Raw genomic sequence first — 57,671 nt, 5'->3', positions numbered from 1 at the left:
TTCAGCCAACATAAACAAAATTTTGCCCCAAAAGTTCTTGTGAATCTAGCTAACAGGTTTTACAGATGGTTGGCTGAATAAATCTAATCCTAAATCCGTTGAGTATAGGCTACATATCAGGATAGGGAAGCCTGCCCCCACGAAAAACTTTTTCAGCCAGCCCTAATTAGTGCCTCAAAACCAGAGACGATTTCCAACATTTCTTCGGTGATAGCAGTTTGCCGTTCCTGTTGGAATTGAGCGTGAAGTTGTCCTAATTGCTCTTCTATATTTTTCTCAGATGCTTGCATCGATGCCAGTCGGCTGGCATTTTCACTAGCCAAAGATTCAGCCAAAGCACGATACAGACAAATAAACAAATATTGCTCGATCAAGGCAGAAAATAACTGACTCCAATCCATGGTAAAAGTAGGCAAAGTGGCTCCTAACCACCTTTTTTGCTGTAAGTCTTTTAGCCATTTTTTATCCACAGGTAATAATTGTCAGGTATGAGGTTGATAGGATATATTGGAGCGAGGCTTATGGTAAAACAAGGCAATTTTATCTATTTGCATTTGAGATTGCCACATTTCGATGTGTAGTAACGTAAGTTGCTAGTTACAAAAATGCGTGTTCAAGGGAGTAAGACCAAATAAAATAAGATACTTTGAGAAGAAAGCCTTGAAAAGTCACTGCATGAATGGACTTGGGAAAACGTCGGGTAATTTGTCTTTTAGTCTTCTTAACCCAAGCTAGACAGGCACTATCGGCACGGGTAGAATTCTGCTTCCGCTGCGCCATTAAATGAATTTGAGAGATTTCGAGCAGAATATCCTCGCTATTGTAGTCCATATAGCCTTTATCGACGTAAAGCTCCCTATCGGGGGTAAATTGACTGGTAAAGTCGTGAGATCCTCACGTCATTAGCCGATCCAGGCAGCAAAATCCACTCGACGGGAACCCCATCGGAGGTAGCGATTAAATGGAGCTTGATCCCATAAAAATATCGTTTTTTCGAGGCGATGTAACCCCGGTATTCCCGTCCCCTCAGAAGGCGACAACGAGAAATCCGAATATTATCGCAGACAGGAATGGGGAAAGAATCCAGCAGATATTCGGTTTGATTAGTGACCTCGCGCCATATCTGACCGATTTGGTGTTGCAATTCGTAAATAAATGCGGATAAAGCGTGTAAGCGTCGATTGAAACGGTATTTCTCTAGCATTCGCGGGATTAGTCCTGTCTCCTTCAAATATCGGGACGCTTGAAGATGATTTCCGCCAAAAAAGCGAGCGGCAACTAATGCGGTGGTGATTACTTCGGCATCGGTCATGATTCTACGGCAATCTTCTCGATGTCCGATTTTTTCGAGTAAATCATCGACTATACAATAGAAAGCAACGATTATATTTTCGATTTTTCCCTCCCGATCAGTGTTCTTGGAGGGAATTTTACTCTCTTTTGGAACTTGAACGATATAACTAGCAACTTACGTTAAATATCCTCAAGGGTTACAGGTTCACCCATAGACTGACATCGAAAACAAAACACCCCGGAAGAGCGAGAGAGCAAAAACGGGATAAATATTAAGAATTATGTAAAAAACTTGACAAATACGCAAAAATACAGTACATGAAACCGAGTACTAAGCTAACCGGTGGATAGGATGGACAATTAGTATTCATATCTTGATTCGGCAGGGCCGGCACTCAAATTAATATCCGCAACCATAGATAAAAGACTATATAAATTTAGATAATCATTTGCTTGAGTAATTGGTATTTTACAAATCGCTGAAAGCAAGTCACCATAGGAATTAAGCAAATGCAGTTCCCAATCAAATTCTGTGGGAGATAGAAATTATGGTTGCTTTAATCACCCCAAAACCCGCTAAAACCAGCCGTTTAACCACACAAATCCAAGAAATCGCCGAAAATACTTTTACCTTGCGCTGTTTGGATTGGGATCGCGATCGCTTTGATATCGAATTTGGTTTAGAAAACGGTACCACTTATAACTCTTTTGTTATTCAAGGGGAAAAAACCGCTCTCATTGATACATCTCACCGCAAATTCGATCGCCTTTATCTGGACGAATTAACTAAACTAATCAACATCAATCATCTTGATTATTTAATTATCAGTCACACCGAACCCGACCATAGTGGTTTAGTCAAAGAAGTTTTGGAATTAGTCCCAGAAGTTACCGTGGTTGGGGCAAAAGTTGCCATGCAATTCCTCGAAAACATGGTACACAGACCCTTTAAACAGTTAATAGTTAAAAGTGGTGATACTTTAGATTTAGGTAATGGCCATGTCTTAGAATTTGTTTCAGCCCCTAATCTTCATTGGCCTGATACTATCTTCACTTTTGATGCTAAAACTGCCACCCTTTTTACCTGTGATGCTTTCGGAATGCACTTTTGTGATGATCAAACCTACGATCGAGAAAAAGACCTGCTAGAAGCCGATTTTCAAACCTATTATGACTGTCTGATGCGACCGAATGCTCGTTCAGTTTTAGGGGCGATTAAAAGAATCGATAAATTTGAGATTAATCTCATTGCCACCGGTCATGGTCCCCTATTAAAACACCATATTTCTGATTGGGTGGGACGCTATCAAATTTGGAGTCAAGAACAAACTTCTGCCGATACTTTAGTCACTATATTCTTTACCCAAGATTACGGACAAAGCGAACATTTAGCTACTATGATTAGTCAGGGTTTGACCAAAAATGATGTGGTGACAGAATTAGTCGATATGAATAATGCTGATCCCCACGAAGTCAGAGAATTAATCAATCAATCTAAGGGAGTTGTCATCGGAATGCCTCCCCAATCTTACCCGATTAACCAGACGATTTTAAGCACGATTCTTGCTTCAATTAATGGCAAACAAGCGGTAGGATTATTTGAGTCAGGAGGTGGGGAAGATGAACCAATTTTTCCCTTAAGAAATAAATTACAGGAAATCGGGGCGATCGAAGCTTTTCCTCCTCTTTTAGTTAAAGACAATTCCCATCAATCCCTCGATTTAATTGCCGATGAAGCAGGAACCGACCTCGGCCAATGGTTAAGCCGAGAAAAAACGATTAAACAAATTAAATCGATTAACAACGACTTAGAAAAAGCTCTGGGACGTATTAGCACTGGTTTGTACCTAATTACTTCTCAAAAAGCCGATTTATCTAGTGCCATGGTTGCCTCTTGGGTGACACAAGCAAGTTTAAATCCTTTGGGTGTGGCGATTGCAGTGGCCAAAGATCGGGCAATGGTGTCCTTTTTACAGCCTAGCGATACCTTTGTTTTAAATGTTTTGGCTGAGGATAATTACCAGAAACTAATGAAACATTTTCTCAAGCGTTTCTCTCCCGGATCCAATCGTTTTGAAGGCATTAAAACCTATACTGCTAAGAATGGATCACCAATTTTAGCCGATGCCTTAGCTTACATAGAATGTCAAGTCACCAGTCGTTTAGATTGCGGCGATCATTGGGTAGTTTATTGTACCGTTAATAGCGGACGAGTTGCCCGTTTAGATGTCTTAACTGCTGTCCATCATCGCAAAGTTGGCAATCATTATTAACAGTTATCAGTTATCAGTTATCAGTTATCAGGATGCAGGAGATTATTTTTATTTATTCTTCCCATCACCCTACTTCCCCACTTTCCTAACACCAAATTCTATCAATCTTAGGAGCAATAAAATGTACGAACCAATTAAAAAACCTTCCCCAATGATGGTGCGAGTAGTGCAAGTCTTAGAAATGATTCAAGATTTAATTGTCATTTCTCTATGTATCGGTTTATTTAGCTTCATGGTGTTAGAAGTCAGAGAAATGTTTATGTCGCTGCTGCCACCGATTCAATTTCGGATTGTTACCGCCGATATTTTATTCCTCTTAATTCTAGTAGAATTGTTCCGATTGTTAATTATTTATTTGCAAGAAAAACGAGTTTCTATCGGTGTTGCCGTGGAAGTTTCTATCGTTTCGGTTTTGCGAGAATTAATTGTCAGAGGAGTCCTAGAAACTAATTGGACACAAGTATTAGCCGCCTGTGCTTTTCTAATAGTTCTCGGCACATTAATGGTGTTGAGAGTTTGGCTTCCTCCCACCTTTGAAGGTATCGATCCCGAACAAAAAGTTTCGGAACGTTATCGTCAACATTTAGTTAAAGAATTAACTGAAATAAACAGCAAAACTTAATCAGTTATCAGTGATCAGTTGTCAGTTATCAGTTATCAGTACAACTAACACCCAAATTAACAACTATGACCAATACTACCTTAATTCCCAATCCTGCTATTAATAATCGCTATCGCGATGTTCAAACCGCAGAAATTGCCGATCAAACTTTTGTTTTTCGCTCCCGTACTTGGGACAGATTAAAATTTGAAATAGAATATGGTCGTCAACGGGGAACCACCGCCAATTCCTATCTTATCTGTGGCGATAAAACTGCCTTAATCGATCCTCCCGGAGAATCTTTCACCGAAATTTATTTAGAAGAAATTCGTCAATATGTCCCCTTACATCGTCTCGATTATCTGATTCTCAGTCACGTTAATCCTAACCGTATCGTCACTTTAAAGGCATTATTAGCCGAAACCCATCAAATCACCATCCTCTGTTCTAAATCTGCCGTCAACACCCTGAAAAATGCCTTGCCTGATGCCCAAATTTTGGGTATACGAACCGATGAAATCCTTGATTTAGGGCAAGGTCATCAACTCAGTTTTATTAATGTCCCTACCCCCCGCTGGCCTGATGGTATCTGCACTTTTGACCAAAAAAACCAAATTTTATACAGCGATAAATTCTTTAGTGTGCATCTGTGCAGTGACGATATTTGGGATAAAAATTGGAAAGAATTAGACGCAGATCGTCGTTATTATTTTGATTGTCTCCATGCTGTGCAATCAAAACCAGTAGAAACAGCCCTCGACAAAATCAAAGAATTTCCCGCCCAATATTATGCACCCGCCCACGGTCCGATAATTCGCTATAGTCTTAGTCGTCTTACCTACGATTATCGCTATTGGTGTCAAGAACAAAAAACTCGACCTCTACAAGTGGCTCTATTATATGCTTCTGCCTACGGAAATACTGCCACCCTGGCCCGATCGATCGAACGGGGATTATTAGAAAATGATCTGGCCGTAGAATCAATCAATTGTGAGTTTGCCACCCCCGCCGAAATTAGTCAAGCGCTCGAAAATTGTGACGGATTTATTATCGGTTCTCCCACCTTAGCCGGTCATGCGCCTACCCAGATTCAAACCGCTTTAGGAATCGTTCTTTCCACGGCAGCAAAAACTAAATTAGCTGGGGTTTTTGGTTCCTACGGTTGGAGTGGGGAAGCTGTAGATTTAATTGAAACTAAACTCAAAGATGCCAATTATCGCCTCGGTTTTGAATCCTTGCGCGTGCGTTTTAGCCCCACAGAAAGCAGTTTACAAGCCGGTTATTTAGCCGGAGAAACCTTTGCCCGCACCTTGAAAAAAACCAAAAAATTGCGGGTTCCCCAACAGGGAATGACCGAAACACAAATCGATCGCACTGCCCAGGCCGTTGGCCGGATCGTCGGTTCCCTCTCTGTTCTCACCACTCGCCAGGGCGAGGATCATGCTGGTTTCTTGACCTCTTGGGTATCCCAAGCCAGTTTTAACCCTCCAGGGCTAATTATCGCCGTTGCTGACGAACAAGCCGCCGATCGCCTCATCAACTCAGGAACTACCTTTACCTTGAATATTCTCAAGGAAGGGCGCAATTTACGCCGCCATTTTTCCAATTGCATCAAATCTGGCGGCGATGTCTTTACGGAATTAGAAACCCAAGTCGGGGAAAATGGCTGTCTGATTTTAAGCGAAAGTCTCGGCTATCTAGAGTGTACGGTGAAAGAGCGACAACTCTGCGGCGATCGCTGGTTAGTCTATGCTACCGTCGAGCGGGGTCAAGTTTTGGATAGTAACGGTGTCACCGCCATCGGTCATCGCAAATCCGGTGGTCAGTATTAAAACTGGACTAGCGGGGGAAAGTCAGGAACTTTCCCTCTATAGTCAGCCTAGATTTCTGGGAAACAAATGTTATGTTAGTATCTAAAGTTATCCGACCGGGCTATTTTGCCTTCCTTTCCGTATGAAAAAATTGCCGCTAATCCTATCGGTGGGGAGTGTCGCTCTATTGTTGGTGGGATGTCCAGCTTCTGACCAAGCTAATCAATCTCCACCGATTACCCAAGAAACCCCCACCCCCTCCCCTAGTCCCCCGGCTGCCCAACCTCCTGCCTTTAGCGATGCTGTGCAACCAGCCACCGAACCAGCCCCCCCAAGGGTAACTGGATTAATTCCCGCCACCGATCCCGACCAAAAACGGGCAGAAATTAACCACGGTCGCAGCGATCCCTTCGCTATTTTTCCTCTGCAGCCCAATATTACGATTACAGAGGAAGAAAAACCCCCAGCCGGGACTTCAGCGACCACTGGCGCACCGGCAGCAGGAGGCAATCGTCCCGCAGCCGCACCCACACGAATGGGCAATCGTCCCACTCCCAGACCACCGATAGTTAAAGCACCGCCACCGCCACCGCAACCAACGGAAGCGGCAGCCGTGCAAGTATTGGGCATCGTCCAGTTACCTACCAGTCCTATGGCGATCGTGAAAGCACCTGGAGAAGCCACGGAACGTCGAGTTACCCCCGGTTCCACCCTCTCTAATGGTTTAGTTTTAGTTAAAGCGATCGATACTAATGCTGATAACCCCTCTATTGTCTTAGAACAATACGGTCAAACTGTTACCCGTCGTTTAGGGGATGGTGTACCTGAACCCGCCGCACCGCAAGCCTCGATCAGCTATAATATTTCCGAGTCAGGAGAATAAAACCCGTGCGATCGATTGCTATTCAACAAAAACAAACCATTATTTATCCGCGAATGTCCTTGGCTATCTATCGGGAGTTAGCCAGCCATTTAGAACAGGTTCAGGGTGTGGAAACCCATCTCACTCCCCAGCAGTTTCAACAATTCGATTATCATCAAAGTCAGATCGGTAGTTTAGAAATTAACTATACGGAGGCTTTTCAGGAAAGCGATCGCGCTCTGGTCACGGCAATTCTCGATTATTATGCCCAACGTCACGGCTCCTATCAGCTTTCCTAAGCTTTCTCTCCTCACCTTTTCCCCGATTACCGAATTTCTTCTTAAAAACTAAAAATATCTTATAGGATTTATCTTAATGCTGGGGATGATCCCAAATCTCCTCACACTTCATCTAAACTTAAGTAGGTAGGCATTAAAAACTTTCAGATGCCCCCCTTATCAAGGGGGGATTAAGGGGGGATCGAGGGGGGATTTATCTTCAATTTAATTAAAACCACTTACTTAACTGCTCACTGCTCACTGATAACTGAAATGATCCTGCCCAATTCCCTAGAAGAAACGATCCTGCAAGCGAAAGCCGCCACCCAACTGGCTCTAGAATCGGGAGCTAGACGCATACAAGTGGAATTAGTTATCCCAGAAATTGCCCTGCAAGCGCAAGCTTTAGCCCTTGATTTTACATCTATTTTTGACAGTTATGGTTCTGGTTTAAGGGTAATTTTTCCCGATACCGGGGCCGCCATGTTAGCTCGACGGGATTGGGGAGAAACAGTTTTTCAACTGGGAGATTTAGGTAGTCGTTTTATTCCCATCGAAAACAAAATTAAGCCCGAAGATAAAGCTTTTTTAGTTGTTTGTCCCTCCTCGGTGGAGATTAATTCCGTAGAAAAACTCTGTTACCTGGCCGAAGATCGTCCCGTAGTTCTTCTAATTCCTCAATTAGAAGATGTATCGGTGGTGGGTATCGGTTACGCAGCCCGACAATTGCGAGAAAGATTTTTAAGTACCCTAGAAAGTTGTTATTATTTTCGTCCCTTGGAATCAGCGATCGTGTATCGTTCCTATCCTTCCATGTGGCAAGTTTGGCTCGAAAAAGAAGACGGTTACGAGTTAATTTCCGAACAGTCCACTAAACCCATGGGCGAAGCTTTAGAAAATCTAATTCTGAAAGCTTCTAGTAATAATCCTAATGATAGTTCTAATCCTGCTAATAAAGCCAAAAAGTCCGGTTTATTTGCCACTATGGGACGCTTCTTAAAAGCATTACAACAGTGACATACTCCCCCCGTCAAGTTAGGCTGTGACGGGGGATTCTTTCCCCATTGCTGTTAGAAATTCCTTACTTTGACGGATTGACATCGATTGCAACTTTTGTTCTTCTATTTTAACCGATCATTTGGCAATGCTATAATAAAATTAGTCGGTAGTTTCCCTAGAGGTAAACTTTTATGATCGTCAATAAGCGAGAACTCAAACAAGCCTTAAATCGGGTGTACTTGAAAATTAAGCCTGATACTGAAACAATTCAGGTTTTTCAAGCTAATTTGACGCGCTTGTTGGAGCAATGTGACAGCAAAAAGTCGGAAGAGTTTAATAAAAATTTGCTGATAGATTTTTTAAAAAATACCTATTATACTGATCGCTATTTTATCAATACAAAAGAGCGCATTGATCTGGTGATTCATAATAACCAGGATGTTAAAAGTCCAGTGGGGGTGATTTTTGAGACGAAGAAACCTACTCGGACAATAAATGCAGAAATGCCAAGACTGGATAATCTCAATACTAAGGCTTTTCAGCAGTTAGTTTTATATTTTCTCCGCGAAAGGGTGACGGATAAAAATCTTGAGATTAAACACTTGATCGTAACAAATATTTATGAGTGGTTTATTTTCGATGCGAAGATTTTTGAGGAGTTGTTTTTTGCTAATAAGGCTCTAGTTAACCAGTTTTGCGATTTTGAAGCTGGGAGACTGAGTAGTACGAAAACGGATTTTTTCTATCAACAAATTGCCGAACCAGCAATCACTAAAGTTATTGAGCAAATTAAGTTTACTCATTTTGATCTGCGAGATCTGGAAAATTTAGATTTGCTTGATATTTACAAGATTCTTTCGCCAGAACATTTACTTAAGTTACCTTTTGTTAATGACAGTAATACTTTAAATAAGCCTTTTTATAATGAGCTTTTGTATATTATCGGTTTGACGGAAATTAAGGATAAAGGGAAGAAGTTAATCGGACAAATGAAAGAAGGCGATCGCTGTGATGGTTCCCTGATTGAAAATGCGATTAGTCGGTTGGATAGTTTAGATAAAATTGCACAATTAAAAAACCCTGAAGAGTTTGGAACTACGGATGAGGAACGGCTGTATAATGTGGCGTTGCGGTTATCAATTAATTGGATTAATCGGGTTTTATTTCTCAAACTATTGGAAGCGCAATTAATTAAATATCATCAAGGCGATCGAGATTTTGCCTTTCTCAATTTGGCGAAAGTTCCCAGTTATGATGATCTCGATAGTTTGTTTTTTGATGTGTTAGCCAGGGAGACAAATAAGCGCGAGGCTAAGGTTAAAACGACTTTTGCTCATGTACCTTATTTAAATAGTTCGTTATTTGAACCAACGGAGACGGAACAGCAAACGATTTTTATTGGCAATTTGCGGGAGCGAACTTTACCCATTTTTGCAGGTACGGTGCTAAAAGATAATCAGGGTAATAAGCGAGTAGGCGAGTTAAATGCGTTGGCTTATTTGTTTGAGTTTTTGGATGCTTATAAATTCGATCGAGATGAGTTAGAAAATCCTCAAGAAGATAGCGAAAAGTTAATTAATGCTTCGGTGTTGGGGTTAATTTTTGAAAAGATTAATGGTTATAAGGATGGTTCTTTTTATACGCCGAGTTTTATTACCATGTATATGTGTCGGGAAACGATACGAAGAGCGATCGTGCAGAAGTTTAATGAAGTAAAAGGCTGGAATTGTCAAACTTTAGATGATTTATATGAACGAATTGAGGATAAAAGAGAGGCAAATGTTATTATTAATAGCCTGAAGATTTGCGATCCGGCGGTGGGTTCAGGACATTTTTTAGTTTCAGCTTTGAATGAGATAATCGCGATTAAGAGTGAGTTACGGGTTTTATTAGATACTTCGGGTAAGTCGCTAAAAGATTATCGGGTAGAGGTGCGAAACGATAAGTTACTGGTTTATGATGATGAGGGGAATTTATTTGCTTATCATCCGAATAATAAAGAAAAGCAACGGGTACAGCAAGCCTTATTTCATGAGAAACAGACGATTATTGAAGGGTGTTTATTTGGGGTGGATATTAACCCTAATTCCGTGACGATTTGTCGCTTGCGGTTATGGATTGAGCTTTTAAAAAATGCTTATTATCGCGAGGATGGCAATTTAGAAACTTTGCCAAATATTGATATTAATATCAAGTGTGGTAATTCTTTGATTAGTCGCTTTGCTTTGGATGTGGATGTTAAACAGGTTTTACAGAAGCAGAAGTTTAGTATTGAGGAATATCGCAATGCGGTACAGACTTATCGCAATGCGGAAAATAAGGAACAAAAGCGGCAGATGGAAACGCTGATTGCTAAGATTAAGGCTGGTTTTAGTGCTAATTTATTAATTGGTGATCCTAAGAAGGTGAAGTTACGTCAATTACAAGGGGAACTTTATAATCTGGAAAATCAGGGTTTATTGTTTGAGGAGACTAAGACGGAGCAAAAAGCGCGGGAGAAAAAAGTAACTAAGTTAAATAATGAGATTGATAAGCTAACTGCTGAAATCGCAGATATTGAAAGCGGTAGGCTGTATAATAATGCTTTAGAATGGCGGTTTGAGTTTCCCGAAGTGTTGAATGATGATGGTGATTTTGTTGGGTTTGATATAGTAATTGGTAATCCTCCTTATGGGGCTATCTTATGCGATATCGAAAAAGAGTTTATGAAACTTGAATATTCAGATTGTCACACTAGATGGACAGATACTTTTAATTACTTTATCGGAAAAACTTTGCTAATCGCAAAAGAAAATTCATGTAACTGTTTAATTATACCAAATAATTTTTTGTTTCAGAATGAGTATGAAAAATCGCGAAGAAACCTTCTTGCTTTATCTTCAATTGATTTAGTAATAAACTTAGGCGATAATGTTTTTGATGATGCAGAGGTTCCTACTACAATTCTTTTATTTAAGAAAGAAGTCAATCCTAATTATTTTATTGAATATGCAGATTTAAGATCATTTAAAAAATCTAATATTCTATTTCAACAAACTGAATTTTCTAAATACTCAAAAATTGATGTATTAGACACTCCATCTTCAGTTTTTGGAGTTAATAGATTGTTAGCCTCTATTAACGATAGAAATTCTAGCAGTATAAAATTAATTGATGAAATTGCTCTTGAGGTTGCAAACGGTATTCAACCTACTGGTGATAAAATATTCAGAATTCATTCTTCTGAAGCAAATGAGCTTGGAATAGAACCATCTATATTAAAAAATGTATTAGTAGGAAGCAATTTCAATAAATACGTCACATATGAAAGTGATTTTAAAGTCATATATACTACAAAATCAGTCAATATCAATGACTATCCAAATTGCTTGTCATATTTGGAAAAATACAAGGATAAATTGGAAAGTAAACGGGAAACAAAAAAAGGAATTTTACCTTGGTGGTGTTTGCATTGGGCGCGATACAAAGAACTTTTTGAAGAAGATAAAATTATTATTAGACAGACTGCGGATCGTGTAATTGCGACTATTGATACTGATTCATACTACGCTATGAATAATGTAATCATATTGAAGATTAAAGAAGAATATAAAATAGATTTTGATTACAAATTTCTTGTTGGCATTTTAAATTCAAAGTTAATTGATTATATTTATAAACAGTTAACTCAAGAAGAAAATAGAACTTTTGCCGAAGTTAAACCAATTAATATTAGAAAGCTACCTATTATAGCTACAGATTTACATCAAAAAAATATAATTATTGACATTGTTGACAAAATTCTCGCCGCTAAAAAAGACGATCCTAACGCTAACACAAGCGAATTAGAAAAGCAGATTGATCACTTAGTTTACAAACTCTATCAACTCACCTATAATGAAGTAAAAATCATTGATCCAGAATTTGCCCTAACAGAACAAGAATATCTGGACTTACCCTAATTTATTCTCTTACCCCCCCGATGTCCTGTAGGGCTAATTCATGAATTAGCCCTACAATGGTTGTTGTCAAATTGAAAGATGCTGGGAATCAGCTTTGCCTTTTGCCTTGTGCCTTTTGCCTCGTCTCAACAAGCAATTTCAATGCTTGACAGCTTAATTTCTGGCCAACTAGCTACCACCGAGGCCAATTTATCCAAATCCCGACGATCTTCGATAAAGGGAAAAACACCTAAAACTGGACAATTAGTCAAGGATTGAATTAAATCGATCGGTGTTAACTGCTCTATTTCCGTCTCCGTGCGCGGTTCGAGACAATTAAGGATAATTCCGCCCAAATTGACCTTTTTTTGCTCTGCTAGGGCAATATTAGCCACCGTTTGGGAAATCGCCCCCAATTTCACCGGCACCACCAAAAGGGTTTTTAACCGCCATTGAGCCGCTAAATCCGCCAAAGTTAGCTCGTGGGTGACAGGACAACCTAAACCCCCCAAACCCTCAATTAAAACCAAATCTTGGCTTTTTTGTAGGTTCAGCAGAGCTTGCCACACTGTCCCTAAAGGAATATCTCGACCTTCCAAATCAGCAGCCACAGGAGGCGCTAAGGGTGCTTGATATTGCAGCGGTGTGATCATTTCTAATTGACCCTGAAATAAACCCTCATACCATTCTCGATCGCCTTGACCCGTTTGCATTAATTTCATCAACCCCAGGGCTTTGGATGGATAGTATTTTTGCCAATAAGCCACTAAAGCAGTGGTGACAACGGTTTTACCCGCATCGGTATCCGTAGCCGCAATCAAAAGACTATTCATAAAACTCCCAGGCTCAGTCAAGATCAGGTGAAATCACCAATATTTATCATCTTATCCCCCATCACCCCACTTCCCACTTCCCCAGATATTGCATGGATAAGATGCAAAAAGAAAAAAAACTGCAGCCAAAAAGGTGAGATGGAATACACTAAAAGTATAAGGTTATCAATTTTGCTATTTTTCAAGTTGCATCCTAGGCAACAGAATTGCAATTATCCCTCTAGTTAGAAATTGGACGGTTTGCCCTGTGGTTTCATCACTTCCCAAGCCCAATGACTCTTTAACAACGGTTCCCCAGCGTTGTTCTGGGGCTTATGCCTTGATGGACAGTCTCAAACGTCATGGTGTTAAGCACATCTTCGGTTATCCCGGAGGTGCGATCCTGCCCATCTATGACGAACTCTACCGCTTTGAAGAACGGGGAGAATTACAACATATCTTAGTGCGCCACGAACAAGCGGCCGCCCATGCCGCCGATGCCTACGCTAGGGCCACCGGCAAAGTAGGGGTCTGTTTCGGTACTTCCGGCCCCGGGGCGACCAATTTGGTGACAGGCATCGCTAACGCACACATGGACTCCATCCCGATGGTAATTATCACCGGTCAGGTCAGCCGGGCGGCCATCGGTTCCGATGCTTTCCAAGAAACCGATATCTATGGTATTACTCTCCCGATTGTTAAACATTCCTATGTGGCTAGAAATGCCAGCGAAGTAGCAAGAATCATCGCTGAGGCCTTCCATATCGCCAGTACAGGACGACCGGGGCCGGTTTTAGTCGATATTCCCAAAGATGTCGGTTTAGAAGTATGCGATTATATCCCCGTCGAACCGGGAGATGTGAAACTAACCGGCTATCGTCCCACGGTTAAGGGCAATCGCCGTCAAATTGAGGCCGCTTTACACCTCTTGGAAACCGCCGAAAAACCTTTACTGTACGTTGGCGGGGGTGCGATCGCAGCTAATGCCCACGCCCAAATTGCCGAGTTTGCCGAGCGTTTTCAGTTACCCGTCACCACCACCTTAATGGGGATCGGTGCTTTTGATGAACATCATCCCCTCTCGGTGGGAATGCTAGGAATGCACGGCACTGCCTACGCTAATTTTGCCGTGACCGAGTGTGATTTATTAATTGCCGTCGGCGCTCGTTTTGATGACCGAGTAACGGGGAAATTGGACGAATTCGCCTCGAAAGCTAAGGTAATCCATGTGGATATCGACCCCGCCGAAGTGGGCAAAAATCGCGCCCCTGATGTGCCGATTGTCGGGGATGTGCGGGTAGTTTTAGAACAAATACTCCACAAAGCCAGAGAATTTGATTATCCCACTAATCCCGATCGCACCCAAGCCTGGTTAGCCCAGATCGAGCGCTGGCAGCAAGATTATCCCCTGCAAGTACCTCGACCGGAAGGCAGACTTTCCCCCCAAGAAGTGATCGTTGAGGTGGGTCGTCAAGCACCCCACGCCTACTATACCACCGATGTGGGCCAGCATCAGATGTGGGCGGCCCAATTCCTCAAAAATGGTCCCCGACGTTGGATTTCTAGCGCGGGATTGGGGACGATGGGCTTCGGTTTACCGGCTGCGATGGGGGCTAAGGTGGCCATGGCCGATGAGGAGGTCATCTGTATTAGTGGTGATGCCAGTTTCCAAATGAATCTACAGGAATTAGGCACCCTGACGCAATTTAATATTCATGCCAAGACGATTGTTATTAATAATGGTTGGCAGGGTATGGTACGTCAATGGCAAGAAGCTTTCTATGGGGAACGTTATTCTAATTCCAATATGGAAGTGGGAATGCCGGATTTAGAACTGTTAGCCCAAGCTTACGGCATGAAAGGGATTACTATTCGCCATCGAGAGGAATTAGCCGCAAAAATTGCCGAAATGTTAGCCCATGATGGTCCGGTTTTGGTCAATGCGATCGTTACTAGAGACGAAAATTGTTATCCCATGGTTGCCCCCGGTCAAAGTAATGCCCGTATGATTGGTTTACCGAAAATTGTCACCCGAAGTTGTGAAATGCTCAATTGTCCCAGTTGTGGCGCGGTTAACAGTTGGAATAATAAATTCTGTCCTGAATGTGGGGCGAAATTGTAGCCAAAAATTGTTAATTAATTAACCAGCCTCCGTTAACTATAACGGAGGTTTTTGGCTTTTTCTCTACTGTTTAAACATCATAGAAATTGTCAAACAGAAGCAATGGCAGCCCTAGAAAAGGCTTTAGAAAAAGAAGCAGAAAACTCGATCGCCACCGTGATTAAATTGGCAATATCTCAGCGACAACGGCAAGAGGCTGACATCGACACCATGGACGACAATTAAGAATGACAACCTAAAATCTTTTCGCTAATTTTGCCATAGACTGCACCCTTTGCTTCTAAAATGGGCTATTGCGGCTAGATACCAATATTGGTCTAGCATTTGCCCGTAGACTGAAAAAAGCACGTTATAAAGATTATGGCCAAAGTTCTGGTATCCGATTCGATCGATCCGGTAGGAGTAGAAATTCTGTCACAGGTTGCCCAAGTGGACGTGAAAACAGGACTATCCGCCGAGGAAATCATTCAAATTATCCCCGAATACGACGCGCTGATGCTCCGTTCCAGTACCCGCGTCACCAAAGAAATCGTCGAAGCGGGCAGCAAACTGCAAATCATCGGCCGCGCGGGGGTAGGAGTCGATAATATCGATGTTCCGGCGGCCACTCGTCAGGGTATTATTGTCGTTAACTCTCCCGAAGGTAACACGATCGCCGCTGCCGAACACGCCTTGGCCATGATGTTATCCCTCTCCCGTCATATTCCCGATGCCAATCAGTCGGTAAAAGCGAATAAATGGGAAAGAAATCGCTTTATCGGCACAGAAGTTTATAAAAAAAACCTAGGAGTCGTCGGTTTAGGTAAAATTGGCTCCCACGTCGCCGCCGTTGCCAGATCCCTGGGCATGAAAATTCTCGCCTACGATCCCTTTATTTCCAAAGAACGCGCCGATCAACTCGGTTGCACCCTGGTGGATCTGGAATTACTCTTTGCCGAGTCCGATTTTATCACCCTCCACGTCCCGAAAACTGCCGAAACCCAGCACCTCATCGGTCGGGAAACCCTCGCTAAGATGAAACCCACGGTCCGCATCATTAACTGTTCCCGCGGCGGCATTATCGATGAGTTAGCTTTAATTGAAGCCCTGGAATCCGGTAGGATCGCTGGGGCAGCCTTGGATGTATTTGAACAGGAACCCTTAGGCGAATCTAGATTAAGAGAATTATCTAACGTCATCCTCACTCCCCACCTAGGCGCATCGACTACGGAAGCACAGGTTAATGTGGCTATTGATGTGGCCGAACAAATTCGCGATGTCCTCCTCGGTTTGCCGGCGCGTTCGGCCGTTAATATACCCGGACTAACTCCCGATGTTATGGAAAAACTGCGCCCTTATCTGCAATTAGCGGAAACTATGGGTAATCTCGTTAGCCAGTTGGCAGGAGGTCGCTGTGACTCGTTAAACGTCCGTTTACAGGGAGAATTGGCCACTAAAGACAGTCAACCTCTGGTGGTGGCGGCCATTAAGGGTTTACTTTCCCAAGCCCTCCGGGAACGGGTAAACTATGTTAATGCGGCGATCGAAGCTAAGGAACGCGGTATCCGAGTAATCGAAACCCGGGATGCTTCCACCCGGGACTATTCGGGATCGATTCATTTGGAAGCTAATGGTTCCATGGGGACCCATTCCGTCACCGGGGCGCTGTTAAGTAACGGAGAAATCCGCATTACTGACCTCGATGAGTTCCCAATTAACGTGCCACCGAGTAATCATATGTTATTCACCCTTCACCAGGATATGCCCGGTATTATCGGCAAAATTGGCGCACTTTTAGGCAGTTTTAACGTCAATATCGCCAGTATGCAGGTAGGACGCAAAATTATTCGCGGTGATGCGGTTATGGCCCTGAGTCTCGATGATCCTCTACCAGAAGGCCTTCTCTCGGAAATTACTAAAGTCCCCGGTATCCGCGATGCCTACACGGTAAAACTCTAGATTAAATCAGTGATCAGTTATCGGTAAACAGTAATCAGTGACAAGAAAACTCCGAACTTGCTACAGTAATTATCTTTGTGGTGAGGTAGGAAGTTTTAGTTTTGGGGAACAGGGAATACTGGGACAGGGAAGAGTGGCTGGTCGTCTGGGAATGATACCAAATTAGGTTACACTTCATCTTTATAAGAAACGCTGTCATACTATTCACAGAAAACTCAAATCTGATAACCAATCACTGATCACGGATAACTAAATATATGTCTAATAGTTGGTGGGAAATTACGGTTTTGTGCGAACCTAGTCTCGAAGAAACGGTTTTCTGGAGACTGGAAAATTTTGGCTGTTCGGGAACGGCTACTGCTCAAAAACAATCCTCTTTAGAGATTAAGGCCTATATACCAGAAATTAAAGCACAATTCCTCGATTTAGCGGCACTAAGCCTCTGGTTAAAGCAGGATGCTTTGATTTTAGGTTTTTCTGAACCTGTCAGCCATTGGCAGTTAATGGACGAGGAAGACTGGGCCAGTAGTTGGAAACAACATTGGCAGATCAGTGAGATCGGCGATCGCTTTTTGATCTGTCCTGCTTGGTTAAATCCCCCGGAAAATAACGAGAGATTGGTGATTAAAATCGACCCCGGTTCCGCTTTCGGCACAGGAACGCACCCCACCACCCAATTATGTCTAGAATCCCTAGAAATGCGTTTAAGTAGCAATCCAGAGAATAAAATTATCGCCGATATCGGTTGTGGTTCCGGCATACTGGCGATCGGGGCGATTTTATTAGGGGTCAAAAAAGTTTATGCTGTTGATATAGATCCGCTGGCGGTGAATGCGACGCACAGTAATCGCCATCTCAACCAGATTAACCCCGAAAATTTAGCTATTAATCAGGGTAGTGTCGAGGAGTTATTAGAATTAATTCCCGATGGTGTCGATGGCATCGTTTGTAATATTTTAGCCGAGACAATTATCGCTTTAATGCCCGAAATCACCCGTCTGGCAAAACCGAATACCTGGGGAATTTTAAGCGGCATCCTTGCCACTCAAGCACAAGCAGTTACAGATATTTTAGAACCCCAGGGCTGGACAATGGCTGCCCTGTGGAAACGTCAAGAATGGTGTTGTCTGCAAATTCGCCGCACTGTGGATTAATATAGCTGTCAGCCTTGAATCAGTTATCAGTTATCAGTTATCAGATTTGAGGATCTTCTCGTTTCTGTGTGGAAGGGAGAAGAATAGGGATAATTTTCTAGAAATATAGTCTTCAAAACCTTGCCTAGCAAAACTCCTACAAATAATAAGCACTGATTATCACACAAAGAGGAGTATTAAATGGCCTTAACAGTGCTGTCTTTTCACTTCACTGATTACTATTTACTGATCACTGAAAAAAGCATCCATGACGCTAGATAATTTTCGCATCAGTTTTGCTCCTTTATCTTTGCAGGAAGTATATCAATTAGCCGACGATGGGGCTAATGGGGCTATTGTACTAATGAGTGGTACTGTACGGGATCAAACCGACGGTAAACCGGTTATTTATCTTGATTATCAGGCCTACGAACCCATGGCGATCGAGGTTTTCCGGCAAATTGCTCGGCAAATTCGGCAAACCTGGCCCGATACCAATCGAGTTGTGATTCACCATCGCACCGGTAAGCTCAAAATCGGTGAAATCAGCGTCTTAGTAGCGGTGGGTTGTCCCCATCGGGGGGAAGCTTTCGCAGCCTGTCGTTATGCTATTGATACTCTCAAGCATAATGCCCCGATCTGGAAAAAAGAATACTGGTCTGATGGTTCTAGTCAATGGGTTAGTATTGGTGCTTGTGAAATAGCGCATTAGGTCTAATAACGTAAAATCAAGGCGATTTTTTGGTAATCGTTCAAGGAATCCTCCTCGACTAAAGCTACACGTCCTCCCTTGGCCAATACCGCTTCGATAATTTCATCCACTGCATCATCGATTACCTCCGTACCACCGACGTTTTCCACCAGCACTAAATCACCGTTTTCACCTAAAACTGCGGGTACATGATAGTTTTTCTCTACTAATAATAATTTTCCTCGACCTTCCTGCGCTAAACGCCACACTTCTCCCAGGGTAGAGATAACTTTTTGAGCGCTGACTGCCGCATCTAAAGCTTGCAGAGCTTCAGTTTTTTGAGTCTGACGCACTGACTGCATAATCGGCAATACCTGTGGCATTAATTCTGACAGTGAGGTTTTGTCAAAATTGCCAGTTAAAGTGCCAACAATTGCTGATGTGTACTGTGAAACTTCTTGAAAGAAGGAAATTTGACGAACCACTCCACCCACAATCAAAGGGGAAGAATCATCAACGTATTCACCCAGAGCATTATCTACCTGTTGGAAAAATCGCCGGATTCTATCATCTAGGTAACTGGTATCGGCATCAAAAGGCAGTGGTGCGGTGGCCCCCGGTCCAGTCATTTCTAGGGGAAAATTCTGATCGCGAATTTCTTCGAGAGTTTCTCCTGTACCTGAGATTAAACGAGTAGAACCCTGACTTAATAGTAACAGCCAATAGGGTTGTTCTCGATGTAATCCATAAACTAAATCCCGTGTAGCAAAGGTTTTATCGATGATAACTCTTGCCTGGACAGAAAAAGGCAGGTTATAAAGCTTGGCCATATCCGGACCAATGTAGAGAGCTAATCCATCTAGAGTATAAGGATAATCTATTTCAGCCACTAGACTATCGAGGCGATCAAACAAAGGTTCGATTTCACGTTTAGAGAATTCTTCCGATAATCGGCACTTTGCTTCATCGACCAAATTTTTAACGAGAATAGGGTCTTGTTTGTTATCCGGTGAGGTGCGATGGGTGGGTAAGAGAATGGAAAGGGCGGGTATTTGAGTTAGGGATTGTAGTTTCTTAAGTTCTTGACGAGTAATCATTGACTTTCCCTTGATTTATAGGGTTAAGGAGCTAAAAATACTGGCTTTGTCAAGATTTGACGATTTATTCAGTATTCAAGCTAACATTTTAGGGAAAAAATGTAATTATATCTAGAAAATTAAGAATTTATACTGAATTGCTTTGGCAGAGATTGAGAGAATTTTTAACCAGAAAATAGGAATATTATTGATTTATTGATCGTCCACCATCAGGACAGAAAATATTAAGGATGGGTTTATTTACCCATCCTCGGAATGATTAGGCCGCTATAGCTGTTTTTTCCGCTATTAATGCCTCTTGGCGTTGGAATTCGGCTAATTGTGCCGTAATTTCATCCCGGACAATCTGACGGTATTCCAGGAAATGCTCGTTGTGGGCGCAGACAGTGATATAGTGTTCGGCATTGGCGGGATTATGGCGCAAAATACCGAATAAATTCTGCCAGAATTTCCAGCGAGTGGAACGTTTAAAGCCCTGTCGCCAGATAATTACCGCTAGGGCATAGAGATCGGCCCGGCGAGGCAGTTTAAAGGCTGGTTTAGCTTTAGGTGCGCCTAATTTCAGGAAACAGCGATAGGTGCGATCGAGAAATACCTCCGGATCGTACAATGTCCAGAAGGCTTCAATATATTCTGTGGCAATATCTTCGATCGGCCGGGTGGGAACGAAATTCATCAGGGTACTTTGGTTAATGTCCTGTTTCCCCGTTAATCGTAGTCGTCCTTCTTTTTCCAAGCGAGTCCATAGGGCGGTATTGGGTAAAGCTTGTAACATTCCAAATAGAGCCGTGGGAATGGCCGCTTCTTCGACAAAATTAATGATGCGCTCGGCTGCTCCTTTTTTCTCGCCATCAAAACCGATGATAAATCCCGCCATAGGGCGCAATCCGGCTTTAATAATCTTTTCTACAGTCTCGGTTAAGGAACTACGGGTATTTTGGAATTTTTTGGTTAATTGTAAACTTTCTTCGTCGGGGGTTTCAATGCCTAAAAAGACGGCATCAAAGTAACAATCGACCATCATTTCCATTAATTCGGGATCGGCGGCTAAATCTACCGATGCTTCCGTGTTAAACCGGAAAGGATACTGGTGTTCTTCTTGCCAAACCTTTAATTCTTTGAGGAGTAATTTAACGTTGCGCTTGTTACCGATAAAATTATCGTCTACCATGAACACGCCCCGGCGCCAACCTAACTCGTAGAGATAATCTAATTCTTTTAATAATTGTGCGGGGGTTTTGGTGCGGGGTTTACGACCGTAGAGAACGATAATATCGCAAAATTCGCACTGGAAGGGACATCCGCGCGAAAACTGCACCGACATGGAATCATAAGCTTCAAAATCGAGCAGATCGTAGCGTGGAACTGGGGTAATTGTCACATCGGGTTTTTCTGTGGTGCGGAAAACACCTTTAGTTTCTCCTCTTGCCAATGCTTCCACAAACATCGGGATAGTGATTTCTCCCTCATCGAGAATCAGAAAATCAGCCTCGGCAACTTCGTGGGGGATAGAAGTGGGATAGGGACCTCCCACGGCCACCAGTTTACCCCGTTGCTTGGCTTCGTGAATCTGCTCGATTAAATCTTGACGTTGGACAATCATGCCGGAAAGAATCACTATTTCAGCCCAGTCCCATTCTGCTTCTGTCACCGCCCGAATATTGCGATCAACCAGTTTAAATTCCCATTCCTGCGGTAAAATCGCCGCCACCGTCACCATACCCAGGGGAGGAAGTAAGACTTTGCGATCGACTAATTCCAGAATTTTGTTATAGGACCAGAAAGTCGGCGGAAAAACGGGATAAATCAGTAAGGCGCGCATATTCACTCCTCGCTCGACGGCGATCGATTCTTGACCTTTCGCTTGATTGTAATCTTTTTCGGTCAGGTATGGGAAAACCGTTATTTAGCCCTAGAACTAGGATCGGGCTTGATTTTCGGCCGCCATTGCCCACCCTTGACCTTGCCCCCATAAAAGTCTATGGTCAACATTAATAAAATTTATGTAAACAAATGTTGCATAGCCCGGGAAGTTATGTTACATTAAATATCAAGCACTTGACTTAAACGCAATTTTCTTATAGGAAGGCAATTCACCATGGATAAGCAAGAAAACAAACTCGGTTTCACCGCTTTCGCAGAAAACTGGAATGGTCGTTTAGCCATGCTCGGTTTCGTTATTGGCGTAGCTACGGAATACTTAACCCACAAAGGCATCCTTGCTCAATTAGGCTTAATGTAATTTCAGCCTCGATTGCTGTGCATCTACAATCAACTTGAATAAACTGTAAAAAAAGGGAGGAGCATAGCTCTTTCCCTTTTTTAGTTGGGAAGTGGGGAGACCACTTCGTGCGCGACGTTCGGACGTTCGGCGAAGCTCAGTCGAGCCGTTGCGGGGGGAAGTGGGGAAGTGGGGAGAATAAATAAAAATAATCTCCTGCGTCCTCTCCTGCCTTTTGCCTTTTTGCCTCTTGCCTCTTGCCGACCGCCTCCTGACTCCTGATTACTGATTACTGCTGCGAGCGCTAGGTAGGATTAACATAGCGTCACCGAAGGAATAGAAACGGAAACGCTCTTGGATAGCTTCCTGATACAATGCCAGTAGTCTTTCCCGTCCGATTAAGGCACTGACTAACATCATCAAACTGGACTTGGGTAGGTGAAAATTAGTGATCATGCCGTCGATAACCCGCCATTGATAACCCGGATAGACAAATAAATTGGTTTTTCCCTGAAAAGCGGTTAATTTCTCGCTCTTAGTTTCTTTAATTGCCCCTTCCAAGGCACGAGCTACCGTGGTTCCCACGGCGATAACCCGGCCACCTCTAGCCTTTGTTTGGGCGATTTTTTCGGCAGTTTCGGCGGAAATCTGCAAAAATTCCTGGTGCATTAGGTGTTCTGTAATATTTTCCACTTCCACGGGACGAAAGGTTCCCACTCCCACATGAAGGGTGATATAGGCGGTATCTATGCCCTTCTGGGCGAGCTTATGGAATAATTCGGGAGTAAAATGTAATCCAGCCGTGGGAGCGGCCACAGAACCCTGTTTATCACCGTAAACTGTTTGATAACGGTCTTCTTCCGCCTCTGATTCGGTGACGTAGGGGGGAAAAGGAATATGACCGTACTCCTCCAACATATCCCAAAAACCGCGCCCGGGATGACGTTGAAATTCCAGCAGACGACCACTGGTGTTCAGATCTCGATCGATTACTTTCGCTAACCATAATTTTGCTTGGTCTTCCGTTCGCCCTGTTTTCGGATAAAAAAGGACTTCTGAACCGACTTTAAAGCGTTTTCCCGGTTTCACTAGAGATAACCAACGATGGTCATCTTGTTCTTCTAATAGTAATATTTCCACGGGGGCGCCCGTAACTTTACGTCCAAATAAACGGGCTGGAATCACGCGGGTATCGTTGAAAACCAGCAAATCCCCCGACTCTAACCAAGTGGGTAAATCCCGAAAAATAGCTAAATTATGACTATTGGGAGAATCTACCACCAAAAGACGGGAGCTATCCCGGGGTTCGGCAGGATTTTGGGCAATTAACTCTGGGGGAAGGTGATAATCGTAGCTGGAGAGTAATTGGTCAGGGATCATCGTCATTGTCATCATAAAAATCTTCGCAAAAGTTGGGTAATTCTACCCAGGCGAACTTCACTAAATCGGGGATTTCTCCCCTTGGTATCTGGAACGGTTTATCGTCAGACTAGAGATATAACACTAATCGTGACTATTAGCCAACATCCCAGCGGCCACTATGGACTATCTCTATTTTCTTGCTAACGCTAGTCTAACGCTACGAGTCACCGAATACCTGCGATCGATGACTCATCTCCCCTCCTCCGTCATGACGGTTATTCATCAAATTAACGGTTGGGTGGTCAAGGTCAAGTTTAATCAAATGCTCACCCCTTGCCAACACGGTGATTTTCGCGCCTACATGAATGAGTTAGGGATTCCCTATCAACCGGAAATGCGTCTCCAGATGGTTTTTTGGAGTTTGGAAACGGGACAATCCCCCATTGATGTCATGCGTCGTTACCAAGTGGCGATTGTGTCCCATGGTACCCCAGATCAGCAAGATATAGAGGCTTTTCGGCAACAATTTACTAAGGGTTTAGGATACTGTCCGGAAACTCTGGCCTAGGGTTTATTTTACTAGAATATCGCCGAAGTTTTGGTTAATTGGTTCAATCTCTTCCCCGCTTAGGGTATTGGGTGTTAGAGTTTTGGGGTGTTGGGGTTTTAGGGTGGTCACTGCCCTAGCGTTGCGGGGGGTTTTAAGGTTTTGGGGTATGAGTTGAAATTTCCCCACTTCCCTATTTCCCTGTTCATCTGATAGTTAACTATTCAAAGACTTAAAGATCACTGTTCGGGATTATTTATTGCTTGATTAACTTGGGTGATTTGGGTTTGAAAATATTGTTCACGATAACGGATAGCTTGCGCTAATTCTGCACCTTTTTGGAAAGCTAGTAAAGCTTGGGGATAATTTTTTCTCTCTAGATAAATTTGACCGATTTGATCGTAGGTATTCATTAAACCGTAGTAATTATAACCCAATTCATGGACTTTAATTAATTCTTGATAGATTTGTAAAGCATAATCTACCTGTTGATAACTTTTATAAAGTTCGGCCAACTTATTTAAAGCTTCTCCTGCGGTGCCATACTGTTGTAAAGCAAAGGCGAGAGAATAGGCTTCTTGAAAGTTTTGGCTGGCTTTATTTGCATCTTTTAAAGCTTGATAATCTAAACCAATTTGAATTTTTAGATCGGGAATTAACTGTATTTGCTGATTTCTGATCTGGGTTTCAGCTATTTCTTCTTTAATTTTTACTGCGTTAGCTGGTTGCAAAGATTCTCGATAAATTTCTGCTAGTCTTTGCAGATAGATTCCTTGAGTTAAAGAATTATTCTGCCCCTTAGAAATAGTTAATAATTCTTCATATACTGGGGCGGCTTTTTGATAATCAAAACGAGATAAATGAATTTGACCAAGTTTATTTAAAGTTGCTTCTACTGCCAGATTATCCCCAGATTGTCTGGCATCAGCTAGGATTTTATCATAGATGATTATCGCCTCATTAAAAGCTCGTACCTGTTGATAGGATGTACCTAGTAATGCTAATAATTCTCCGTCCATTGTCCGGTTAGTTTCTGCGGTTTGTTGCACAGTTTTTAAACGAGCAGTAATTAATTTAACATCCTGGGTTCGATCTCGATTCCAAGCGGCTAACCCCACTTTTCCCAAAGATTTTACTTCTTCTTTTGCTCCCAAATAACGATTTAATTTAATCACTTCATACCAGATAGGAAAAGCTTCCTCATTTAATCCCGCATCGTATTTAGCTTGAGCTTCAGCATCGCGTTGATCGATGTATAATAACAGTTGACGATGCTCCAAGGGAGTTAAAGGGCGATCAATTGCCGGTAATAAAGGACTTTTTAGGGGAGTTTCGAGGGGATTGGGTGCAGGGGTTTCTGTTTGTGCTAGGAGAGGAAGGGAAGTACCGATCAAACAGAGCCATAAACTGAGAGAAAAACGTAGCATAATAGATTGATAGGAGCGTAGTAGAGGGTGATATTTTGTGATCGATCGATTCTATAAGAGACTGACTGCCGAAAATTTGCGGTTGCCAATTTTGGGTTTAATTGCTAGTTTGATTGTAACCTTTAGTCTGGCTGCCTGTGGTGTCTCCCCACAAGTTTTGGCAGAACAACGAATGTTTCTACCCATCTCGGTCGAGTTTTTGGGAGAATATCAATTACCACAAGCGGATTATCAAGAGACAAGGGTGGGGGGATTATCGGCAATTACATACGATCGCGCCAATAACCGCTTTTATCTCCTCAGTGATGATCGTTCTCAGAAAGCTCCAGCCCGCTTTTATCGGGCTAGTTTGCAGATAAATGATAAAAAAATCGAAAAAGTGAATTTAGAGGCAGTCACGCTCCTAAAAGATAGCAAGGGAGAAACTTTTAAAAAGGGATCGATCGACCCAGAAGGTATCGCTTTTTCGCCACGACAAACTTTGTTTATTTCCAGTGAAGGTGCGGTTAAACAGGGAATAGCTCCTTTTATTGCTGAATTTGATTTGCAGGGACAATTAAAGGAGTCTTTGTTAATTCCTAATCGCTTTTTACCAGATGATAGCAATCAAAAAGGAATACAGGATAATTTAGGGTTTGAATCCTTAACTTTAGGGATTACCAGCACTCTTAAAGACGATCCTTTTCGTTTGTTTACTGCCACAGAAAGCGCTTTAATTCAAGATAGTCCCACGGGAAAAAGAGCAGAAAATCTCAGAGTGCGACTTCTTCATTATGTTATTGATCCGATTGGTGCGCCTGTGTTTGTATCAGAACAATTGTATGTGTTAGATGAGCCACCCAGTAGTGCGAGATACTACGGTTTAACGGAATTATTAGCTTTAGAAAAAGAGGGTTATTTTCTCAGTTTAGAGCGAACTTTTGGTTTAGAAGGTTTTGGAGCGAAACTCTTTCAGGTAGTTAATGGGAGTGCCACCGATACGTCGAAAATTGCTCGGATACCGGGAGAATTAGAAGCTTTACAGGTGCAACCCTTGCGGAAAAAATTATTACTAGATTTAGGGACTTTGGGGATTGATTTAGATAATTTGGAAGGAATGACCCTCGGTCCAAGATTAGCTGATGGTAGTCGCTCTTTGATTTTAGTCAGTGATGATAATTTTAATCCGAATCAGATCAATCAGTTTTTACTCTTTCGACTCAAGGAAAAATAAACAAGAGACGGTTAATTGCCTCACCTATCCCCTTCTGGGAGAAGGGGATAGGTGAGGACTACCAATAAAGAAAAATGGGATAAATAGCCAGTTTAAAGACAAAACGGCCGGTTAATAATCACTTTTTTCGATATCTTTGCGAATATCGTTCAGATCAATATAGCGATCGGTGGCGTTGCGTAATTCCCTAGCGATCATCCCTTCCGTAGAAACTACGGTAATATGAGTATTTTTAGAGCGCAATAGTTCGATCGCTCGTTCAAAATCGCCATCACCGCTAAATAAAATCACTCGATCGTATTGATCGACGGTATTAAACATATCGACGACAATTTCGATATCTAAATTAGCTTTCTGGGAAAAACGACCAGAACTATCATCATAATATTCTTTCAAAATTTTTGTTCTCACCGTATAACCCAAACTAATTAAAGCATCGCGAAAACCTCTTTGATCTTGGGAATCTTTTAAACCCGTGTACCAAAAGGCATTAATTAACATAATATTCGGGTCGTTGGTGAAGTAATTTAACACCTTGCGCGGGTCAAAAAACCAACCATTTTTTTGTTGAGCATAAAACATATTATTGCCATCCACAAAAATCGAAAGGCGATCTTTCGGACGGGTGCCACCATTACAATGACAAAGACCGGCTTCTGTCATACAAAATACATACCTAATTTTTTATAGAGTTTAACTATAAAATTACTTTTTAGTAATTTTACGGGGGAAAATGACTATTCTTTGAGGAATAGCGGTGATTTGAGAGCAAAAAGATAGCAACTAAAATAAAAATTAGCTTTTTTGTCTAGGAGACAAACTAGATAATAGTTTGGGAATAATTAAAAGTGATAATATAGGGATTGTACAGTAATTAGGTCATTTTGACAATCTTTCTCGATAGATGGGTATCAATAGGGCCAGTTAGATCAGGTAGGAACACCAATCACTCCAACCTCCAGAATATAGCTTAACATTCTCGTATCCGGCTAGGGTAAGGGAAAGGATATTGACACAGGCTGTCACTCCCGAACCACAGTAGAGGATAATTTCTCGATCGCCTTGCCGCCCTTGCCAACGTTGTTTTTGCTGGGCCAGGGGTTGAGAAAAACCCTGACTATCGGTGACTTCCAACCAGGGATAATTCAGCGCCCCCTCGATGTGGCCGGCGATCGGATCGATCGGTTCCCTTTCACCCCGATAGCGATCGCTTTCCCTGGCATCAATTAACACCACTCCCCCTTGCTCTTTTTGCCTTTTTACCTCCTCGATCGTGACTAGCCAATCCTGTTGAACTTTGGGAAAAAAAGCGCCGTTTTTCGGCACAGGTATCTGATTAGAGACGGGATAACCGGCATTTAACCAATTTTGCCAACCACCATCGAGAATACTGACTTTTTCATGGCCGAGATAACGTAATAACCACCAGAGACGACTGGCAAAGGCAAAACGGGAGGCATCGTAGGCGATGACATGGGTTTGACCAGAAATCACCCCTAAAGAGCTTAATTTAGCGGCTATTGTCTGCGGATTCGGTAAAGGATGACGGCCGCCATGACGGGCAACGGGAGCCGATAAATCGTGATCGAGGTGTAAATAGAAGGCATTTTCAATGTGATTGGCTAAATACTCTTGATAACCGAGATCGGGATCGTTTAATTGAAAACGACAGTCAATAACCATCAGATCGGGGCGATTGAGATTAGTCACTAACCAACTAGGAGAAACGAGGGGCGCGATCGGATTCATGGCGGGAAAATTGTTTAATAATTAACAGACAGTTGCGCTGATCTTCAGTGTGAGTATAACTGAGTTGATCGGCGATTTTTTGGAGGATCGGCAGTCCTTGCCCATGACCGGAGAAAATATGGTCACGATGGGCGTTTTTTTCGATAAAGTCCTCTAAATCAAAGACGGAACCCCGATCCCAGATGCGAATTTCCATCTGGGATCGGGTAATCTCGATTTCGATCTCGATCGGGATTTCGGGGGGGAGGTGTCGGTGAGCGTGACGGACTGCATTGGTAAAACCTTCGGCAAGGGCAAGCTGACACTGGAGCCAGTCTTTTTTGGGAATGCCCGCCGGTTCGAGTTGCTCAAAATAGTTTAAAACGGTATCTAAGGACTTGAGATCGCTATCTACCTGAAAAGAAATCTTCACCCCCGGTTTACCTCTGCAATGCCTTACGCTAGAAGTTATACCATTTTTCCCAAACTATGACTGATGTATTAGCTCGATTCTGGATTTAATCTTATCTTAAGGTATAAGCAAAGTCATCTTTTAGAGGGTTGGGGGTAAGCAGTAAGATTAAGATAGTCGAGTTACAAAAAAGATGGTACGAATTCTAGTAATTGATGATGATGGAGTAGTTCAAACCTTCCTGAGACGAGCTTTGCAGAAGGAATACGAGGTTTTTGTTGCCAGTGATGGGGAAGAAGGATTAAAGCAAGCGGGGCAACTAAAACCAGCGATGATTATTTGTGATTGGATGATGCCGGGGATCGATGGGTTGGAAGTTTGCCGGCAAATTAAGCTCAATCCCCAACTGTCAACAACTTTTTTTATCCTCTTAACTTCTTTGGGATCGGTGGAGGATCGGGTGAAGGGATTGGACGCGGGGGCCGATGATTTTTTGTGTAAACCGATCGAGATTAATGAGTTAAGAGCGCGCGTGCGGGCGGGAATGCGTTTGCATCAATTAAGTCATGATCTGCAAGCGCAAAAACAATTACTAGAAATGGAGTTAGCGGAAGCGGCGGAATATGTGCGATCGCTGTTACCCGAACCTTTTATTTCTCCAAAACTTGCTATCGATTTTCGCTTCCTTCCTTCTCGTCGATTGGGGGGCGATGGTTTTGATTATTATTGGTTAGATAATGACCATTTGATGTTATATCTTTTAGATGTGGCGGGTCATGGTTTACGAGCGGCTTTACCTTCCCTTTCGGTGATTAATTTACTCCGTTCCCGTAGTTTAAGTCAGGTGAATTACTATCAACCTAATCAGGTTTTACATGGGTTAAATCAAGTTTATCAAATCAGTCCTAAGAATGATAAATATTTTACTATTTGGTACGGAATTTATGATCGGAAACAACAAGAGTTAACCTATGCCAGCGCTGGTCATCCCCCAGCAGTTCTCCTGACTCAAAAACCTTTTGGCCAGATGATTGAAACCAGACTGAAAGCCCCCGGTTTTCCCATCGGGATGTTTCCGGAAGCGGAATATATTAATCAGGTTAAATGCCTGAATTTACCCAGTAGTCTTTATCTTTTTAGTGATGGAATTTACGAGATCGATTGTGCCGATGGTAGGATGTGGGGACTAGAAAACTTTATTCAATCTTTACGAAGTTATCATTGTAATTACGCCAAAAATCTCGATAATTTTATTGGAGAAATTCAAGCTTTACGATTTGATGGTAACTTTAAGGACGATCTTTCGATCATGCAGGTGGATTTTCGCTGATTAACTTTCGAGGATTTTTTGTTCTAATTCTTCTCGGTTATCAAAAATTTCAAAAACTCGCTCCATATCGGTCAATTCAAATAACATTTTTATCTGATCATTAATCGAGCAGATCAATAGTTTACCCCCCGCAGAACGGACGGTTTTTAAGGATAAAACTAGCGCTCCTAAACCAGAACTATCCATAAAGGTGACATTCTGGAAATCAACGATAATAACCTCTGAACCTCCCTGCACGGCTTCGGCAATTTCTTGGCGAAATTGGCCAGCTTGGTTGCCATCTAAAATACCCGATGGTTGAATAACTTTAATCGCAGAACTCATAAAAAAAAGGAAAAATTAAATGTTTTCTACCTGCTCACTCATAACTGCTCGCTGAAATCTGCTGACAGCAGCTAATCTTTAACTATTTTTAACATATTAGGGTCAAGAAAAGCGCAAAATTAAAAATAGGAATTTTTGAAACTGCATGGAAAGTTACGATGTCATCCTCATCGGTGCGGGGCATAATGGTTTAGTTTGTGCCGCCTATCTCCTCAAAGCCGGTTATCGCGTCCTCCTTCTCGAACAGCGTAGCGTACCGGGAGGAGCGGCTACCACAGAAGCGGTTATCCCAGATCTAGCCCCCGATTTTAAGTTTAATCTCTGTGCGATCGATCATGAATTTATCTTTTTAGGACCGGTAATTGAGGAATTGGAGCTAAAACGCCACGGATTAGAGTATTTATTCTTCGATCCTACCGTTTTCTGTCCCCATCCCTCTGGCCAATATTTTCTTTCCTATCGCTCTCTGGAAAAAACTCACGCCGCAATTGCCCAGTTTTGTCCGCAAGATGCCGATCGCTACCTTCAGTTTATCGACTATTGGGCACAGTTGATGAATGCGATCGGTCCTTGGTTTAACGCTCCGCCCCAAGATTTGCTCAGAATCGCCCGTAATTATAACTCTAGTGCCTTAGCTAGTGTCTGGAAAGCGATCGGCTCGAAAAAGAAACTGCTCGACTTCATCCGCACGATGATTACTTCCCCCGAAGATGTCCTCAATGAGTGGTTTGAGAGCGAATTTGTCAAAGCCCCCCTCGCTCGTCTAGCGGCAGAAATTGGCGCTCCTCCCTCCCAAAAAGGCATTACCTCCGGGATGATGATGATGGCGATGCGTCACTCCCCCGGGGTGGCTCGCCCTCGTGGTGGTACGGGCGCACTAACCGAGGCTCTGGTGAAATGCGTTGTCAGTCTCGGTGGGGTGATTTTAACCGAGCAGAAAGTTAAACAGATTCTCATCGAGGAAGGACAAGCAATCGGGGTTAGGGTGGACTCTGGACGGGAATATCTGGCAAAAGCGGGTGTTATCTCTAATATTGACGCTAGACGAGTTTTTTTACAGTTAGTCGCCCCCGCCGATGTGGATGCCGCCGATCCCGAATTGCGAGAAAGGGTAGAACGGCGAATTGTCAATAACAATGAAACAATTCTTAAAATTGATTGCGCCCTCGCCGAAGCACCAAGGTTCGAGGCTTACGATCACAAAGAGGAGTATTTACAGGGAACGATTCTCATCGCCGATTCCGTGCGTCACGTTGAACAGGCCCACGCTTTAACGATTTTGGGGCAGATTCCCGACGAAAATCCCTCTATGTACCTAGATGTCCCCACTATTCTCGATCCCTCCATGGCTCCCCAGAACAAGCATACCCTCTGGATCGAATTTTTTGCCCCCTATCAGATTGCCGGGGCCGAGGGAACGGGATTAAACGGCACGGGATGGACGGAAGAATTAAAAAATCGCGTGGCCGATCGAGTTCTTGATAAACTGGCCGATTATGCTCCCAATCTCAAATCCGCCATCATTGCCCGTCGGGTGGAAAGTCCGGCCGAATTAGCTAATCGTTTGGGTTCCTATAAAGGTAATTACTATCATCTTGATATGACCTTAGATCAGATGATTTTCCTGCGTCCTTTGCCGGAAATAGCTAACTACAAAACCCCGATTAAAAACCTTTATTTAACTGGGGCAGGAACTCACCCCGGCGGCTCAATTTCGGGGATGCCGGGGCGCAATTGCGCTCAGATTTTCCTGCGGGATCGAAGCACTTTTCTGCAAAGATTATTCAACTAAATCCCCTCCTCCCCAAAATCCCGATCCCTCACGGGATGACAGAGAACCTGAAAAGTTTACAGGGTGTAGGGGGTGGGGGTAGGGAAAAATTTTCGACTTGCCCTTACAGATCGAAACGATCGATGATTGAGACTTGTATATTGGGCTAATCATCCCTGACAAGATTCAGATCAAAAGTGATCGCATTTGATGTTTTAATAGGTTTGAGGTTGAAAATTATCGGGAATATCTAATTCAAATACTTGGTCATGAATCCGAGCCACATAAAGCCCTTCTTGCAGAATTTTTTTGCGTAATTCTGGGGATAAATCAACCGCCGCTAATATGCCATAGAGTTTTTTATCTTTGTGTTCGGGAAAAAAGCGGCGAAACCGTTGCGAAATACTTTTTAATTGAGTAATATCTTCCTGTCTAACATGACTTTTAACCTCGACGATATAAGCAGTATTTAGCTCACCATTGCTATAGGCAAGAACATCAATTTCTAGGTGTTGTCCTTCTTTACTGACTCGCACACTAGGACTAACAACTTCCATACCAAAGCGTGGTCTGAGAATCGTTTCCATTGAAGGAAGGGCAAGTCCTTCGGTAAAGCTGCCGAATTTTGCACCGAGTCCCCCAATTTGCTGTCCTAATTCTTTGAGTTGTTTGTCAGTTTTCTTCTGTTGTCGGTCAGTTTCCTTGAGTTGTCGGTCAGTTTCCTTCTGTTGTTGAGTAACTTCCTTCAGTTGTTTGTCAGTTTCTTTTTGAGCGGCAGTTAATTCGGCTTGAGCAGTTGCTAATTCGGCTAAGAGTCGCCATACGTCTTCTGATGTAGTCGTCATAGATGATTTTTTCCCGATGTCACCTATTGACTATGTTATCGGATTTCTGTGCTTGCCGAAGACACTGGGGAGCAGACCGCAGTCTATAATCTTTTGAGTAATTTATCGTTTTTCTGAAACTTTAGGGCGGACGGGTTGCCTTTCTCAAATGACATAATAGCCCAACCCGATCGCTAGGGGAAGCGCGGGTTGGGAAAAGACATCGACCTAATATTATCTCAAGACTAAAATGACAAATTGAATTAGTATCGAGCTATTTTGCCAATACAAGGTGTCAAGATCAAACTAAGGAGCTAAACGTTGCCTTTGCCAACTGCCATCTTCTTGACGATAATAACAGAGACGATCGTGGAGACGACTGGGGCGACCTTGCCAGAACTCGATTAAACTAGGAATCAGGCGAAAACCCCCCCAATGAGCAGGACGGGGAACTTCACGACCAGTATATTCTTCTTTTAGTTCTGCTAGGCGTTTTTCGAGGATATCTCGCCCAGAAATCACTTCACTTTGATTAGAAGCCCAGGCCCCTAAACGAGATTCCCAGGGACGGACAAAAAAGTAATTATCCGATTCCTCCTCGCTGATTTTTTCTACAGTTCCCTCGATCCTAATTTGTCGTTGCAATTCTCCCCACCAAAACACTAGGGCTGCATTGGGATTGGCGATTAATTCCTGTCCCTTGGCGCTTTGGTAGTTGGTAAAGAGAACAAAACCGCGAGGATCGAAGTCTTTTAACAGTACCATGCGGGCCCGGGGTTTGCCCTGCGGGGAAATAGTGGCTAAAGTCATAGCGTTGGGTTCCAATCTTCCCGAAGATACCGCCCGTTCTAGCCATTGTTTAAATACAATGAAAGGGTCGGCAGATGTTTCTGACTCTAGCAATTCTTCAAGATTGTAGTCCAAGCGCAGGTCAGCGATCGATATGTCCATGGTTTTGCTTGCTAAATTCTATCCTTTCAGATCCTACAAGATTCTAGAATCATGACTATCACCTCAGCTAGTGACGCGATCGAATCTCTGTTAGAAATGGCCGAACAGGGAGAGATTGACCCCTGGGATGTGCGGGTTATCGATGTGATTGATCGCTTTTTGGCAGAATTGGGGTTATTAAATGATCTAGATTTAGCCATGGCCCAGGCTAATTTACCCCAATCGGGACAGGCTTTTTTATGGGCTTCTATGTTAGTTTTATTTAAGGCTGATACCCTAGAAAGATTGTCTTTGGAACAGCAAGAAGAAAGTCTGATTGATGAGGAAATTAGCGAATTAGAACGGGAATTAAGAACTTTACCCCGTTATCTAGAAAATCATATTCGCCGTCGTACTGCCGCACCACCACCGCGAAAAAGACGGGTAACTTTGCAGGAGTTAATCACTCAATTACAACAGATTGCCCTAGAGATTGAAGCTTTACCGAAACTGCCTGTAGTTGTCCCGAAACCCCGGCCCCAATCCCGACGGGAAGCTGTACAAATTATCACGGAATTGGCCCACCAAGAAAACCTGACGGAATTGGCAGCGGAACTGGACTTTTTTTTGCAGAGAAAGTTTTTTCAATTAGAGAAAAATGAGATAGAGTTTGAGTATTTATTAGATTTATGGCAAGCGGAAAAGCCTTCTAGTCACTCGGCAACACAGGAAAAGGTGGCGATTTTTTGGGCTTTACTTTTACTGGCTTCTCAATCAAAAGTGGAATTAAAACAGGAGGATTTTTATAAGGATTTAACTATTACTTTAATTAGGGTTTGCTGAAAAAGTTTTTCCTGGGGGCAGGGTGTGAGCTTCGGCCGTGAGCTCGGTCGAACGCTGAGCTCACGGCCGAAGCCTCTTGCCTCTTGCCTCATCTCAACAGGCAATTTAAATTACAAACAGCTTATTGACTCCTATCTCCCTGACTCCTTTAAACATTTCTTTTTTTCTCAAACCATGTTTGTAATAATTCCCCCGATTCCTTAGCTAAAATTCCCGCGATTACCGGTAAACGATGGTTAGAAAAAGGACTATCAATAAAATTAGCCACAGTGCGGATAACTCCTGTTTTGGGATCGTCAGCACCGTACACTAATAATCCTAATCTAGCCTGAATAATTGCCCCGGCACACATGGGACAGGGTTCGAGGGTGACGTAGAGGGTACAATCATTTAAGTGCCAATTGCCTAACACTTGACTAGCGGCACGAATCGCCAGAATTTCAGCGTGAGCGGTGGGATCATGGTGTTTTTCCTTGCAATTAGCTCCTTGAGCGATTAAATGTCCCTGTTTATCCACGATAACCGCTCCCACAGGTACATCACCCCGGTCCCCCGCAGTTGCCGCTAAATTTAAAGCTAACTGCATCCATTGCCGATGTTTCTCATAGGCTTTTTCATCAATAGACTTTAGATAGTCCCACATTTAGCCAGTAAATTATCTAATTTTTTCTGACCATCCAAAGCATACAAATCACCACAACCGCCGATATGTTCATTATTGATAAAAATCTGTGGTACACTGCGTTTACCGTTAGACCGTTCGGCCATGGCTTGACGAGCGCTTTCATCCCCATCAATCTTGTATTCGGTGTATTTTACCCCTTTCCAACCCAGCAACCATTTGGCACGAATACAGTAGGGACAAGTTGCCCAGGTGTAAATTTCCACATTGGCCTTGATATTCTCGTTATAACGCCCAAAAAGCGAGTTAAATAGATTTAGCATCTTGTGACTACAGAAATATTTATCTCTATTCTATGGATTCCGCTACCAAAAAAGCCCAATTACGCAAACAACTAATTACCCAAAGACGAGCGCTTCCTAAGCATATTTGGCAAGAAAATAGTCAGCAACTTTGCAAAAATTTACAATCTTTACCCCTCTTTCAGCACGCTAAAACCATTCTCGCTTACTTCAGTTATCGTCAAGAGCCGGATTTAAGTTCCTTATTTTGCCAACACCATCGCTGGGGTTTTCCCCGTTGTGACGGAGATAGCCTGACTTGGCACTGTTGGACTGCCGACGATCCCCTAGAATTAAATCGTTATGGCATCTATGAACCAACAGTGATCGCCCCTCTCATTTTACCGTCTGAAGTGGACTTACTATTAATTCCCGCCGTCGCTTGCGATCGCCAAGGTTATCGCTTAGGTTACGGGGGAGGTTATTTTGATCGTCTCCTAAATTCCCCCGAATGGCAAGCTATCCCCTCGATCGGGATTGTCTTTGACTTTGCCTATCTCGATACCCTTCCCCTCGATACTTGGGACCAAAAATTACAGGCAATCTGTACCGAATCAAGAACCGAAATTTTTTAACAATTATTTACCTATTCCCTCACACCCAATCCCCAAGCTGATCCCTGTCTCGGAGTCTCCTGTCTCCTTACCTCACCGTTAACTTTACTTTTCACCGACTACTCATATATTAAGTTTTATTGAACCCGATCGACCCTTAAGATAGCTTTGCTAGGATGAAGTTTGCATCAAGAGATGTTTATAGTAATCACCAGAAAAAGTCAACAGGGAAGCAATGAAACACTTTCACGAACAATGGATTCAAGAATGGTGTCAAGAAAACGGCTGGACAGAGCTATTTCTCGAACGCTACAGCAATTATTGGGCATTCCCTCCCAATGCCGTGATGCCAGAACCAATTCCCACCAAAGTGTTACAAAAAATTAAGCGCCAAAAAGGTCTATCTCCTGCCGAAAAACTTTGGTTAGGAGTGGCGATCGGATTGACTGTGACAGCTTTAATTCTCTGTATAATCCTCGCTTGTCCTATGCCTATAGTTCTCGCTTTTGCTTTTGATGCTGTCACCGCAGCGCGATTGGAAGTGGAATATTAACCCAGCAAAAATTGAGCAGCAAAAACCCAAAAAGGGGGAGATTTTTCCGCAAGTCTTCCCCTTTGCCGCGTTTTTCTGAACAGGGACGATCGATCTGTCTTGAATCAGTGGTCGGTGATCAGTGGTCAGTAGGAGAATAGAATATTAAGTGAGCAGTATTCAATGGCAGTTTTCTGCTGTCTTTTCACTGATTACTGTTTACTGTTTACTGGACGGCTACGCCGTGCCTTTGGCAACACTGAAAAGTCCCCATGTCCGAATCTCGTCGCTTACAGTTTACCCCCGATCTGGAAATTTGCCGTATTTTGAACGGAATGTGGCAGGTTTCGGGCGCCCATGGTTCGATCGCACCCCAAAAAGCGATCCCTAGTATGTTCTCCTATCTAGATGCCGGTTTCACCACTTGGGATCTGGCCGATCATTACGGTCCAGCCGAAGATTTTATCGGTGAATTTCGTCGTCAATTAGTCGATCAAAGGGGCATTGATGCTTTAAATAATCTGCAAGCTTTCACTAAATGGGTTCCCCGTCCGGGTAAAATGACTAAGGAAATAGTCGCAAAAAATATCGCTATTTCCCTCCGTCGCATGGATGTGGATAGTCTCGATTTATTGCAGTTTCACTGGTGGGATTATCGCGATAAAAATTATCTAGATGCCTTATATTTTTTAGGAGAATTACAACAGGAAGGCAAAATTAAACACCTGGCTTTGACTAATTTCGACACGGAACATTTAAAAATTATTCTCAGCGCTGGGATTAAAATAGTCTCCAATCAAGTCCAGTTTTCCCTGATTGATCGTCGTCCCCTCGTCAAAATGGCGCAATTTTGCCAAGAACATAACATCTATCTCCTGGCCTATGGTACTCTAGCAGGAGGCTTATTAGGGGCAAAATATCTCGGTCATCCTGAACCCAATCCCATGAGTCTCAATACCGCTAGTTTACGGAAATATAAAAACATGATCAATGCTTGGGGAAACTGGCAATTATTCCAAGAATTATTAACCGTTCTTAAAGCGATCGCTGATTCCTATCATGTCACCATTCCTAATGTGGCAGTGCGTTACGTTCTCGAACAAAAAGCTGTAGCCGGGGCAATTATCGGGGTGCGTTTGGGCGTTGCCGAACATATCGCAGAAAATGCCCGTATTTTCGATTTTCAATTATCTCCCCAAGACTATCAAAAAATTGATCATGTCTTGCAAAAATCCCGGGATTTATTGCAGTTAATTGGTGATTGCGGTGATGAGTACCGTCGATAAGTAGGTAGGTGTTAAAAATTGTCAGCTTTCCCCCCTTATTAAGGCTGTCCATTAGTCACATCTTTCTTAACATTTGAAACCTTTGTAGCACATGGCTTTCAAGACTCGGTTAACAATCTGTAATATTCCTTGTTGACACCCTTAATGACAAAGAAAAAACTGAAATCAAGTCAGGATAAGGGTTAGAGTCCTTACTGACCAAATTGTTAAGAAATATCTCTATAAGGGATAGCTTATTAAGGGGGGACTAAGGGGGGATCCGCACACCCCTTATTAATGACTGATAACTGATAACTGATAACTGATAACTGATAACTGAAAAGAGGCTAATGATGAGATTTGAACAACCAATCCCCGATGATCCCGCTAATCAATGGCGCTATCAATTAGATCAATTTGTGCAAGAAAATCAAAAGGAATTAGCCGGTTTAATGTGGGGTTTACTCTCGGAATGGGGAGAAGATGCTCAAGAAACCTTGGGCATCGATCTTAAACCTCAGCCTCATTTTGTCTGTTGTTCTAGGGAGTCCCTAGAGAAATTAAATCGCAAGGTTAATTGTAAAATTCAAGAGATGCTTGGGATTATTTATCGCTATAATCCCAGCGAAGAAGTGGCTATAGTTGCTATCGGTGATGGTCAGGTAAAATTGATTTATTTTCAACCCGATCTTTCCCCTCCTGAATGTTTTGATCGCCTCGAAGTCGATCTCGATACCCTTATTCAACAGTTAGAGACCAAAATGCTGACGGAAATCCAATCTTTCCCAATTTGATGCCGATTGCCAGCGCAAAAAGTTGGCAGGTTGTCCCACCGATAAACCCGCTAATCCGATCGCTTTTCTGGGGGATTCTGTGCCTAGTAGAATCGCCGTTTCTAAATCACATATTCCCCAGTTAACTAAATTGGCTACTCCTTGTAATAAGGGTAAGGTTGTTCCCGCTAAAGTACCGTCAAAAAGTCTTGCTGTTCCCTGTTTAACTTCAATTTCTCTCTCGTCCCAAGGATAGACACCATCCCCTAAACCAATGGGTGCTAAAGCATCACTAACTAAGAAAATTCCTTGATGATAATTACTGGCTTTTAGTAATAATTCTATCATGGTTGGATGGATGTGTTGACCATCGGCAATTAACCCACAATACACCTCGCAATTGATAATTGCTTCCCCTAATAACCCCGGTTGACGATGGTGTAAAGGAGGCATGGCATTGAAGGCATGAGTAACCATTTTTGCCCCCTGGAAAAAGGCTTTTTTGGCTATTTCTTGACTCGCTTGTGAATGTCCTAAACTGACGGTAATTCCTCGATCGCTTAGGTATTTAATTACCGTACCGCTACTATCTAATTCTGGGGCTAGGGTGATAATTTTTATGATCGATAAGTAGTCCCCAAAGATTTTATCTATTGTTTCTATACTTGGTGTTAAAAGATATTGTCCTGGATGCGCCCCTCTTTTTTCATAGTTTAAAAATGGTCCCTCTAAATGTACTCCTAAAACCTGGGCACTCGATCGATTTTCCTGTTGCTGTTTTTCGATATATTTGGCAATTACTGAGAGGGATTTTTGAAATTTCTCCACAGACGTGGTGACTAGGGTGGGAAGATAACCATCAATTCCTTGATTCCCAAGATAATCGCTAATCTTATCTAATTTTTCTAGATCTGTTATTTCTAGGTCGGGAAATGCTAATCCTAACCCTCCGTTGATCTGTAAATCTACTCCTCCCAACGATAGCCAATCCCCTTCCATATCGATAATCTTTTCCCCTCTTGTCTTTCCCCCCATCTCCGTGATTCTCTCGATCCTTCCCGCAGCATTTATCTCTATTTGTTGTTGATCCTGATAGGCGGGAATTCTAGCGTTAATTAGGGTTATCATAGAAGCAGAAAACTAATTTTTTTTTATTATAATCTCAAAAAAAACTTTTTTTTGATGATGCTTGACAAGGGAGCATTTTTGTGAGACACTTTTTTATATAATGGGAATCTGTGCGTATAGCGATGGATGTTTATATGCAATTGTATAAAAACTGATCGTAAAAAAATAATACCATAACCCCCCCGCTCTCTGTCCAGAGATTGCAAAAATACTTTACAAAACAATTACTGCCTTTCTGCCGGAGTTCTTGGGAGGAAGTGACTGTCAGAGGAAAAGCTTTGTCCTATAATAAAATTAAGACCTTATAAAAACTACCTTTTTAGCGATAAAAGAATAGCAATCTCAGTGATTAGGGAGGGGTGTGTGTTTTTTAGAAAAATAGGGAAACAGACTCAAGAACCGCGCCGTATTATTATCGGAGATGTGCATGGCAGTTTTCAGGCACTTTTGCGACTATTAAACCGAGTTGCTCCCAATAGTGAGGATGAGGTGTATTTTCTGGGGGATTTAATCGATCGAGGACAGCAGAGCTTGGAAGTGGTGGATTTTGTCATCAAAAATAACTACCTATGTCTCCTAGGAAATCATGAATATATGCTCTTAAAAGCTCTGGCAGGAAAAGAAGTTTCTGAAAAATGGTTAACGGGCTGGATTGAGAGTGGTGGGGCGGCGACACTACTAAGTTATAATAACAATATACCCGCCGAGCATATTAATTGGTTCCAATCCCTACCCCCTTATTTAGACCTAGGAGATATTTGGTTAGTTCACGCGGGAGTACACCCAGAATATCCCCTTGAACAGCAAACGAACGAGCAGTTTTGTTGGATTAGAAACGAATTTCATGCCATGACCCAACCCTATTTCAAGGATAAACTAATTATCACAGGTCATACTTTAACCTTTACCTTTCCCGAAGTCAAACCAGGGCAACTGGCTCGCGGCAGCGGTTGGCTAGACATTGAAACTGGGGTTTATCATCCTCAAAGTGGTTGGTTAACTGCTTTAGATTGGACAAATCAATTAGTTTATCAAGTGCGCGATAAAAATAAAAATTGTCGCACGATCCCTTTAGAAAAAGCGGTGGTTAATCTAGACCTTGACAAGATTACTCGCTACTTCTCCCGGGAAAGCTCATCTAAATCTCCGAATCTTTAATGGTGATCAGAAAAGAGAAACGATAAAATCGGAAGGATAGGTTAAAATAGTTGATAATCTGATTAATACCCTTTGCTAATGACCATTGAACTCTTATACCAAGCCTTCATCGAAACAATTCAACATCCTGACCCCGAGATAAATCTAGCTCAGGCAGCCCTACAAATAGCCCATTTTGAATATCCGCATCTCAAGATTGACAACTATTTAAATAGAATAAATTTCATGGCTGACGAGGTAAAAAAACGTTTACCCGATAGATTATATCCCTTAAAAATAGTCAAGATTATCAATCAATATTTGTTTGAAGATTTACAATTTACTGGTAATACCAAAGAATACTATGACCCCCGCAATAGCTACTTAAATGACGTAATTGATCGCCGCACGGGTATTCCGATCACTCTATCGATCATTTATTTAGAGATTGCCAAAAAGATCGATTTTCCCATGGTAGGAATTGCTATGCCGGGACATTTTATTATCCGTCCCGATTTCGAGGAAGTGGAAATCTTTGTCGATCCCTTTCACGGTGGTGAAATCTTATTTAAACAGGACTGTCAAGAAAGATTAAGTCAAGTTTATCAACAGCCAGTTAAATTAGAAGAACATTTTCTCAATATTGCTACCAATCAGCAAATTTTATTACGTTTGTTGACTAATTTAAAATATATTTACCTGAATCTTAAACAATGGCCTCAGACAATTCGGACACTAGATCTGCTACTTTTGCTCATTCCTAATCATCCCCTAGAGCTGCGCGATCGAGGTTTAGTTTACTATCAAATTGGACAATTCACCCAAGCGCAACAGGATTTAGGCTTCTATCTTGCCCTCCTACCCAACGCCCAAGATGCCGAATCCATTCGACAATTATTGCAAAAAATTAACTCTTAAGTCGTCCATCGTCAGGAAATTATTTTTATTTGTTCTCCCCACATCCCAATTCATAATTCATAATTCATAATTCATAATTCCCCCACACCCCACCAACAAACTTTTTCAGCAAAACCTAACTAAAATGACTATTAGTCCTTCCGTAACCGCAAAAAAACTCAAAATCGGTCAACTGCGAAAAGTCCATCATATCGCTTTCAACGTCAAAGATATGGATGCTTCTCGTCATTTTTACGGGGAAATATTAGGATTAGAGGAATTAGTGGGCGAAAAAATTCCCAGTACCTTAAAAGAATTAGTTGCCCAGGGAAAAGTGGCCAATTTTATCACCCCCGATGGTACAGTAATTGACCTATTTTGGGAACCAGATTTAAACCCTCCCGACGACAATCCCGAAATCGCTTTTACCCGCGCCAATCATTTAGCCTTCGATATTGCCCCAGAATGCTTCGATTTTGCCCTAGAAGTGCTACAAAGTCAGGGAATTACTATTGCTAGTGGACCCGTGACCCGTCCGACTGGGAGAGGGGTTTACTTCTACGATCCCGATGGCTTTATCGTCGAAATTCGCTGTAATCCGGCATATTAACGACTCAGAGGGCGAAAATTGCCACGAAAACCCAAAAAAGCTAAGATAATCGCTAATATAATCGCCGTTACCGCAATTAGAGGCAGAGAAATCTGTTTAACAGCGATCGCCAAGAAAGCCCAGATAAACACCCCGATAAAAGCCCGATCTTTTCGGTTTAAACCGACTAAAATTGCGATTATCGCCCCGATAACCAGAATTATTACCGTCCATATCTGGTCAGTTAGACCCCATCGCAGCCAGTCGATCCAATCCAGCACTGAAGCGACGTTGACAATCGTGGCTACGGTAATCCAAGCGAAATAAATACTAATAGGAGCATTAACTAATAAACCCTGTTTACGATTGACAATAAAGCGATTAATTTCTAAGCGAAGATAAAGCCGGATGAGAGAAATTAAAATGCCTAGCATTGCCAGTAAAGACAGGGCAAAAAAACGGGATTGAAAGAGAATTACCCAGAGAATCTGACAAGCACTAGCGATGGCTAATTCGTAGCCTAACCGACGCAAACGCGGTTCAGTTTTATTGAAAGCCAAAGCTTGGTAAATTCCCAGACTAATTAAACCCAGATAAATTAATCCCCAGATCGCAAAAGCATAATTAGCGGGAATAATTAAGACATCTTGAAAAACTGTATTCGAGATAGCCCCGATATTTTCGCCATTGAGAGGGAAAATATTAGCGAAAATATTGGTAATAAAAGCCCCTAGAATAGCAAATAAATTTAGTTCTTGTCGGAGACGATCTCGATCAAAATTCATAGGTCAATCAAAGACGGAAAACATCATTTCGCCCTGGGCGGCCAATTGCCCATCGACTCTTGCTTCCCCTTGCATTTTAGCAATTTTATTCATCTTGAAGGATAATAATTCCACCGTCATGATTAATTGATCCCCCGGCACCACAGGACGACGAAAACGGGTTTTATCAATGCCAGCGAAGGCAAAAAATTTCCCTTTCATCCCGGGTAATTGGGTCAAAATCACTCCCCCCACTTGGGCCATGGATTCAACAATTAACACCCCCGGCATCAAGGGACGACTGGGAATATGACCGGGGAAAAAAGGCTCGTTGATCGTGACATTTTTTAGGCCAACGGCCTTTTTACCTGGTACATAGTCAATAATGCGATCGACTAGGGCAAAGGGATAACGATGGGGCAGTAGTTGGCGAATTTCCTCGACGGTAAAGGTAGTTTTTATGACTGGTTCCAACTCGGTTAAGGCTTCGGTAACGATGGTCATGCAAGTCAAAAATTACAAGTGAGATCAGACATTATCTCACAATCAGTTATCAGTGATCAGTGATCAGATGAACGTCGGTTGGGCTTCGGCCGTGAGCTCAGGCTTCGACGGTGAGCTCAGCCGAACCGCCGAACGGTTGAAGCATGAAACCCAACGCCCGCTCATGTTACGCTACCGCTAACCCATCCCACAAATAATTGTGCCTCCCTACTTAGCTTAACCAATTAGGCTTTAGATTCGATCCTTGTTATCAGTTCACTGGAAATGGCTGACAGCCTTTTTAATTGGGCATTTCAGTTAAACGAGCATTTTGATAATAATGGCTGAGAATGCGCTCATAAGTCACCCCTTGGTCAGCGAGGGAAAAAGCACCCCATTGACTTAAACCGATCCCATGACCGAAACCGCGACCATTAATGGCAAAAGTACCGTTATTAGCTGAAATAGTGAATAGGGTACTACGCAGCTCGAGTATTCGCCGCAATTGGCTATCAGAGATTAATTTAGAGCCTTGATCGCCCACTATACGCATTCTAATCACCCGTCCGTGGGGAGTGATCCTTTCGGGGGATAGCGATCGCACGCGACCAACACCACCAATTAAACGGCCTAATTCACTGGCGCTAAAGTTTTTTGACCATTGGAATACTGGGGCGACTTGATCGTAATCGACGACACCGCGCAGGTAGGGTAAGGGGGAATTCCAAACATCCTCGACATTTTCCGTATGACCCCCAGAGGAGGAGTGAAACACCGCTAGAATCGGTTTGCCGTTGAAACTCATAATTTGTCCGGCAGTGGCATTAACCGCCTCGTGGGTGGTAGTAAACTCGCTTTCTAGACCCTTATAAACTTGGGTGCGGGTGGTAGTATCGAGATCGTAGATGCGATTCCCGGAAGTATTCATTTGGTAGAGAGCATAGGTGCGCGCCGCCACGGATTGGGCTTTTAAGGCCTCTTGCGGCCAAGAGGGAATCGCCTCCGCACCGACGACACTATAGAGATATTCCTCTAAATTGACTAAATTTAGGGCTGTCACCCCAGAACCTTGCCGAATGATCCTTGTTCGTCCTCGATACCAGCGATCGTTAATCCAGACGTAACCATCATTACCTGGTTCGATGATCAACTGACTGGCCTGCCAATCGGCCAAACCCACCGCTTTTCCTCTAGGATTAGCATTGAGGGCATTCATGGCAGTCAATTCTCCTAAGACTCTGCCGGCCCCATCTTTCACCACAGCATCGGTGGAACTACCCACGGAGACGGCGCTAACACCTTTACTGATGGCAATGCGTAACTCGACAGCAGCTTGGACTGGAGCGATAATCAAAGCCCAAAAAACTAGGACGAGCCAGCTATGGGCAGGCAGGCGCTGCAGGTAACTGCCCAGCAGCCTTGCTGTGTGTTTATTGGTCATGGGAATCGGACTCCTCACACAATCGATCGATAATCAATTTTACCCAGACTGGGATTTTTTGGCTACTCCAGTTCAGAAAAATTTTTCCCCTGTCACTTTTTCCCGATTGTCTGACAATTTTTCTATCCTCTAGCCCCTGAATCGGCAAATTGCCTTATTTTGTCCCATTAATCGGGATTTATTCCAGTTAGTCGATTATTTTAAGTAGTCCAACAAAATTAATTTACTAGGTTCGAGTGGACAATCGCCAATTCTTGCCGCCAAACTAGCAGGGGTTTCTCCCAAGCTAGTTCCCATTTTTGCGCTAAAAAAGGTCGAGTATTTTTGCCCAAATTATAGGCGTTGACAATCTCTTTCCAGAGAGAATATAAGGAAAGTGGCGAAGAAAATAAAGCTCCCAATAATCCCCCTAAAATTATGACAATAGCTAGAGGGCGACGAGTTTGACTTAATTCAAAAGCTTTCAGTTGAAATTCTCCCATGACATCGACACCAAAACCCGTGACTATATGCCAGATATCGTGAGTTTGCCGTAGGCGAAGCAGCAGATAATCGGTATCGGAATTGACTTGAATAGACCGATAAAAATTAGGATCGAAATTGAGACTAATTAGGTGAGTAGCATAATGATAACCCAGGGAATCTTCTGGGAGTTTTAGCAGGGTTTCTAAACAGGGACTAGCGGCCAGATATCTTTGGGCAATTATTTGGGCGGTAGCTCGATCGCTTTTAACATATTGCAAAGATAATCGCTGTAACCAACTCTCTTTTAAGCCGTCTTCAATATCATATACAGACATCGTATTACCGGGATTTTGTAAAAGAGAAATTATTCCTTTGGTCACACTGATTAGATTAGTCGTAAATAGCATATAAGCTCTCCTAAGCAAGTAAAAAGAGTGAAAATAATCGAAAAACAGATAACCAATAACTGCAAAAAATTACTCCTTATAAGGATCGTACTGACTCAATATCCGTTCTAACTTTGCTTCATCAATACGATTAATTAAGCGTTTAGATTCTTCGACATCGCGGACAGTTTTTGATAAATTAATGGTGGAACCGACGCTAAATAGTAAACCCATGCCTAAATAACCTTTAATCCACGCATCTACTGGCAGATAAACAACCCCTAAAGAAGTGGCGAAAATAGAGACAAGAAAAGATAACCAAGTTTGAAAAATCCACGCTTGAGTATGACTGGGAGTAGTACCGTATTTTTTATCGTTCATAATCGTCTCCTAAATGTTTCTACACCCATTCTGTCTGTTCTAGATGTGCAACAACAATGAGCGCTATCTAGTAGGGGGAGGGTTGAGAACTTGGGTGAAGTGGGGTGAAGTGGGGTGAAGCATCAAGTATAATCGTTGTCAGAAGCTAGGACTAAAAAGATGGAGAGCAAACACCTAAAAATTTGGTTTTCTTGGGAAAAACAAGAACAAATGATCGAGCGCTTGGTGGGGAGAGTGGGATTAACCCGGGTGCGTGCCACTTGTTTTCTGCGTCTCTGGATTTATGCGATCGCCAAGGAGGGACAGGCAAAACCCCCTTTATCCCGGTTAATTTTTCCCACCACTTCCATTATCTGTACCCATCGGCAAGCATCGGATTTATTTTATCAGGATCAGGACCAGGGCAGCGATCGCTCTGCTGGTATGATGTTAGATAAATTAGCAGCCCTTGGTTTAATCGAAAAAATTTTTGACGGCAACACAACCAGAATTAAAATCAAGCCAATTGCGGGGATTTTAGAGTCTGATAGCTCAGAATCATCTGTAGAATTGCAATTAGATCAATTTAATCCCCGTTGTGATGCGATTCCTGTGGCTAACTTGCTGACACGCAATTATAACTGGATGAACCGCAATGCTGAGGCAATTCCCCATCGCATTTCTCGTCTGTTGCGGGGTTGGGCAAAAGATTACGCCACAGGTATGCGAGTTTTGCGTCGGGTAGATAATCTTAATCCCGTCGGTTTTTATCTCCTCTATCCCACTGCCAACGAGTCGGAAGCGAATTTTTTTACCTCTCCTAACAAGAGTTTACATCTAAGTGCAATCAACGAACAGGATCCTTTTAAAATGGCATCTGTGGGAGATAAAAATTGTCTTTCGGTATTTATTCGCAGTTGGATGATCGATGCTAATTATTTAGATAAATATCGTTTAATCTTCCTACAAGATGCTCAAAAAACTCTCCAGAAAATGACATTAGATTTTCCTAATCTCTGCGATTTACATACTTTGATTATTCATCCCGATTATGAGAAATTAGCGGCAGCCTTGGGATTTCAAAAAACTATTCAGGAATCCCCAAACTCTATTTATTGGATGTATTTAGGACTCGATCGCTTTTTATCCCTAGACATGAGTAAAATTCAATTCTAATGGGAAGTAGGAAGTGAGAGAAAACAATCCATAACTGGGTTTTTGAAGTTGGATTGGGAGTTAATCATAGTATTAAAAACGGATTTGGTATCAGGCGGTGACGTTTATCCAAAGTTTAACAACTCATACGCTGCCAAGCCAGTGCGGTCTTGGAGGTTCCCCAAGTGGCGAGTGTGCATACCAGCCGCCTTGATCGAGGAAACTCGGCGGAACCAAAGAATCCCGAAGTGCCCAGTGCCATAGGAGTGTCAATTAGGGTATTCTATGAGGGGGAGCAGCAAAATCATGCCTCGAATATGGTTGTTGTTGAAAAAATCCATAGAAAATAGTTACGCTCTTGTATAATCCGCTAAAATCCAGAGAAATAGCTTTTGCCATGGCGACTACAGAAGCATTGAACCCCAGTCAGTTCTCACTCTTAACCAACCTCACCGCTGATCGTTCAAGTTCACCCAACCCACAAGAAGAAATGGACAAAGTTATCATTCTCGTTAATGCCGAAGCTCAAGCCAGTGGTCAGATGTCTCGGCTATCGCCCGTTACCGAAAAGATGGTGATTGCCTTAAAAAATGCGGTTCCTAAATCCTTGGCGGTGGAGGTGACTGGGACGGCTTCTTTGTGGTCAAAAATGGAGTCGGGTAAAACCGCCCAAAATAATTTAATCTGGTGTCCCTTAACAATTCAATTGCCCAATTGGGTGAATTTTCCTGGTAAAAAAGTTTATCAAGCTTGTCGGGATATCGAGGAAAGACGCGCCTGGGTTGCCCATACCCTGCACTATAAAACCAGTCAGGGAGATTCTTCTTTTGGGGATCTTTGGTTGCCGATCACGGTGACATCTAAGGGTTTAGAATACGGTGAGGTGATCGGGGAGGGTATGATTCCTAACGCCTACAGTCAACCGATTAGTCTAGAAAGAGAGAGTCTTAAGTCTTTACATCGGCTGGCGGCGCAATTACTGGATAATTTAAAGGCTCCTGCTTCTGTTTACTTGTTACAGTTTCGTCTGGCTCATCGGGACGTGGTTTTTGATCGTCTCTGGCCTTTTCCTGCTGCGCCTGCGATCGCTTCCCTACGCGGTCAACAGACAGATCTCTATGCAGCCTACTGGAATTGTTTACGTCGGCAAGCAATGGTCGATCATTCTTTGGCAATTTAAAGGCACTGTCTAGCAGTAATCTATTAAGTTGACAAAAGGGATACTTTACCAGAATATTTAGAGCGTAGCGGCCGCCATAAAAACCAGGCTTTTGTCCGTTCAACCTCTCGAAAATGCCGAAATATTCCCTAATTATTCCGATTTATGACGAGGAAGAAACCATTCCAGAACTCTATCGCCGTGTCAGTGACGTCATGGATAGTTTAGATGATTCTGTGGAACTGATTCTGATCAATGATGGCAGTCGCGACCGCTCCTTAAATTTGATGCGGGAACTACAGGAAAGAGATGCTAGGGTCTGTTACATTAGCTTTGCTCGTAACTTTGGCCATCAGGCAGCAGTAACGGCAGGACTTAATTTTGCCAGGGGTCAAGTTATTGTTGTCCTCGATGCCGACTTGCAGGATCCACCGGAATTGATTCCCAAAATGATTGAGTCTTGGCAAGCAGGTTATCATGTGGTTTACGCCCAGAGAACAAAACGGAAAAAAGAAAGTTGGTTTAAACGCCTAACTGCCTACCTTTTCTATAGATTGCTGCGACAATTGGCCGACGTGGATATCCCTGCGGACACGGGGGATTTTTGTCTGATGGATCGTCAGGTAGTAGACCTATTAAATTCTATGCCAGAACGGAATCGTTATATTCGCGGTTTGCGCGCTTGGATTGGTTTCCGACAAACTGCTGTTAAGTTTGAGCGAGATCCCCGGTTTGCCGGGGAAGTCAAGTACACTTTTAAAAAATCCCTAGCTTTAGCGATTAATAGCTTGGTGTCTTTTTCTAAGATTCCCCTGCGTATTTCCACTTATTTAGGCCTATTTTCCGCTTTAATTGCCCTGTTTATGGCTTTACTGGTTCTCTACTGGCGCTTACAGCAACCCGACTCTCCCGTTACCGGTTTAGCTACTATCTTGATCGCTGTGTTTTTCTTGGGTTCGGTACAATTGATCAGTGTCGGCATATTAGGGGAATACATCGGGCGAATTTACGAAGAAGTTAAAGGAAGACCCGCTTATACGATCGCTGAGATCGCTGGGTTGGAAATCAATTAAACCTTCCCAAAAACTATCAATTAATTCTTGTTGATTGATGACCTACGGACAAATAAACTTATGACAGACCAGAAAAAATATTTACCAGATCAATCGGTCGCTAATTTCGGAAAGTTTTTGATTATCACTATTTTAGTGATCGGTATGGGATTGCGGTTTTTTCATATAGAGCAAAAAGTTTATAGTGCCGATGAAGTGCGAAGAATTATGCGTTCTTCAGGATACACGACTCAAGAGGTGCGGGAGCAGGCTTTTATAGGAGATATTATTGGAGTCGAAGAGTTGCAGCGTTTCCAATATCCGCATCTTGAAACATCTCTGAATGATACAATGCAGGCCTTAATTGGTAATCCTGAGCATCCCCCACTCTATAATTTGTTGAACCGCTTTTGGATGCGGGCATTTCCTTGGACAAATTCAGCTAGAACTTTCTCGATTTTCTTAAGCGTCCTGGCCATTCCCTGCCTTTATTGGTTGTGCCTAGAATTATTCGATTCTTCGCTAACGGGCTGGATAGCGATCGCTTTATTCGCTGTTTCTCCCTTTCAGATACTTTCGGCACAAAACGCTACCCAATATAGTTTCTGGACGCTGACAATTCTTTTATCAGGAATTGCTCTTTTGCGAGCAATCCGTAAAAATACGCTTAAAAGTTGGCTCTGGTATAGCTTGAGTCTCTCCCTAACTTTTTATGCTCATTTATTCTCCTATTCCCTAGCCATCGCCCAAGCTTTGTATGTGATTCTTCTAGAGAGATTGAAAATTACAAGAACAGTTGTTAGCTATGTATTGGCAGCTGTTGGCAGCTTAGTTTTATTTAGCCCTTGGCTATTCGTGATTTTTAGCAAGCTAGACAAAATTGATCGTAACACCCAATACTATCGACAGCTTAAGACTAATATCATCCAAATATCTCAAACCTTATTTCGTCATACTGGTCATGTATTTGTGGATTTCTTTCACCGCCGAGGAAGATTAGAGTCGGCTTTTCATCTATTAATATTATTGTTAGTGGTCTATTCTCTTTATCATCTCATCCGATACACATCCCCGAAAGTTTGGTTATTCCTCATAACTTTGATTGTTGTTCCGACACTGTTTCAAATTGTACCTGATTTATTAAAACCATCGGTACGCTCCCTACAAGCCAGATATTATCTACCAGTTTTTCTGGGAATGCAGATGGCTATATCCTACCTGATTGCCAGTTATATCGGCTCAAAATCGCCAAAAAATTGGCTTCACTATTTAGGACAGGAAATCTTGCTGATTTTCCTGCTACTAGGTATAGTATCAGGTTTATTTTTGGGTTTAACTCCTGATGCTGGTTTAGACGATCAAAGAGGTACAGCCAGTGGAGTTAATCTAGAAATCGCCCCTGTTTTAAACTCCATGACCAAGCCGATAGTTATCAGCGATAATACCCCTAGTTTCTTTTTGGCATTATCCTATTTAGTTAACGATCGAGTTAAGTTTCAATTATTTCAGGATGGCGATGTGGAATCCTGGCGGCGAAAACTCAATCTCAAGGAATTAGCCCAAAACTACAGTAATATCGTCGTGGCACATCCCGAAGAAGATTTTGTTAACTTCTTAAATGAGCAGTACCCCATTCGTACAGAAAAATTAGCAGGGGCACTAATAGAAATTAAACTCCAATAGCAGAGAAAAACTGTCTAACTTTGGCCACAACAGCGATCGATTCCTAAACTATCTAAAATCAAATCACTGACGGCGTTAGCGATGGCAAATTCACTATAAAAACTTTCGCGAAAATCAAAAGCCTGCATCTCGGTAACGATCGCAATCACCAAGCTACCGAGATCGTTTTCTCCTTCCAAACGCTGACGCAGAAAAATCTGACTAGCGCGTTCAGCGATAGTTTCATTAATAGCTTCGGGAATAAATTCTGCATCCAACCAACGATGCAAAGCGGTGCGCAGCCAAGTTTGTTCCTGTTGGGGATTTTCGATCGGTGGTAAAGTAATAGGCGGAATTGGTGCGGGATGATCAGGCATAATTAGAGAATGATCAGGCTACGAGACTGAATTCTTGGGGGGAGTCGTGGATATCGCCTCTATTATACAAGGATACGCACGCGGTTACTTTCTGATGGCCGATGAAGGGGGCAGATTAGATTGGTATTCTAGTAGAAATCGCGCTCTTATCCCTCTAGATCGGCGTTTTAGGTATCCCAAATCCCTAAAAGGAGTTTTGAATCAAAATCGCTTTAGCGTGGCTATTAACCGCAATTTTGCTGGGGTTTGTGCCGGTTGTGCAGATCGCTCGCTGACTTGGATTTCCCCGGAGTTAATCCAAATCTATCAGCAATTACACCAAGCCGGTTTGGCCCACAGTTTCGAGACTTGGCAAGGGGATCAATTAGCGGGAGGGATTTTAGGTTTAGCAATTCGCGGGGTTTTTATCGGAGAATCGATGTTTTATCAAATTCCCGATGGTTCTAAGGTTGCCATGGTCAAGTTAGTTGAACACCTCAGAGAACGGAATTTCTGTCTATTTGATGCCCAAATGCAAAATCCCCATCTGGCTAGATTTGGGGCCTATACTATCTCCGAACAAGAATATCATTCCCTACTGGAAAACGCTCTGCTCAAGCATTGCCGTTTTGTTTAAGTAGGGCCGGGTTTTTACCCATTTTCAGGTGTACCTAAATTTCCCCCTGATCACTCCCAGACCAGGAATTTTGTGATTAAAAAAAAGCCTAAAACTCTTATCCAACAAAGTTTTTAGATTTATTCAGCAACCCCTATTCATGTACTACTAGGGCGCAGATTCTGCGCCCTATATATCTTACTATCCTAGCGGGTTAAGGCTGCGCCTCTTTCGTATAAAGTGCGGGCATAATCGGTCCAAGTACCCTGGCCCCAATAACGGAAACAACTGGTTTGCACGAGCAAATTATAAAGCAGTGCCTCCAGATAATCCGGTCGTCGGGTAAAACTAGGATCCGCCTGTACTAAAGGATCATATTTCTCGTGGAATTGAGCGCTTAATTGGTTCATCGGTTCGAGGACATTTTCGTAACCGCGCACCCAACTGAGATCATTGGTCCAAGATGCGCCATCCATACTAAAACGGTGGTCGGTCTGTTTTAACTCAGCGATCGCCTGTTCCACTGCTTCAGGGGTAGCGGCATCGGGATTAACTCGCTGCCAGATTTTATGCTGATGTACGGCTTGAATTGGGGGATAATCTTCTGGATTAACGCCAGCAGCCTCGATTAACTCCAGATATTCCGTACCGTTAAATCCTGCCACACTGGAACCCCCCTGCATTTCCCGCCAGGGATTGGGAAAATCGCGAGGAAATTCATTCATCATCACGCCACCATTTTCACCGTCGGCAATCTGGGAACCTAGGGAAGGAACCCAAACGCCGCCGATTTGCTGTTTACCGCGGCATTTTGCCTCGTGGTAGGGTTGCATTTGGGCGACTAATTTGGTGTCGGAACCCTGGGTTTTAATCAAAGCAGTGATCGCAATTACTTCACCGCGAGAATTGCGCGCTACAAGACGATTAGGAATATATTTTTGTTCCTGACTCAATCCCGAACCGTCGAGATTTTCCACCGAGTGTTCCTGTACCAATAACCAACGATAGCCGCATTCTTTCAGAGCTTTAATATACTCGTAGAGGGTATCGGGATGGTTAGGAAGGTGCATTTCTGGGGGAGAGAACCCTTTGACTCGTTTTAGGGCATCCGGGCCAAAAATCGAGGCAAAATAGGTTTGCCATGCTTGCATCTGTAATTTTAGATCGGGAATCGGTGTGGAAGGGGCCACCGCATGACTCCACATCGTCCCCAACCATTCCACATAGGGTTGATACTGACTGTTACAGGTGATTAATTTGAGTTTATCGAGGATATCCTGCCGTCCCATCTGTACCAACCCCCAGAGGAGATTGCCAGAATAATCGAGCATAATCCGGGGATTACAGCCTTCCGCCACCAATTCCGGGATAAAATCGCCCATGCGACTGTAACACCAGGCAAAAACGCTGGCATTATGGTTATCGCCATCCCCTTGATGCTCGAACATATGCTGGAGATTGCAGATTAATTCCCCGTTAACACCCGCCGGGATAGTGGGTTGGTGCATATGTAAGGCACAGGCAAAACCAGCCTTAATATTGTCTAATTTGAGATTTGTTGTCGGTAAAAAGATCGGATCATCGTGATTAACAATCGCCGCGATTTCCTGTTCCCAACCGCAAATAGTCGGCAGTCCGGGGCGGATTTCCGTGATAGGGTTCGATTTCGATGATACAGGTGTAGCGATCATAATTTTTCAGGCGAATAGATTGAGATAGTTTGTCCCCACTCTCCTAGGGACAACTTTTTTTACTGGCAACAGGTCACTCCTGACTGTTCACTGCTAACTGAGTTAAGAGTGCGGACTTGATCCTATCCCATTTATACTGGGAGTAACCCCCTCCAGACACAAGCCTTCGTAACTCGTTAAAAATCAAGATGATTCTTTACTGAACTTAACCGATCCTCGCACTATGATACAAACAACTATCCGCCCTTTTACCTGTAACTTTTAACCATGTTCTCGGCGACTACCGAAATTCTTGTTATCTTCTTCCTCATCCTCCTCAATGGAGTTTTTGCTCTCTCGGAAATTGCCATTGTCTCGGCGCGTAAAATCCGTTTGGAACAATTAGCCAGAGATGATCGACGGGCGGCGGTGGCCTTAAAATTGGCCAATGATCCCAATCAAATTTTATCGACGGTGCAGATTGGCATTACCCTAGTGGGTATCTTTGCTGGGGCCTACGGAGGAGCCAATTTATCCGTCAGTGTGGCGCAATTATTGGCGCAAGTTCCCGTTTTAGCCCCCTATAGTCAAGCTTTGGGATTAGGATTAGTGGTGTTAATTATTACCTATCTATCCCTAGTGGTGGGGGAATTAGTGCCGAAACGGTTAGGTTTAAGTAATCCTGAAAAAATCGCTATCCTCGTTGCTGATCCTCTGAATAGGTTATCAAAAATTGTTTCGCCCGTTGTCCATCTTTTGAGTCAATCGACTAATCTGATTCTCGGTTTGTTGGGGATTAGCGGGAATAATAATGATTCCCCCATTACGGAGGAAGAATTAAAAATTATGCTTAAACAGGGAACCGAAGCGGGAACCTTTGAGGAAGCAGAACAGGATATGGTGGAAAGGGTGTTAGGATTAGGAGATCGCCGAGTCAGTCAGATTATGACCACGCGCCCGGATGTTGTTTGGCTAGATTTGGAAGATAGTGCCGAAATTAACCGCCAGAAGCTAATTGAGAGCAATCATACCCGTTTTCCTGTGTGTCAGGGCAGTTTAGATGAGGTTTTGGGGGTAATCGAAGTCACAGACTTATTAAGTGATTGTTTAACTGGTGAAAGCTTCGACCTGACGAAGGATTTACAACAACCGCTTTTTGTGCCGGAAAGCACTAGGGGTTTAAAGGTTTTAGAATTGGTGCAGCAAAGTGGTCATCATATTGCCTTGGTAGTGGATGAGTACGGGGTGATTCAAGGATTGGTGACGCGCCAGGATATTTTAGAGGCAATTGTCGGCGATTTACCCCAATTAGATAATATTGAAGATGCTCAGATCGTGCAGAGGGAAGATGGTTCTTGGTTGATTGATGGCACAGTGGCGATCGAAGATTTTAAAGAATTATTTGAAATTAGTGAATTACCCGGGGAAAAACAGGGCAATTATCACACTCTAGGGGGTTTTATTATTACCCATCTTGGCAGGATTCCGGGGGCTGCCGATCATTTTGAATGGCAAAGGTTGCGCTTGGAAGTGGTCGATATGGACGGTAATCGCGTCGATAAGGTGTTAGTAACGCTATTGTTGGATGATTTGTAAGTAATTGTTAGTAAATATCTAGATTTTTTTAAGCTTGTGAAGACCGATACAATTTTTTATCAACTCTTGCAAACTTTTCTGGGGTTAATTTTTGAATTACTGGGAGAATCAACCCAGAAAGCTGAAAATTATCAATTCTCCTCCCGAGAAATCAAAGAATTGGCGCGTCCTTTTGACGGTATTTTTTTACCGACCACAGCAGCACCAGAACTAATTATTTACTTTGTTGAAGTGCAATTTCAGGATAAAAGTGATTTTTATTGGCGGTTTTTAACAGAAATTGTCATCTATCTCAATCAGTATAAACCCGTTCAGGATTGGATAGCTGTAGCTTTATTTGCCTCTAGGTATATCGATAATAATTTTCCCTATCAACTGCGGGGATTTGAGATAACGGGACAGATCAGACGTATTTATTTAGATGAATTAATCGATAGTCTAGATCCGTCTCTGGGTTTAGGAATTATTCAGTTAATCGTCGCTACATCCCAATTAGTACAGCAACGAGGAAAACCACTTTTAGAAAAAGCGATCGCTGAAATTGATGATCTAGTTTTCCAGCAAAAAGTTATAGAATTAATTGAAAGAACCTTAGCCTATAAATTTACTAATCTTAGTCGCACGGAGTTAGAAGCTATGTTCGGATTAGATGATCTCAGACAGACTCGACTTTATCAAGAAGCTAAAGAAGAAGGTCGTGAAGAAGGTCGTGAAGCAGCTAAAACTGAAGCGATCGCTGGTTTACTAGCTTTAGGTTTAAGTATAGAACAGATTGCCACTGCTTTGCAATTAGAACTTACCAAAGTACAAGAGACGGCAGCAAGATTATCCTCCCCAAATTAGAAGAGTAAATTATCAGTTTTCTCCCGGATTTTACCCTATTCATTCATATTGCGATAGGTAGCCACTGCCGAGGGAGAAATGCGATTGAGATAACGGAAAATCCAATATTTTAAGACTGTATCCAAGATAACGGGAAAAGTGGCGATAAAGAGAAAATTAAACTCGCGATTTTCCGGTAAACCGAAATGACGACTTAACCCTTCTAGGATCACTTCCCAACCGTGGGGAGAGTGGAAACCGACAAATATATCGGTAAAGAGAATAATTAAAAAAGCTTTAGCTGAATCACTAAGATTATAGAGAATGCCATCCAGAAAAGACTTGACAATCTCGATTTCCCGACGACTAAAAGCGATAACAAAACCAAAGGCAATCAGGGAACAAATATCGGCGAAAATATTAGCGATCGCATTTAAACCCTGCTGGCGAAATTCTTCACTTAGTACCGCTGCTTTTTTAGTAATTTCTTTCTCGATTTCTTCGTTAGATAATTTGGGTGCTAAACCAATCATACCTCGAAAATGTAAAGCTTCCTCAAATCTTCTCAATTCCGAAAAAGCTTCTTCTTCCAAATCTTGATTAATAAAAATAAACTGTTCCTGTTGTTGGAAATATTTATTAACCAAGGGAGTAATCAGGAAAGTTTTGGTTAATTGCTGGGTCAATAGAGGGACAATAATTAACAGTAAAATAAACTTGAGGGAAATGGCTGTTTTATAACGAGAATTGCGAAATCTTTTTAAAACTGCCTCCTCCGATTCCTCGGCTTGCGGATCGATTTCCTGTTTAATGCGATTAAAAGTATTGACAAAAGAACGGGGTAAAACCCCCGGTTTTTCCGTAGCTTTTTGGGATTTACTACTTTTGATTATTTCCTCATTTTCAGGACTAGCCGCCGCTAAAAAAGAGCGATTTCTGGAAGTCTTTATTTTCCCTGTTTCCCGCTCAACATTTCTGTTTTGCAGACTTTTGGGGACATCTTCCATATCTTCTTGCCAATAATTACCTTGATATTTTCCGATAATACTATCGATAAACTGAAGTTTTTTCAGACAAACATCTG

At 42.7% G+C, this 57,671-nt stretch carries 57 protein-coding genes (1 of these 57 only partly in view); 32 read left to right on the top strand and 25 right to left on the bottom strand.

Features of this window, described 5'->3' with window-relative positions; all coding sequences use genetic code 11:
- Positions 1-152: 152 nt before the first annotated feature.
- The 3 genes from MiAbW_RS00525 to MiAbW_RS19750 all read right to left on the bottom strand — a co-directional run bounded on the left by MiAbW_RS00525 (position 153) and on the right by MiAbW_RS19750 (position 1,312).
- The gene (locus tag MiAbW_RS00525) at positions 153-470 is read right to left on the bottom strand and encodes a F0F1 ATP synthase subunit gamma (protein WP_238707161.1); all 318 of its coding nucleotides are present in this window, start codon (positions 468-470) and stop codon (positions 153-155) included.
- Between the two features lie 127 nt (positions 471-597).
- On the bottom strand, positions 598-831 hold the full coding sequence (locus MiAbW_RS19755) for a hypothetical protein (RefSeq protein ID WP_202981341.1): 234 nt from the start codon (positions 829-831) through the stop codon (positions 598-600).
- Positions 832-856: 25 nt separating this feature from the next.
- Complete coding sequence (locus tag MiAbW_RS19750; protein WP_202981340.1) at positions 857-1,312, bottom strand: transposase; 456 nt, start codon at positions 1,310-1,312, stop codon at positions 857-859.
- 529 nt (positions 1,313-1,841) lie between these two features.
- Here MiAbW_RS19750 and MiAbW_RS00515 point away from each other — a divergent pair.
- The 7 genes from MiAbW_RS00515 to MiAbW_RS00485 all read left to right on the top strand — a co-directional run bounded on the left by MiAbW_RS00515 (position 1,842) and on the right by MiAbW_RS00485 (position 12,058).
- Entirely contained in the window at positions 1,842-3,566 is a 1,725-nt protein-coding gene (locus MiAbW_RS00515) for a diflavin flavoprotein (RefSeq protein ID WP_151694463.1), read from the top strand.
- Between the two features lie 121 nt (positions 3,567-3,687).
- Entirely contained in the window at positions 3,688-4,188 is a 501-nt protein-coding gene (locus tag MiAbW_RS00510; protein ID WP_151694462.1) for a phosphate-starvation-inducible PsiE family protein, read from the top strand.
- Positions 4,189-4,253: 65 nt separating this feature from the next.
- Entirely contained in the window at positions 4,254-5,999 is a 1,746-nt protein-coding gene (locus tag MiAbW_RS00505; protein ID WP_151694461.1) for a diflavin flavoprotein, read from the top strand.
- A gap of 121 nt (positions 6,000-6,120) precedes the next feature.
- Positions 6,121-6,861 (top strand): hypothetical protein, encoded by a 741-nt coding sequence (locus MiAbW_RS00500; RefSeq protein WP_151694460.1) that lies wholly within the window; start codon positions 6,121-6,123, stop codon positions 6,859-6,861.
- A 5-nt stretch (positions 6,862-6,866) separates the two neighbouring features.
- Positions 6,867-7,139 (top strand): hypothetical protein, encoded by a 273-nt coding sequence (locus tag MiAbW_RS00495; RefSeq protein WP_151694459.1) that lies wholly within the window; start codon positions 6,867-6,869, stop codon positions 7,137-7,139.
- 252 nt (positions 7,140-7,391) lie between these two features.
- Complete coding sequence (locus tag MiAbW_RS00490) at positions 7,392-8,135, top strand: DUF1995 family protein (protein ID WP_151694458.1); 744 nt, start codon at positions 7,392-7,394, stop codon at positions 8,133-8,135.
- Between the two features lie 173 nt (positions 8,136-8,308).
- A complete protein-coding gene (locus MiAbW_RS00485) occupies positions 8,309-12,058 on the top strand; it encodes a type IIG restriction enzyme/methyltransferase (RefSeq protein WP_151694457.1) in 3,750 nt (1,249 codons plus the stop codon).
- 125 nt (positions 12,059-12,183) lie between these two features.
- On the opposite strand, the gene bioD is transcribed toward MiAbW_RS00485, so the two are convergent.
- Positions 12,184-12,870 (bottom strand): dethiobiotin synthase, encoded by a 687-nt coding sequence (gene bioD, locus MiAbW_RS00480; protein WP_151694456.1) that lies wholly within the window; start codon positions 12,868-12,870, stop codon positions 12,184-12,186.
- Positions 12,871-13,117: 247 nt separating this feature from the next.
- Here bioD and ilvB point away from each other — a divergent pair, with 247 nt between their 5' ends.
- From ilvB to MiAbW_RS00455, 5 genes are all read left to right on the top strand, one after another.
- The gene (gene ilvB, locus MiAbW_RS00475; RefSeq protein WP_151694455.1) at positions 13,118-14,971 is read left to right on the top strand and encodes a biosynthetic-type acetolactate synthase large subunit; all 1,854 of its coding nucleotides are present in this window, start codon (positions 13,118-13,120) and stop codon (positions 14,969-14,971) included.
- A gap of 51 nt (positions 14,972-15,022) precedes the next feature.
- Positions 15,023-15,196, top strand: coding sequence for a hypothetical protein (locus MiAbW_RS00470; RefSeq protein ID WP_181014226.1), 174 nt, complete (start codon positions 15,023-15,025; stop codon positions 15,194-15,196).
- A 135-nt stretch (positions 15,197-15,331) separates the two neighbouring features.
- Complete coding sequence (gene serA / locus MiAbW_RS00465) at positions 15,332-16,909, top strand: phosphoglycerate dehydrogenase (RefSeq protein WP_151694454.1); 1,578 nt, start codon at positions 15,332-15,334, stop codon at positions 16,907-16,909.
- Between the two features lie 257 nt (positions 16,910-17,166).
- Positions 17,167-18,063, top strand: coding sequence for a 50S ribosomal protein L11 methyltransferase (gene prmA, locus MiAbW_RS00460; RefSeq protein WP_151694453.1), 897 nt, complete (start codon positions 17,167-17,169; stop codon positions 18,061-18,063).
- 247 nt (positions 18,064-18,310) lie between these two features.
- A complete protein-coding gene (locus MiAbW_RS00455; RefSeq protein WP_151694452.1) occupies positions 18,311-18,754 on the top strand; it encodes a molybdenum cofactor biosynthesis protein MoaE in 444 nt (147 codons plus the stop codon).
- A gap of 2 nt (positions 18,755-18,756) precedes the next feature.
- Here MiAbW_RS00455 and MiAbW_RS00450 read toward each other — a convergent pair whose 3' ends face one another.
- Together MiAbW_RS00450 and MiAbW_RS00445 are read right to left on the bottom strand one after the other, a co-directional pair.
- Positions 18,757-19,830: an AOC03_06830 family ribosome hibernation factor gene (locus MiAbW_RS00450; RefSeq protein WP_151694451.1), complete on the bottom strand. Its 1,074-nt coding sequence runs from the start codon at positions 19,828-19,830 to the stop codon at positions 18,757-18,759.
- Between the two features lie 259 nt (positions 19,831-20,089).
- Positions 20,090-21,652: a B12-binding domain-containing radical SAM protein gene (locus MiAbW_RS00445; RefSeq protein ID WP_002782705.1), complete on the bottom strand. Its 1,563-nt coding sequence runs from the start codon at positions 21,650-21,652 to the stop codon at positions 20,090-20,092.
- A gap of 276 nt (positions 21,653-21,928) precedes the next feature.
- Between MiAbW_RS00445 and MiAbW_RS00440 the strand changes: the two genes are divergently transcribed.
- Positions 21,929-22,072 carry a high light inducible protein gene (locus MiAbW_RS00440; protein WP_002734821.1) on the top strand — a complete coding sequence of 48 codons (144 nt, stop codon included), beginning with the start codon at positions 21,929-21,931 and terminating at the stop codon, positions 22,070-22,072.
- A 261-nt stretch (positions 22,073-22,333) separates the two neighbouring features.
- Here MiAbW_RS00440 and queA read toward each other — a convergent pair whose 3' ends face one another.
- Positions 22,334-23,431 (bottom strand): tRNA preQ1(34) S-adenosylmethionine ribosyltransferase-isomerase QueA, encoded by a 1,098-nt coding sequence (gene queA, locus MiAbW_RS00435; protein WP_151694574.1) that lies wholly within the window; start codon positions 23,429-23,431, stop codon positions 22,334-22,336.
- A 160-nt stretch (positions 23,432-23,591) separates the two neighbouring features.
- Here queA and MiAbW_RS00430 point away from each other — a divergent pair, with 160 nt between their 5' ends.
- Entirely contained in the window at positions 23,592-23,981 is a 390-nt protein-coding gene (locus tag MiAbW_RS00430) for a hypothetical protein (protein ID WP_002733765.1), read from the top strand.
- Between the two features lie 218 nt (positions 23,982-24,199).
- On the opposite strand, the gene MiAbW_RS00425 is transcribed toward MiAbW_RS00430, so the two are convergent.
- Positions 24,200-25,387, bottom strand: a complete 1,188-nt coding sequence (locus tag MiAbW_RS00425) for a tetratricopeptide repeat protein (protein ID WP_151694450.1) — start codon at positions 25,385-25,387, stop codon at positions 24,200-24,202.
- Positions 25,388-25,424: 37 nt separating this feature from the next.
- Between MiAbW_RS00425 and MiAbW_RS00420 the strand changes: the two genes are divergently transcribed.
- Positions 25,425-26,600, top strand: a complete 1,176-nt coding sequence (locus MiAbW_RS00420; protein ID WP_151694449.1) for an esterase-like activity of phytase family protein — start codon at positions 25,425-25,427, stop codon at positions 26,598-26,600.
- A gap of 111 nt (positions 26,601-26,711) precedes the next feature.
- Here MiAbW_RS00420 and MiAbW_RS00415 read toward each other — a convergent pair whose 3' ends face one another.
- From MiAbW_RS00415 to MiAbW_RS00405, 3 genes are all read right to left on the bottom strand, one after another.
- Positions 26,712-27,263 (bottom strand): LabA-like NYN domain-containing protein, encoded by a 552-nt coding sequence (locus MiAbW_RS00415; RefSeq protein WP_002751943.1) that lies wholly within the window; start codon positions 27,261-27,263, stop codon positions 26,712-26,714.
- Positions 27,264-27,524: 261 nt separating this feature from the next.
- The gene (locus MiAbW_RS00410) at positions 27,525-28,349 is read right to left on the bottom strand and encodes a sulfurtransferase (protein WP_151694448.1); all 825 of its coding nucleotides are present in this window, start codon (positions 28,347-28,349) and stop codon (positions 27,525-27,527) included.
- A complete protein-coding gene (locus tag MiAbW_RS00405) occupies positions 28,318-28,761 on the bottom strand; it encodes an ATP-binding protein (protein WP_151694447.1) in 444 nt (147 codons plus the stop codon). The genes MiAbW_RS00410 and MiAbW_RS00405 overlap by 32 nt, the downstream gene beginning before the upstream one ends.
- 172 nt (positions 28,762-28,933) lie before the next feature.
- Here MiAbW_RS00405 and MiAbW_RS00400 point away from each other — a divergent pair, with 172 nt between their 5' ends.
- Entirely contained in the window at positions 28,934-30,070 is a 1,137-nt protein-coding gene (locus tag MiAbW_RS00400) for a SpoIIE family protein phosphatase (RefSeq protein WP_151694446.1), read from the top strand.
- On the opposite strand, the gene MiAbW_RS00395 is transcribed toward MiAbW_RS00400, so the two are convergent.
- A complete protein-coding gene (locus tag MiAbW_RS00395; RefSeq protein WP_151694445.1) occupies positions 30,071-30,394 on the bottom strand; it encodes an STAS domain-containing protein in 324 nt (107 codons plus the stop codon).
- Positions 30,395-30,539: 145 nt separating this feature from the next.
- On the opposite strand from MiAbW_RS00395, the gene crtO reads away from it, so the two are divergent.
- Entirely contained in the window at positions 30,540-32,186 is a 1,647-nt protein-coding gene (gene crtO, locus MiAbW_RS00390; protein WP_151694444.1) for a beta-carotene ketolase CrtO, read from the top strand.
- A 194-nt stretch (positions 32,187-32,380) separates the two neighbouring features.
- Here the strand turns inward: crtO and MiAbW_RS00385 are convergent, their stop codons facing one another.
- Positions 32,381-33,010, bottom strand: a complete 630-nt coding sequence (locus tag MiAbW_RS00385; protein ID WP_151694443.1) for a DUF3782 domain-containing protein — start codon at positions 33,008-33,010, stop codon at positions 32,381-32,383.
- 285 nt (positions 33,011-33,295) lie between these two features.
- Positions 33,296-33,940, bottom strand: a complete 645-nt coding sequence (gene pdxH, locus MiAbW_RS00380) for a pyridoxamine 5'-phosphate oxidase (RefSeq protein ID WP_151694442.1) — start codon at positions 33,938-33,940, stop codon at positions 33,296-33,298.
- Between the two features lie 51 nt (positions 33,941-33,991).
- On the opposite strand from pdxH, the gene MiAbW_RS00375 reads away from it, so the two are divergent.
- The gene (locus MiAbW_RS00375) at positions 33,992-34,762 is read left to right on the top strand and encodes a segregation/condensation protein A (protein ID WP_151694441.1); all 771 of its coding nucleotides are present in this window, start codon (positions 33,992-33,994) and stop codon (positions 34,760-34,762) included.
- A 148-nt stretch (positions 34,763-34,910) separates the two neighbouring features.
- On the opposite strand, the gene tadA is transcribed toward MiAbW_RS00375, so the two are convergent.
- Positions 34,911-35,405: a tRNA adenosine(34) deaminase TadA gene (gene tadA / locus MiAbW_RS00370; protein WP_123229874.1), complete on the bottom strand. Its 495-nt coding sequence runs from the start codon at positions 35,403-35,405 to the stop codon at positions 34,911-34,913.
- The gene (grxC, locus tag MiAbW_RS00365; protein WP_151694440.1) at positions 35,390-35,707 is read right to left on the bottom strand and encodes a glutaredoxin 3; all 318 of its coding nucleotides are present in this window, start codon (positions 35,705-35,707) and stop codon (positions 35,390-35,392) included. The genes tadA and grxC overlap by 16 nt, the downstream gene beginning before the upstream one ends.
- A gap of 32 nt (positions 35,708-35,739) precedes the next feature.
- Between grxC and MiAbW_RS00360 the strand changes: the two genes are divergently transcribed.
- From MiAbW_RS00360 to ccmS, 4 genes are all read left to right on the top strand, one after another.
- Positions 35,740-36,300, top strand: coding sequence for a 5-formyltetrahydrofolate cyclo-ligase (locus tag MiAbW_RS00360; protein ID WP_151694439.1), 561 nt, complete (start codon positions 35,740-35,742; stop codon positions 36,298-36,300).
- A gap of 214 nt (positions 36,301-36,514) precedes the next feature.
- Positions 36,515-36,832, top strand: a complete 318-nt coding sequence (locus MiAbW_RS00355; RefSeq protein WP_151694438.1) for a hypothetical protein — start codon at positions 36,515-36,517, stop codon at positions 36,830-36,832.
- A gap of 251 nt (positions 36,833-37,083) precedes the next feature.
- A complete protein-coding gene (locus MiAbW_RS00350) occupies positions 37,084-38,097 on the top strand; it encodes an aldo/keto reductase (protein ID WP_151694437.1) in 1,014 nt (337 codons plus the stop codon).
- Between the two features lie 332 nt (positions 38,098-38,429).
- Positions 38,430-38,870 (top strand): beta-carboxysome assembly chaperone CcmS, encoded by a 441-nt coding sequence (gene ccmS / locus MiAbW_RS00345; RefSeq protein ID WP_151694573.1) that lies wholly within the window; start codon positions 38,430-38,432, stop codon positions 38,868-38,870.
- On the opposite strand, the gene nagA is transcribed toward ccmS, so the two are convergent.
- Positions 38,826-39,977, bottom strand: coding sequence for an N-acetylglucosamine-6-phosphate deacetylase (gene nagA / locus MiAbW_RS00340; RefSeq protein ID WP_151694436.1), 1,152 nt, complete (start codon positions 39,975-39,977; stop codon positions 38,826-38,828). The two genes, ccmS and nagA, sit on opposite strands and share 45 nt — an antisense overlap.
- Positions 39,978-40,340: 363 nt before the next feature.
- On the opposite strand from nagA, the gene MiAbW_RS00335 reads away from it, so the two are divergent.
- The 3 genes from MiAbW_RS00335 (at position 40,341) to MiAbW_RS00325 (ending at position 42,621) form a co-directional block, all read left to right on the top strand.
- Positions 40,341-41,135, top strand: a complete 795-nt coding sequence (locus tag MiAbW_RS00335; protein WP_151694435.1) for a metallophosphoesterase family protein — start codon at positions 40,341-40,343, stop codon at positions 41,133-41,135.
- A 78-nt stretch (positions 41,136-41,213) separates the two neighbouring features.
- The gene (locus MiAbW_RS00330) at positions 41,214-42,032 is read left to right on the top strand and encodes a SirB1 family protein (protein ID WP_151694434.1); all 819 of its coding nucleotides are present in this window, start codon (positions 41,214-41,216) and stop codon (positions 42,030-42,032) included.
- 124 nt (positions 42,033-42,156) lie between these two features.
- Positions 42,157-42,621, top strand: coding sequence for a VOC family protein (locus tag MiAbW_RS00325; protein ID WP_151694433.1), 465 nt, complete (start codon positions 42,157-42,159; stop codon positions 42,619-42,621).
- On the opposite strand, the gene MiAbW_RS00320 is transcribed toward MiAbW_RS00325, so the two are convergent.
- From MiAbW_RS00320 to MiAbW_RS00300, 5 genes are all read right to left on the bottom strand, one after another.
- Positions 42,618-43,385 carry a tryptophan-rich sensory protein gene (locus MiAbW_RS00320; RefSeq protein ID WP_151694432.1) on the bottom strand — a complete coding sequence of 256 codons (768 nt, stop codon included), beginning with the start codon at positions 43,383-43,385 and terminating at the stop codon, positions 42,618-42,620. The two genes, MiAbW_RS00325 and MiAbW_RS00320, sit on opposite strands and share 4 nt — an antisense overlap.
- 3 nt (positions 43,386-43,388) lie before the next feature.
- Positions 43,389-43,868: a 3-hydroxyacyl-ACP dehydratase FabZ gene (fabZ, locus tag MiAbW_RS00315; RefSeq protein ID WP_002734156.1), complete on the bottom strand. Its 480-nt coding sequence runs from the start codon at positions 43,866-43,868 to the stop codon at positions 43,389-43,391.
- Positions 43,869-44,148: 280 nt separating this feature from the next.
- Positions 44,149-45,288, bottom strand: coding sequence for a SpoIID/LytB domain-containing protein (locus MiAbW_RS00310; RefSeq protein ID WP_151694431.1), 1,140 nt, complete (start codon positions 45,286-45,288; stop codon positions 44,149-44,151).
- Positions 45,289-45,506: 218 nt separating this feature from the next.
- Positions 45,507-46,160, bottom strand: coding sequence for a Coq4 family protein (locus tag MiAbW_RS00305; protein ID WP_151694430.1), 654 nt, complete (start codon positions 46,158-46,160; stop codon positions 45,507-45,509).
- Between the two features lie 69 nt (positions 46,161-46,229).
- Positions 46,230-46,520 carry a YiaA/YiaB family inner membrane protein gene (locus MiAbW_RS00300; protein ID WP_151694429.1) on the bottom strand — a complete coding sequence of 97 codons (291 nt, stop codon included), beginning with the start codon at positions 46,518-46,520 and terminating at the stop codon, positions 46,230-46,232.
- A 159-nt stretch (positions 46,521-46,679) separates the two neighbouring features.
- Between MiAbW_RS00300 and MiAbW_RS00295 the strand changes: the two genes are divergently transcribed.
- From MiAbW_RS00295 to MiAbW_RS00280, 4 genes are all read left to right on the top strand, one after another.
- Complete coding sequence (locus tag MiAbW_RS00295; protein ID WP_151694428.1) at positions 46,680-47,675, top strand: hypothetical protein; 996 nt, start codon at positions 46,680-46,682, stop codon at positions 47,673-47,675.
- Positions 47,676-48,051: 376 nt separating this feature from the next.
- Complete coding sequence (locus tag MiAbW_RS00290; protein ID WP_151694427.1) at positions 48,052-48,834, top strand: hypothetical protein; 783 nt, start codon at positions 48,052-48,054, stop codon at positions 48,832-48,834.
- A gap of 113 nt (positions 48,835-48,947) precedes the next feature.
- The gene (locus MiAbW_RS00285; RefSeq protein WP_151694426.1) at positions 48,948-49,886 is read left to right on the top strand and encodes a glycosyltransferase family 2 protein; all 939 of its coding nucleotides are present in this window, start codon (positions 48,948-48,950) and stop codon (positions 49,884-49,886) included.
- 60 nt (positions 49,887-49,946) lie between these two features.
- Entirely contained in the window at positions 49,947-51,548 is a 1,602-nt protein-coding gene (locus MiAbW_RS00280) for a glycosyltransferase family 39 protein (RefSeq protein WP_151694425.1), read from the top strand.
- Positions 51,549-51,562: 14 nt separating this feature from the next.
- Here MiAbW_RS00280 and MiAbW_RS00275 read toward each other — a convergent pair whose 3' ends face one another.
- Complete coding sequence (locus MiAbW_RS00275) at positions 51,563-51,904, bottom strand: hypothetical protein (protein WP_045358156.1); 342 nt, start codon at positions 51,902-51,904, stop codon at positions 51,563-51,565.
- 34 nt (positions 51,905-51,938) lie between these two features.
- Here MiAbW_RS00275 and aat point away from each other — a divergent pair, with 34 nt between their 5' ends.
- Positions 51,939-52,520, top strand: coding sequence for a leucyl/phenylalanyl-tRNA--protein transferase (aat, locus tag MiAbW_RS00270; RefSeq protein ID WP_151694424.1), 582 nt, complete (start codon positions 51,939-51,941; stop codon positions 52,518-52,520).
- Between the two features lie 185 nt (positions 52,521-52,705).
- Here the strand turns inward: aat and MiAbW_RS00265 are convergent, their stop codons facing one another.
- Entirely contained in the window at positions 52,706-54,190 is a 1,485-nt protein-coding gene (locus MiAbW_RS00265) for a glycosyl hydrolase family 57 (protein WP_151694423.1), read from the bottom strand.
- Positions 54,191-54,457: 267 nt separating this feature from the next.
- Between MiAbW_RS00265 and MiAbW_RS00260 the strand changes: the two genes are divergently transcribed.
- Positions 54,458-55,765, top strand: a complete 1,308-nt coding sequence (locus MiAbW_RS00260; RefSeq protein ID WP_151694422.1) for a hemolysin family protein — start codon at positions 54,458-54,460, stop codon at positions 55,763-55,765.
- Positions 55,766-55,801: 36 nt separating this feature from the next.
- The gene (locus tag MiAbW_RS00255; RefSeq protein WP_151694421.1) at positions 55,802-56,608 is read left to right on the top strand and encodes an Rpn family recombination-promoting nuclease/putative transposase; all 807 of its coding nucleotides are present in this window, start codon (positions 55,802-55,804) and stop codon (positions 56,606-56,608) included.
- Positions 56,609-56,643: 35 nt separating this feature from the next.
- Here the strand turns inward: MiAbW_RS00255 and MiAbW_RS00250 are convergent, their stop codons facing one another.
- Positions 56,644-57,671, bottom strand: the 3' portion of a protein-coding gene (locus tag MiAbW_RS00250; RefSeq protein ID WP_151694420.1) for a proton extrusion protein PcxA. It continues 310 nt past the right edge of the window; 1,028 of the gene's 1,338 nt are visible here — the last part of the coding sequence; its start codon lies beyond the right edge, outside the window; it ends in the stop codon at positions 56,644-56,646.

The sequence above is a fragment of the Microcystis aeruginosa NIES-4325 genome (assembly GCF_008974145.1).
In the GTDB taxonomy this organism is placed as follows: domain Bacteria; phylum Cyanobacteriota; class Cyanobacteriia; order Cyanobacteriales; family Microcystaceae; genus Microcystis; species Microcystis aeruginosa_G.
The sequence above is the reverse complement of the archived record's forward strand: the minus strand, read 5'-3'. Positions and strand labels throughout refer to the sequence as shown.

Bases quoted from the DNA above. Each gene is read 5' to 3' on its own strand.
- MiAbW_RS19755 (WP_202981341.1), bottom strand. From the start codon at position 831: ATGGACTACAATAGCGAGGATATTCTGCTCGAAATCTCTCAAATTCAT.
- MiAbW_RS19750 (WP_202981340.1), bottom strand. From the start codon at position 1,312: ATGACCGATGCCGAAGTAATCACCACCGCATTAGTTGCCGCTCGCTTT.
- MiAbW_RS00515 (WP_151694463.1), top strand. From the start codon at position 1,842: ATGGTTGCTTTAATCACCCCAAAACCCGCTAAAACCAGCCGTTTAACC.
- MiAbW_RS00510 (WP_151694462.1), top strand. From the start codon at position 3,688: ATGTACGAACCAATTAAAAAACCTTCCCCAATGATGGTGCGAGTAGTG.
- MiAbW_RS00505 (WP_151694461.1), top strand. From the start codon at position 4,254: ATGACCAATACTACCTTAATTCCCAATCCTGCTATTAATAATCGCTAT.
- MiAbW_RS00500 (WP_151694460.1), top strand. From the start codon at position 6,121: ATGAAAAAATTGCCGCTAATCCTATCGGTGGGGAGTGTCGCTCTATTG.
- MiAbW_RS00490 (WP_151694458.1), top strand. From the start codon at position 7,392: ATGATCCTGCCCAATTCCCTAGAAGAAACGATCCTGCAAGCGAAAGCC.
- MiAbW_RS00485 (WP_151694457.1), top strand. From the start codon at position 8,309: ATGATCGTCAATAAGCGAGAACTCAAACAAGCCTTAAATCGGGTGTAC.
- bioD (WP_151694456.1), bottom strand. From the start codon at position 12,870: ATGAATAGTCTTTTGATTGCGGCTACGGATACCGATGCGGGTAAAACC.
- serA (WP_151694454.1), top strand. From the start codon at position 15,332: ATGGCCAAAGTTCTGGTATCCGATTCGATCGATCCGGTAGGAGTAGAA.
- prmA (WP_151694453.1), top strand. From the start codon at position 17,167: ATGTCTAATAGTTGGTGGGAAATTACGGTTTTGTGCGAACCTAGTCTC.
- MiAbW_RS00455 (WP_151694452.1), top strand. From the start codon at position 18,311: ATGACGCTAGATAATTTTCGCATCAGTTTTGCTCCTTTATCTTTGCAG.
- MiAbW_RS00450 (WP_151694451.1), bottom strand. From the start codon at position 19,830: ATGATTACTCGTCAAGAACTTAAGAAACTACAATCCCTAACTCAAATA.
- MiAbW_RS00445 (WP_002782705.1), bottom strand. From the start codon at position 21,652: ATGCGCGCCTTACTGATTTATCCCGTTTTTCCGCCGACTTTCTGGTCC.
- MiAbW_RS00440 (WP_002734821.1), top strand. From the start codon at position 21,929: ATGGATAAGCAAGAAAACAAACTCGGTTTCACCGCTTTCGCAGAAAAC.
- queA (WP_151694574.1), bottom strand. From the start codon at position 23,431: ATGATCCCTGACCAATTACTCTCCAGCTACGATTATCACCTTCCCCCA.
- MiAbW_RS00430 (WP_002733765.1), top strand. From the start codon at position 23,592: ATGGACTATCTCTATTTTCTTGCTAACGCTAGTCTAACGCTACGAGTC.
- MiAbW_RS00425 (WP_151694450.1), bottom strand. From the start codon at position 25,387: ATGCTACGTTTTTCTCTCAGTTTATGGCTCTGTTTGATCGGTACTTCC.
- MiAbW_RS00415 (WP_002751943.1), bottom strand. From the start codon at position 27,263: ATGACAGAAGCCGGTCTTTGTCATTGTAATGGTGGCACCCGTCCGAAA.
- MiAbW_RS00410 (WP_151694448.1), bottom strand. From the start codon at position 28,349: ATGAATCCGATCGCGCCCCTCGTTTCTCCTAGTTGGTTAGTGACTAAT.
- MiAbW_RS00400 (WP_151694446.1), top strand. From the start codon at position 28,934: ATGGTACGAATTCTAGTAATTGATGATGATGGAGTAGTTCAAACCTTC.
- MiAbW_RS00395 (WP_151694445.1), bottom strand. From the start codon at position 30,394: ATGAGTTCTGCGATTAAAGTTATTCAACCATCGGGTATTTTAGATGGC.
- crtO (WP_151694444.1), top strand. From the start codon at position 30,540: ATGGAAAGTTACGATGTCATCCTCATCGGTGCGGGGCATAATGGTTTA.
- MiAbW_RS00385 (WP_151694443.1), bottom strand. From the start codon at position 33,010: ATGACGACTACATCAGAAGACGTATGGCGACTCTTAGCCGAATTAGCA.
- pdxH (WP_151694442.1), bottom strand. From the start codon at position 33,940: ATGGACATATCGATCGCTGACCTGCGCTTGGACTACAATCTTGAAGAA.
- MiAbW_RS00375 (WP_151694441.1), top strand. From the start codon at position 33,992: ATGACTATCACCTCAGCTAGTGACGCGATCGAATCTCTGTTAGAAATG.
- tadA (WP_123229874.1), bottom strand. From the start codon at position 35,405: ATGTGGGACTATCTAAAGTCTATTGATGAAAAAGCCTATGAGAAACAT.
- grxC (WP_151694440.1), bottom strand. From the start codon at position 35,707: ATGCTAAATCTATTTAACTCGCTTTTTGGGCGTTATAACGAGAATATC.
- MiAbW_RS00360 (WP_151694439.1), top strand. From the start codon at position 35,740: ATGGATTCCGCTACCAAAAAAGCCCAATTACGCAAACAACTAATTACC.
- MiAbW_RS00355 (WP_151694438.1), top strand. From the start codon at position 36,515: ATGAAACACTTTCACGAACAATGGATTCAAGAATGGTGTCAAGAAAAC.
- MiAbW_RS00350 (WP_151694437.1), top strand. From the start codon at position 37,084: ATGTCCGAATCTCGTCGCTTACAGTTTACCCCCGATCTGGAAATTTGC.
- ccmS (WP_151694573.1), top strand. From the start codon at position 38,430: ATGAGATTTGAACAACCAATCCCCGATGATCCCGCTAATCAATGGCGC.
- nagA (WP_151694436.1), bottom strand. From the start codon at position 39,977: ATGATAACCCTAATTAACGCTAGAATTCCCGCCTATCAGGATCAACAA.
- MiAbW_RS00330 (WP_151694434.1), top strand. From the start codon at position 41,214: ATGACCATTGAACTCTTATACCAAGCCTTCATCGAAACAATTCAACAT.
- MiAbW_RS00325 (WP_151694433.1), top strand. From the start codon at position 42,157: ATGACTATTAGTCCTTCCGTAACCGCAAAAAAACTCAAAATCGGTCAA.
- MiAbW_RS00320 (WP_151694432.1), bottom strand. From the start codon at position 43,385: ATGAATTTTGATCGAGATCGTCTCCGACAAGAACTAAATTTATTTGCT.
- fabZ (WP_002734156.1), bottom strand. From the start codon at position 43,868: ATGACCATCGTTACCGAAGCCTTAACCGAGTTGGAACCAGTCATAAAA.
- MiAbW_RS00310 (WP_151694431.1), bottom strand. From the start codon at position 45,288: ATGACCAATAAACACACAGCAAGGCTGCTGGGCAGTTACCTGCAGCGC.
- MiAbW_RS00305 (WP_151694430.1), bottom strand. From the start codon at position 46,160: ATGCTATTTACGACTAATCTAATCAGTGTGACCAAAGGAATAATTTCT.
- MiAbW_RS00300 (WP_151694429.1), bottom strand. From the start codon at position 46,520: ATGAACGATAAAAAATACGGTACTACTCCCAGTCATACTCAAGCGTGG.
- MiAbW_RS00295 (WP_151694428.1), top strand. From the start codon at position 46,680: ATGGAGAGCAAACACCTAAAAATTTGGTTTTCTTGGGAAAAACAAGAA.
- MiAbW_RS00290 (WP_151694427.1), top strand. From the start codon at position 48,052: ATGGCGACTACAGAAGCATTGAACCCCAGTCAGTTCTCACTCTTAACC.
- MiAbW_RS00285 (WP_151694426.1), top strand. From the start codon at position 48,948: ATGCCGAAATATTCCCTAATTATTCCGATTTATGACGAGGAAGAAACC.
- MiAbW_RS00280 (WP_151694425.1), top strand. From the start codon at position 49,947: ATGACAGACCAGAAAAAATATTTACCAGATCAATCGGTCGCTAATTTC.
- MiAbW_RS00275 (WP_045358156.1), bottom strand. From the start codon at position 51,904: ATGCCTGATCATCCCGCACCAATTCCGCCTATTACTTTACCACCGATC.
- MiAbW_RS00265 (WP_151694423.1), bottom strand. From the start codon at position 54,190: ATGATCGCTACACCTGTATCATCGAAATCGAACCCTATCACGGAAATC.
- MiAbW_RS00260 (WP_151694422.1), top strand. From the start codon at position 54,458: ATGTTCTCGGCGACTACCGAAATTCTTGTTATCTTCTTCCTCATCCTC.